The organism is Fodinibius sp. AD559 (assembly GCF_052712805.1).
Window position 1 is genome coordinate 288,358 of sequence record NZ_JBQPVW010000003.1, and the last position, 57,671, is coordinate 346,028.

The window sequence follows — 57,671 nt, forward strand, 5'->3', positions numbered from 1 at the left end:
AAGTATATCAGCAGGGATTGGAGAACGACTACTTCTGCAAACGTCCCGACGGCGAACTAATGATCGGGCCCGTCTGGCCACCCAAAACCGTATTCCCCGACTATACGGATCCTCGAGTCCGCGAGTGGTGGGGCGACCTCTACGAAGATCTGCTTACAGAGAAAGGAATCAGTGGTATCTGGAACGACATGAACGAGCCCGCAGTCTTTGAAGTCAAAACCAAAACCTTTCCCAACGACATTCGTCACCACTTTGACGGACATCCCGCCAGCCACAAAAAAGCTCACAACATCTACGGCATGCAGATGGCCCGCGCCTCGTACCAAGGCATCAAAAAACACAACCAAGACAAGCGTCCCTTTCTGCTCACCCGCGCCAATTTCTCCGGTGGACAGCGTTATGCCGCCCTGTGGACCGGCGACAACATCGCCAACTGGGAGCACCTGCGCCACGCCCTCGAGCAGTGCGTACGGCTCAGCATCTCCGGCTACTCCTTCGTAGGCACCGACATCGGCGGCTTTGTCGAACAACCCAGCGCCGAGCTGTTTACCCGCTGGCTGCAACTTGGGGTCTTCCATCCGCTGTTCCGCAATCACACCATGGGCTACGAGGTAGAGGGAGCCGAAGTCATCAAAGAAGAGCAGGGAAAACAAAAGAAGCTGCAATCCGATGCCGACCAAGAACCCTGGACCTTTGGCTCAACATATACCGACATCAACCGCTCGGTCATAGAACTCCGCTACCGCCTGCTGCACTACCTATACACCGCATTTCACAAATACGTGCAGCACGGCACCCCGATATTACGACCCACGGCCTTTCACAATCAGTCCGATGCCAAGTCTGTTAATTCTCGCGATACCTTTTTGTTTGGGGATAAAATTTTAGTGGCGCCCGTTATCAAAAAAGGTGCACGCGGCAGAAAAACCTACCTCCCTTCGGGCAAATGGTACGACTATCGCACCAACAAGCTCCTCGAAGGAGGAAAAACCCACTCCGTTGATGCCCCCATTTCTGAGATCCCATTCTTTGTAAAAGCCGGTACGGTACTGCCCCTCCGCGAAGTGATGCAGTACACCCACGAACGCGATCCCGAGCAGCTCGAATTGAATGTGTACTACGGAGAGGAATTCACCGAAAGCCAGCTTTACGAAGATGAAGGAGAAGGATATTCTCACCACGAGGGTAATTATCGTCTCACAACATTCCAATGGGAATCAGCTCCCCAAGAAAAAGCAACCCTAACTGCCAATCGAGAGGGTACCTTAATCCCGAAGTATGACAGGATAAAAATCAATCTCATTGGACTCCCGTTTGAACCTGAATCCATCGAAGCAGACGGAGAACCCATTCAATTGCAAAAAACATCCGAAGACCAGTCGGTATACACTTTTGAAGTTGACACTGATTTTAAAACTCTCACAATCTCCTGATAGCTCTCACAGGGATTCCCTCCATTTTAAAAACTGTTTTAAATCCCCTCCTCTGGGAGGGTGCCGGGGCACGAGGCGGGGTGGGTACTAAAATAGTCCATTCCAAAGAACACCTCCCGACCGCTTGCAGATTCACAAGCGCTCACTCCTCTTGATAGAGGGGAATTTATTCGTGCTATTTTTCTGATCACTCACCTCCCAAAAAGCAATTTCCAAATCCCCTCCTGTGGAGGGGGTACGGGTATCGATTCGGTGATCTTTGACGAATCGATGGGGTGGGTATTCAATTTTTCTTTTTAATAAACCCCTCCTCTCAAGAGGAGATGTTCCATCTGCTGACTTCACGGTTTTACCACTCAGGAGCTGGGGGGTGAATCGCGGAAAAATAAACTATAAAAGCATAAAACAATTTAAACCCGGCATAAGAATTCTGTGCGGAGGCCAAAGGGTGAACCAGATAATTCTATACCGGTAAGATCCCATAAATATCCTCCTTAAGAGAAGGACCATTAGAATTATTCCACCCGACGGCCAAAGCGAATTCAGAATTCTAAGCCTTGATCTTTTCGTTCCTTTTGTATCAAGACAAAAGGAACACTACATAAAACCTTAATGACAAAAATAAATAGCACTACTTGACAACTGTGTATCAAATTAATCACAATTAATAAATAATTGTTATCAAACATCCCTCCCGCTTCGCGGCACTCCCTTCAAAGGGAGAATATTCAGTGCCCATTTTTCGATTTTCAATACTCAAATTATTTTACAGATGTAAAAAATAGGCAGCTGATAAATTTAACTTCAATTTCCGATATCCCTATCTTATCCACCAATCGAAATTGAATGTTAGCTGAATGCTTCGGGTCACCCTCCGATTTTACGGCGATTTGAACAACCTCCTTTTCGGGGGTTTTACCGGTCCGACCGTGGAGCGCCTGCTGACCGCCCCCACCTCCGTCAAAGATCTGATCGAAGGATGCGGCGTACCCCACACCGAAGTGGATCTGATTTTGGCAGACAATCATCCGGTCGACTTCTCCTACCTCATTCAAGAGGATCAAAAAATCAGCGTCTATCCCTTTTTCAGCCATATTGATATTCCCAGAAGTGAGCGTCTCCAAAAACGAACCCTGCCCCACAATCGTTTTCTGGCAGATGCCAACTTAGGCAAGCTGGCTCGCTATCTTCGGATGGCCGGATTTGATACCGCTTATATTCAAGGGCAATCCGACAAGGAAATCATAAGCCAAATGCTGGGTGAAAAACGTGTACTGCTATCCCGCGACCGTAAGCTGCTGATGCATAAAGTGATAGAATACGGCTACCTGCCGCGATCGGATGATCCCGCTGAACAGCTCCGGGAAGTATGCCACCGCTTTAATCTCTTTGATGACGTCCATCCCTTCTCACGATGTCCCAACTGCAACGGCGTGCTGCAATCCGTACCCAAAGAAGAAGTGATCGATCAGCTTGAACCCCTTACAAAAAAGCATTTTGATGACTTCTCTCAATGTCCCGACTGCGGACAGATTTACTGGGCGGGCTCCCATCGCCGGCGACTGGTCCCAAGGGTAAAGGAAATTTTGGGAATTGGGGATTAGTTATTTGTTAAACGGTCTTCTGGGAAAGTGTGTCTTCTTTGGAAGAGAGAATTGCGGGTATCGATTCAGCAGAACTCAGTCGAGTCAATAGGCTGGGTAAATAGTCCATATTTTATACATCCCGACCCCGATGAATCGGGGCCACCCCTCTCGATAGAGGGGATTGATTTCTTGCTAATGTTGAATTTATTCTCCTTTCGGAGGGTCGCCGACGCTTCAAAGCACAGCCTTCGCAGCTTGTGCTTCGGCATAGCAGGCCTTCAGCAACGTAACGGTGCCGGCACGAGGCGGGGTGGGTACTAAAAAAGTCCATTCCAAAGAACACACCCCGACCGCTTGCATATTCACAAGCGCCCCCCTCTTGATAGAGGGGAATTTATTCGTGCTATTTTCCTAATCACTCAACTCCTAAAAAAGCAATCTCAAATCCCCTCCTGGGAGGGGTACGGGTATCACATCCGAGACTTCGGATGTGATGGGATGGGTTAACCCAATCTATTTTTCCAGTTCACTAATCTGCCACTGCAGCTCTCGCAATACACCATTTAAATCATTCTTTACACGAATATCCTCAAAACGAATAACCGTAATCCCAAATCGTTCTATCCGCTGCTGGCGCGATAAATCCTCCTCATATTTAAAATCATGGCTACTTCCATCAACTTCTATGACCAGCATTAGCTCACGGCAAAAGAAATCAACAATATGATTATCAATAGGCTTTTGACGGTCAAAATCATACCCCAGAAATTGCTTATTTCTTAATTTCATCCACAACAATACCTCCGAAAACGTACTGTTATTGCGAAGCTTACGCGCCAGCGGAACTAACTTAGGATTATATGGAATGATCTTCTTGCTCATCAGACAGTAAGATCCATCAGCATACCAATCCTTACAGTTCAATCTTGAACTAACACACCCCGCTCTTCTCAAGAGGGGACTTAACCCATTGCCAACTTCACAGTTTTTTTTATCCCCTCCACGGGAGGGGTACGGGTATCGATTCGATGGTTTTTGCGAATCGATGGGGTGGGTAAGAAAATATTACTAAAAGAACACACCCCGGCCGCGCCGAAGTATCGGCACGCCCACCCCTCTTGATAGAGGGAAATTTATTCGTGCTGTTTTTCTGATCACTCAACCTCTAAAAAAGCAACTTTCAAATCCCCTCCTGGGTGGGGTGCTGAGCCTGCGAAGCGGGGTGGGTAAAGATATTGAGTAACACACCCCGCTCCGGCATAAATTCATGCCGGACCACCCCTCTTTATAGAGGGGATTTATTATTGCCAAATTCCACTTCCTCATCTTTTTCAGAAAACACCTTTAAATTCCCTCCAACGAAGAATACAGGTATCGAATCTAAATTCAGGCATCTCGTTAGACACCTCCGCGGATCAAGACAGGTCCCCACATCAAATACCAAACAGATCACTTTAGCTTATCAATAATCACCCGGATGTCCTTTTCCTCGAACGTCCGAATTAAACTAAGGACATTGGGAAGCAGAAATCCCGGGGGATCAAGCACTCTCTTAGCAACTTTCAATACCTGTTGGTCCATATTGCGAATGATATGTTCTTTCTCCTCCTCATCTGCATGCGCCAGGGTCACAGCGACATTCCATGCAAAGTCGCGGGCCCTCCTCAGGCTGAAATTAACAACGGCCTCGTCGTTTTGCTCCCCTATCCAGTCGATCAGAAACAGCAGCGGTGATGCCCGGGAAATCCGTTCCTGCATCTCATCAATCAGCTCCTCAAGCAGGGTATTCACCATCATAAAATCCTTTTTAAGGGACTGTATCTGTCCGTCGGGAACCGTCTCGGCCGCCGCAATACCCAGATCCAGGTTGATATGTGCATTCATGCCCAGCAGCAGATGCTGCAAAATGATTGGATTTCTGCCGTCCGGGTCCTCCGCAGCATCGAAAGCAATTTTCCATACAAAAGGAACCGGCTTGTCGTGACGATAGCGCCAGAAGGCCCGAATATATTTCTTAGCAAAATCGACATCGAAGCGCTCCATCCTCCGGGGATCTTCGAACTGTCCCTTTTCGATTCCTTCGCCAATCTTGGCGGTCGTTCTACGGTATACAAAAGCAAAAATCGCCAGCGGACTGCCCTCGGCCACCGAAGTTTCGATGATTTCGTCGAGCTCTTCAAGTACCCCGTCAATCGTAGTAATTTCCGTCATAGCCACAGCCTTGCGTTGTATCACTTTTTCATCCGGTTATATAAAAGGGAGGAAGGAAAGAGGCAAGTGGTAGCGAAAGATCTTAAATCACGGATAATCAACCCACGCGACCGGGACTTTTAAATACCTGATCGTGATTCCAGGTAATGTAATCGATACCGGGCTCATACACCGCACGGACCGGCGGACGTATTTCATCGCCGTGAAAGCGACCCAGCCATAAATCAAATCCATCAGTGCCAATGACTTTTTCCGATACTATAAACCGCTGATCGTCATTAAGGGTAAAAGCCCCTAAATCAAACAGCTTGTGGTGCATGGTACAGAGGGCAATGCCGTTAGACACTTCATCAGGTCCGCCCGCACTATGCCATTTAATATGCGCAGCTTCTATACATATGGTTTTGGCGCCGATGCGAACGTCAAAATCGCAGACTGCACACCGGTGCTCGTACGCCTGCAACACATTCAGCCTAAAATTCGGATCGCGTGGTTTCTTGCTTACCGTCTGATCTTCCAGGTTTACTCCCGCTTCGTGAATAATATCTTCATGAATGGTATTGGGGAAATGGGCATCCAGTAGTTCCGAACAAATACTACTAATAACAGATGGGCTTTCTTTTAAAAAGTTATAAACTTCAAGTGTAAAGCCAGCCCGGATATCTTTATTTCTCAGTTCGGTTTTCCGTACACCTCCGCTACTGTTCAGCGTTAACTCAGTACCGCCTTCCACTTCCCATATACCATCATTGCGCAACCTCCAAAATGGATAATGGGTGTTACTTGCATTGCGTGGAGTGCCAAACTCTTCCAGCAAACGTTCCAGTTCTCCTTCAATCATTTTATAAGGAAGCAGCCGCTGACCATGATTCTGCAAATAACCGAGGGCCAGTATCACCAACAATGGCTTATGGGGTGCCCTGCGGTCACCACTTTTCCAAACAGTAAGCGATTTAAATTTATTTAGGATTTCTTGCTCGGTCATCATCCTGTGTCAAAATAATTTTTGGAGAACATTGATCTCCGTATCATTCATAGAGAAAGGAATAGCCGTGAGATTAAGTTGAATATGCCGATTCCCTCGACTTATTTCTGCAGTATGCACATGACGTTCACGCTCTATTAACGATTCCCACGTTTTCTCTTTGCAGGGGTACATAAGCGTGCAACGAATTTCCTTGTCTTCTGGCAGAGAGGCATAAGCTAATATTTGGAGCAAATCGTTACGGTGCCGTTCCCTGATGGTATCGCCGATATTATACCAGTTTGCGGTATTCAGATCCTCCCAGTGATCTTTATATTTCGCATCTATAATATGAACAACATCCTCTTTTTCTACCACGAGGTCTGGCACTAGTGAACCTTGCGAACCCAGAAAAGGTGGATCCCACGAAATAGGTACTACTGTTTCCCGATTATGTCCACTTTTTAATGTTCCCCCAGTCTGCGCTACAATTTTTTCAATTATCGATTCAACATAGGATTCAAATAACTCTTCCATATTCATCTTCCATGGTAGGCCGCTCAAATCTCCTAATCCAGCCAAGCCCTTGTTTTCGGTAGTCCAGACTATGGCTTGCAGTCCGCGCTGAATAGCTCCCCCCTGCAGGAGGGATGACTGCAAATAGTCGATTTTGAGGTTATTAGGTTGGCGGGGCGGGCAGTCCGCCACTTTTTGGATGAGCTGATTACACAAATCAATAAGTTGAAGCACATGAACGCCGGCATCACGTTGGGTTACCAAACTCTGTCGCTGCTTCTTTAATGCAAAATGGACAACAGATTTAAGATCGCGATTCTCCTGCAATTCCGGATATCTACATTTGAAGTTTAAGAATTTTCCCTTTGCCACCTGTTTCTGTGCATAGTCCGCCCAATCAACTTTGCCTTTGGGTTTAGTTCGATATAATTCATCCATTTCGAAACGACGATCAAGCTGTTTTATTAATTCTTCCAGGCGTCCCAGAATTACGCTCGATAATACCCACGGTGGGACACGCCGCTCAGAGATCTTGAGCTGAGGCAGATTCAAGATATTGGGTAGGATCTTCCATCCTGTTGTAGATAAAATAGGTCCAATGCCTTGCCAGCCAAAGCGAGGCCTTATAATCAAACTATATTCATATTTATGTGTGATCGGGGAAAGGAGGGGAATGGCACCGACACAAGTATGTGATTTTAATTTCAGCTTCAGATTATCCCCAGAATAGTAAATCTCGGGAACCAGATCGAGCTTATTAAGCGTATCCCTGTTGAGATTCAAAAATTGCTGACCCAGCTTTGCCGTTATTTTGTCTTCATTCCGAGCATCCACATGCTTCGACAAAAATTCGGTACCCAGATAGGCCGTCTGATTATCGTGAAGTTCTAAGACATCCGAATGATTAGCCTGTAATTCCTTGGCCCACTCATCGGCTGTTTGCTTTTTAGCCATGGCAGTTAATCCTTAAAGTTGCTCAATCTCCTGGATATAGGCATGAATAGCATCTGCAAAATTGGCCACATAGCCTTGCGCCAAATATTCTTTCAAGAGAGGAATCAAGTTCGTCTGCATTTGAGTAGCGGCATCCACATCGTCGTGAGCAATGAAATAGGAGTGTCCAGGCATGAGATCGAAAGAATCCTCGGAAGCATAATTGATAAAAATCGATAATAATTTCTGATAGGCTTCCTTCGTCATCTCATTTCCTTTTTCTTCCACGACCTCTACCTGTGGCCACATGTTAAGGAAAGCGAACCGACGACGAATGGCTACATCTAAAATAGCAATGCTGCGATCCGCCGTATTCATAGTGCCAAGAATATGCAGATTAGGAGGAAAGGTTAACTCCTGACCAATTTCTCCACCAAAATCATAGGGCAACTGAATAGTACGATCCTCATAAGGTTCTAAACCATAAATAGCTTCGCCCAATACTTTCGCCAAATCTGCACGGTTAATCTCATCAATAACTAAAAGAACATCCTCTTCCGTTTGGTACGCTTTTTCAACGGCATCCAGCAGGTGTCCACGGCTGATACTGAAATTCTATCCCAACTCCGTTCCTGTAGATGTAGGAAACAGTCCCCCAATAAAATTTTCATAGGTAATATTGGGATGAAACTGGATAGTCATTCCCTGACTCTCATAATCTTCTTCCAATAGCTTATTCGCCAATCGAGTTTTGCCTGTACCCGGCGGGCCTTGGAGTACTACGTATTTCCGTTGTTTTAGAAGATTTCCAACCTTTTGCTGGGTCACCGTTGGCATTAGATAGGAAAAGTAGTTGCTTTTAATCTCTTTGAATTCATCTTCGGCAGCACTAAGAGGAGTATAACCCCGCTCCTCAAAATTAAAATCTAAAAAAGCTTTTAGTGCTTTTTCTGCTATTTCATTCTTCGCAATACAGAAACCATAAATCTCTTTTCCATACCGATCAAATATATTTTTATACTCGGGATGAGCATTAATAACGTTTTGAGGCACACCAATATCAGTACGGACCGCATCTTTTTTAGCCCAAGAAATGGGCTCATTTCCGGAATACTGCTCATTTAACCAGCGGACAATGGCATTCATTTTTCGCGAATGGCCAGGCTTACCAATAATATTTTCGTCGGGACTTAATCCCTGCGTACCCACAACCATGGCAATCATAGCGGGACCGTCTTCCACAGGAAAAATTACAAAGCTCATTCCACTGTACCCTCCACTTGTAGGATTAGACTTATGGATAACAGCAGAAAAAGGTATTTTGGCGGCGGGTGTACGAAATTGAATATCGTTTTGAGATCTTAATGAGTAGCGACCACCACTCGACCCGAACAGTTCCTCAAATGCTTTTTCTGATTCCTCCGACCAATTTTCTGAATCATAGGGTCTTGCACATAACTCAAGTAATGAATCCATTCTTCTAAATTTATTTTAAGAATTTTACTCTCAAAGGTGGACTATTTACGAAAAGATTACAAATCTCATCAATTATTAACCAACCTTATAGTTTAAAAACTGAACAAACTTTTTCCCTTTTGATCAAAGCTATAATCCAGTCCATTGCATATTCATAAAATGTGATCAATGCACATTTTCTCTATATTAGATAGGCAGCATTCAGACATCTCAGAAAATACATACATTGGAACCTCAGCCGACAGCCCCCTATGAATAAATCCCGTTTTCTAACCCTTGCCGCCAAGCCCATTTTATTCCTGCTGGAATACCTGTTTAAACTTGCTGCCGGTGTTATTTCCATGATTGTACTGGGAGCCGGCGGATCTTTTTTCAGCAAAATCGGCACAGGCTTTGGCTCAATTGGGAATGTCCTGCATCGAATCGCGGAATGGCCTGATAGCCTTGCGTATATCAGTACAGTAATTCAGGATTATAACACCCTTACTGCCTCGGCATTTAACGAGCGTTACGGGGGAGATGCAATAAGCCGGGTGATGGAGTTGCTTAACGAAGGCGTGGCTTATGGACAAGCAGTATATCAAAATATAACCCAGCAGCCGGTGGCAACGGTTGTGGCTACCCTGCTTGTTTTTCTTCTCTTTTATATCATTGGGCGGGCCTGCCGCTTTTTCCGTCAAAAAGGACAGGGATCTTTCCTGGTCAAAAAAGAACGCGAACTCGGGGAACGTGTCTTTGACCAACCGGAGTAAAAAGATTATCACTAAGGCACAAAGATTAATGAGTGAACCAGCTGATTAGCAAGAGACACACCCCGACCTCCGCCAAACCCGGCGGAGCCCACCCCTCTCCAAAGGGGACTTTGCCCATTCTTTTAAAGTGGACCTCAAGGGGAGAATTCCTACGTACCTATTTCAAGGTTTTCAACTCCGGCATAACGAATAGTGTGCGTAACCCAGAGGGCGTAAAGAATAATTTTGTACCGGTGATCAACTGCTAAATTATTTCTATAGTTAAAGGACCATCAAAATTATTCCACCCGATGGGTATAGCGTTTACAGTATTCTCAGCCGGACACTTTTTTTAGTTCGTTTTTTGATGTCAAAAAATGAACATATCTATTTGTATCAAGCCCCGTGGAATGTCACGTAGTGACCCTCCGAATTTTGGAGGATTCCACAAGGGCAAGACAAAAGGAACACCACAAAAACTGAATCAATAATAATCGGTTATAAACAATTATTACCACACGTCCCTCCTCCCGAATGCCCGGGACGGCACTCCCCTCGAGAGTATTAGTCTCATTCTTTTAGGTGAGACGCTGGTATCAACCCGCCCTACATAATAAATAAAATACTGAAGCAGTCATCCCCCATAGCCCCCTTCGAATCAAATATATCGTCCTCAAATAACCACTGTCAGAAGGGGGGGCAATTCCTGATCTATTTCACAGTTTTCAACTCCGGCCTAAGAATTTTGTAGCTAAGGCCAAAGCTGGCAATCGTGTTTTTTGCTACCGGCTCATTCCTTCATAAATGCTTCAACAGTCAACGAACCATCAAAACAAGTAACACAAGAAAAAAGCATAGACACTATTATAGTTTGAGGATCTTATCTGCTCGTTTGGGGCCAATGCCTTTTACTGATCGGAGCTCCTCTTCGGAGAGCTTCATCAGGGCTTCTTTGCTTTTAATTCCCTTTTCCACAAGATTCTCTGCCACGCGGCTGGTAACGCCGTTGATTTCGGTCAGCCGTTCGATAATCTGTTCGGTCGAACCCACCCCGCCTCGTTCCTCGGCACCGCTCCTCCCGAATTTACGGGACAGGCTGGGAGGGGATTTGGAAGTTGCCTTATTCTCTGTTGTCGGTTTAGGCTGTTCTTCAATATCGACCGGACAGCTACTTTTCTTGTAGAGCCAGTAACCACCGATCGGAATAGCAGCAAGAAGTACTATTTTCCAGAAGAAACGCATGACTTTCGTATCAATTTTTAAGTGCTCTGAAAAAGTATAATGAACAATTATATGCTTTCCCGCAACCCATCCCGTAAAACCTTTCGAGGGGACGTGCTAAAACTTCAGATCGGTTGGAGTGGGTTCTGAAATGGAAGCAGTGACCCACTGGTGATTCCTGATGGTTCGTTTTCAACCGCCGGTCCTTTGGAATGCCATCTTGTGGTCCTCTCGGTGGAGGTGATTTGGTAATGCTTTGTTGTAAAAAGTACATTCAGGACATTAACAAGTCCCCTCTTGAGAGGGGTGGTTCAGCACATGGTTTTTATGTGCTGGAGCGGGGTGTGTTAGAATAAAGTTATTAATAACCCACCCCATCGCTTCGGCAAGTTCACCGAATCGATAACCGCACCCCTCCGATGGAGGGGATTTTTTGCGGCAGACTTCATGGTTTTAAGTCCCTCCATATTCATAGGTAGGAATTTAGGATGGGTCACACTCTGACCTAATAATTGTAAACAGAAGCAAAAAGCGAATGGGTCAAGCCAAAATAAAAATATCAAGATATCCCATGTAACTACTGTACATCAATTTCCAACCTGCATCTTCTACCCTGTAATTTTTAACTTGTAACTTCCATCATTCAACCTTCACTCTGCCCTTACCCCACAAACTCAAAGTTATCAGCGTCGAAGAGACCCTTGTCGCTTATCTTGAGGCTGGGAATGACCAGCAGTGCCATAAAGGAGATCAACATAAAGGGTGAGTTCAGCTCACTGCCCATCTCCCGCGCCATGCGGCTCAACTTCTCGTAATGGGCGGCTACCTCTTCGCCGGGCCGGTTGCTCATCAGTCCCGCTACCGGCAGGGGCAGCACTTCTTCTTTGTCAGCCGATACGGCCGATAGCCCGCCTTCGTGCTCCATCACCAGGTTCACGGCTTTACTCAGATATTCGTCGGAACTGCCCACGGCAATCACGTTGTGGGAATCGTGGGCCACCGAGGAAGCAATGGCACCTTCACGAATGCCAAAATTCTTAATAAATGCGGTGGCCGGCAGTGCTTTTTCGTAACGGTTAACAACCGCCACTTTCAGGATATCCCGCGAAAGGTCGGGTTGCAACTTGCCATTTTGTATCGGCAGACGCTCGGTTGATTTCCCGGTAACAAGCTGACCGTCCTGTGCCACAATTACCGGATATTGATCATCTTGCTTCGCCTCAATTACAAAATCATCCGGCGTGCAGGTATTAGAAACAAAATTATTGATAGGCTTCACGTCCATATCCGGAATATGCACGGTATCCCCGTTCAACACACAGCGGCCATTGATCCAGGTTTGTCGTACATGCATTGTATCCAAGTCATCAACAACGATAAAATCGGCGGGATCGCCTTCGCGCAACAGCCCCACATCAAGCCCGTAATGTTGTACCGGTGTCACACAGCACGCCTCCAGGGTGTCAAAGAGATCATAGCCCTGATCGAGCGTTCGGGCAGCCAGCTCGTTAATATGTCCCACGACCAGGTCGTCAGGATGCTTGTCGTCCGAGCAGAACATAACTTCACCGGCATAATCATCCAGCAACGAAATGAGCGCATCATAATTCTTGGCGGCGCTGCCCTCGCGGATTGCAATCTTCATGCCGTGTTTCAGCTTATCGAGGGCTTCCTTTTTGGTATAGCATTCGTGGTCGGTGGTGATACCGGCTTCGGCATATTGTGCCGCTTTTGCTCCCTTTAGACCGGGAGCGTGACCGTCCACCGGTTTCCCGCGATCCAGTGCCGCACTGATCTTAGCCTGCACTTCTTGATCACCGTTCAGTACACCCGGCCAGTTCATCATCTCCGCGAGGTACAGAATGTCATCGCGGTCCAGCAGCTCACTTACGGCCTCCGTATCAAGCTCAGCACCGGCAGTCTCAAAAGGAGTAGCCGGCACACACGAGGGAGCACCGAAATAAAATTTCAGGGGCACCTTTTGCCCGTTCTCGATCATAAAGTCGACGCCGTCTTTACCGCAGACATTGGCAATTTCGTGAGGGTCGGAGACGGTAGCTACCGTACCGTGACGCACTGCCAGCCGGGCAAAGGCGGAAGGCACCAGCATCGAGCTTTCGATATGGATATGGGAGTCCACAAAGCCGGGCATAATATGCTGTTCGGGCACTCCACCGTCGACTTCACGCACAGCAGTGATTACTCCTTCTTTCAGTTCTACTTCGCCATTAAAACGCCGCCTGTTGACAACGTCAAGAACAATTCCTTGTATTTTCTCCATTTTCTTAGTTTAGCTAATCTTTTTCCTAAAAAAGCCCAACAATCCGCCGATCGTAGCCGCGGCGCCGCCGACAAGCATCCAGATGGCTTTATCGGAGCCTGCACCGCCAAATATTTGATCCATTTCAGAGCCCAAGGAATGGTATTCTTGATATCCGAAATAAAGTAACAGAATACCGCCCACTAATAATATTGCCGAAATTATTTTTCTCATTGTGATCTCCGTTAGGTGAATGTTCTGGTCGCTACCCGATTAATAAGTAAGATGGAGCAAAATTTCGATATCCCAAAATCAGGCTAAAATATTTTCGTTGCCCGAATCAGCCACAAACACACAGGCCGACTGTGTAGTTTCCACATACGATCTAAGTTTTTGCAGGTTCGGATCTTCAGGTAATCCCATGAGATCAAGATCGGCTTGCGGTGCATTCCGCAATGCCTCATCAAAAGTACCAACCTCCACATGTTTTAGAACTTCCGGCAGACGGGCTGCATCCAACAGATTATCAAGATAACGATAGGCTTCTTCAACCTGTGAATCTTCCACGACTGTAATAACTCTCATCTGTGCATTCCAGTTCATCTTTAATTTGTAGGCCGTCAACAGGGACAGATCCACATTACCAAGCTCCATACTCAGGTCCCAATCAGGACTCTGTTCCCGTATCCACACATTTATGGAAGAACTTCGCCCCAGCTGTGCTATAGGATCTTCAACATACAGTTGTATCCCCATGTTATTGAGTCGCGCTTCGTTAATGATAGAGTGGATCTCATCGTCGTACCGTTTGTGGCTCGGCAAACGAAGAAATAATATGTTTGGCCTGAAAAATGTGCCTTGCAGCGTCTGTAACGAATTCAGGACCGCCTGTTTGAAATTATCCGAATCAATAATACTCCAGCGGGTATATACATTTTCCCGGCTGAACGACATTGCAAAATCCATCAGCGATTCCCCGAATTTACTGTGGTCTTTACTACCTCCCATGCCCACCAGCTTTACCGATCCCTTAGGATACACAAGGTTGCGAATAAGACTAAAGCTGCCTCGTAATTCCCGGGCACTGCGCACCGGCACCAACAGGTTAGCTTTCCAGGCCCGTTCGTTATTTTCGGGAAGCAGCGAAACACGTTTAGCGGCCCACTCTGCCAGCGACACAAAAAGGCCACTTCGCATATCCCCGTAGGGTACCTTGAGCTTTCTGTTGGTGAGATATAGGTAAATTACAATCACCAGGCTTAGGGCAATAAGTCCAAAGGTGGAGTTGATGATAAACATCGTAAACAGACACCCAACTGTTCCCAAAAAGGGCACAAATTTGGGGATATGAAAGGTCGGACGAAAACTAATCATATCCATCTGCTGCTCAATAAATACCACTAAATTGATCATCATGTAGGTGATCAAAAAGAACATGGTGATAAGCGGGGCAATGGTATTTAAATCCCGAAGCAGTAAGGTCACCAGCACCAGTCCACCGGTAAGCAAGATAGCATTGCGGGGTTCTCCATTTTCTGCAAGCTCCGAAAATATATCTCCTCCGGGAAATATTTTGTGTTCGCCCAGTGCCTGCAAGATACGCGGTGCACCCACGATAGAAGCCAGTGCCGAGGAAAAGGTAGCTCCCAGTAATCCCCCGAGTACCGCCGGTGCCCAGAGCGCGTAATCTATCATTACGTTATAATTACTTACCAACTCATCAACCGGAGCCACCTTGGCCATCCAGTAACCGGACGCCATATAAATCACATAACTGATCGCAATAGCCGATAACGTGCCCAGCGGTATGCTTTTCTTGGGATTTTTGAGCTCTCCCGACATATTTGCTCCCGCCATAATACCTGTCGCCGCCGGGAACAGAACCGCAAAAACGACCCAAAAGCTGACACCTTCAAAATTGTTTTCGGGCGCACCCGGGAAATTGCCCCACCACTGGATGCTTTGGTCCATAGCACCCGTAAATACAGTCGCTCCCACCGATACCAGCGCGCCGATAATTACTGCCAGAATAATATATTGAATGCGAAAAGCCAGCTTGGCGCTCAAAAATGCGACGATAAAAAGAATGGCGAATACTGCAATATCTACTAAAATGGCATAGTGGTCGGGAAAGATATACAACCAACCCTCTCTGAAACCAAAAATGTACATCGTTATGGCAAAGGTCTGCGCAAGATATAGCGGAACTCCTACACTCCCGCCTACTTCTAAGCCCAGCGACTGCGAAATTATGGAATACGCACCGCCCGCTTTGATGCGAATATTAGTGGTGATACACGACATGGAAAGTGCTGTAAAAGTTACAATCACAAAAGCGAGCGTAATGATAAGCCATCCGCCCAGCAGGCCTGCGTTCCCGATTACCCACCCCTGACGAAGGAATAAGATAACACCCAAAATGGTAAGTAACGTTGGAACAAATACTCCGCCGAATGTACCGTATTTTTGTTGAACTGTGGATTCCCGCTCTTCAACCTGTTCTTGCAACGTTTCTTCTCCCGAAGTTTGCTCATCCATACAGTATCACCCATTAATTATTTTGATCATTCAACCAACAATAAACAAAACAACAGAAATATGTTAAGGCTTTGACAAGTATTTCTAAAAAAATTAATAATTCACTCGTTCCAACAAGTAGCCTTTTTCCTCCTTGTAGATAAATTCCTACCCAGCATAATTCGAAAGTCCTGCCCAAAATTGTACCTTGGGACGCAGTATTTATTTTTAACTCCTATCTTATTCCAGAATCCATGAGAAACGACGACGTCATCCAAAGTATCCGCTATATGCTGGATCTTAACGATAACGAGATTGCAAATATCCTGAAGCTGGGAGGATACAAACCCGAGCGGGGTGAAGTAGCCTATATTTTCAAGAGTCAGAATTTGGCTGATGATGAAAAGGGCGAAGATTGCAGTCACGTTCTTATGGCCCATTTTTTAGATGGTCTTATCTATTACAAACGAGGCAGGAGCAAAGATCATCCGCCGCGCCCCATCCAAACACCGGTCACCAATAATATCGTGCTTAAGAAACTTCGGGTCGCCTTTAAACTGCGCGAAAATGATATGCACAACATCCTGGAACGGGGTGGATTTTCGATTTCCAAACACGAGATGAGTGCGCTTTTCCGCCGCGAGGGACATGATAATTATCGGGAATGCGGTGATCAAATTTTGCGGTATTTTCTGAAGGGATTAACGGAACGAGTGAGAAATTGATTCATAAACTCAATATCAAAGAGATTTAAAGTATAGCTTTAGCAATTCTAATTGCGACTTTTTCTGCTGGGGTCTGGGGCGAATCACGGGTCCCATTCATACGGGATCGGTGACAAAAAATGGACATGACATCATCTACGATAAGTTTCTATTAGACTTCAACCTAAGAAGAGCCCAAAAAGCAAAATTTTTAAAATTAACACCTAATTAATCAAAGTGACCTCAATCTCCCTAAATCCCTCTTCTCCAAGAGGGACTTTTAGAAGCCTCTCAAATAGATAGTTAAGCTTTTTAGAGATAAACGAGTTCCTCCTTAGAGAAGGAGGTCAGGAGGATTGAAATTGTTTTTGGGTACCTAAATTTTCGGTTAGCCTCATAATTTCGTGAGCCTCCAAGTTGATAGGTTCGCAAACAGTATTTTTTAAATCAATTTCCCTATTAACTCCCCCTTCAAAATCCTTATATTATTCGTTTATTAAATTTTCTATGATTCCTAATTGAAAATTCTAAATTCCTAATTCAAGTCTCGTGAGCGATCAAAAAATTATTTTTTCGATGGAGGGCGTAAGCAAAGTGTACAAGCCCAACAACTTTGTTCTTAAAGATATTTACCTCTCCTTTTTTCACGGTGCTAAAATTGGCGTACTTGGCAACAACGGCTCCGGAAAGAGTACCCTTCTGAATATTATTGCTGGTAATGATGAAGAATACCAGGGCAAAATATCGCGTAATAAGGGCATTACTTTTGGGATGCTGCCGCAGGAGCCCAAACTCGATCCCGATAAAACAGTCAAAGAGATCGTACAAGAAGGTGTGCAGGAGCAGATCGATCTGCTGGCTGAATACGAAGAAGTAAACGCCGCTTTCGGTGATCCCGATGCCGACTTTGAAAAGCTGATCGAAAAGCAGGAAAAACTGCAGGAGAAGATCGAACATCTTGGAGCCTGGGATCTCGACAGCAAGCTGGATCAGGCCATGGATGCCCTGCGCACACCGCCCGGTGATACGTCCGTTGAAGTGCTTTCGGGTGGTGAAGCACGACGCGTGGCCCTCTGCCGGCTGCTCCTCAAAAAACCGGATGTACTTCTGCTCGACGAGCCGACCAACCACCTCGATGCCGAATCCGTGGCCTGGCTCGAACAGCACCTGGATCGCTATGAAGGAACGGTTATTGCCGTAACGCACGATCGGTATTTCCTTGATAATGTTGCAGGATGGATTCTGGAGCTCGATCGCGGCGAAGGCATTCCGTTCGAGGGGAACTACAGCTCGTGGCTGGACCAGAAGAAAAAGCGATTGGAACAGGAGGAAAAACAGGAATCGAAGCGGCAAAAAACGCTGCAAAAAGAGCTGGAATGGATACAGGAAAATTCCAAAGGCCGACGATCCAAAAGCAAAGCGCGTATCAATCAGTATGAGGAGCTGCTATCCGAGGAGCGCAAGAAGCAGCGGGAAGAGATGGAAATTTTTATCCCTGCCGGTCCACGACTGGGTGATAAAGTAATCGAAGCAAACGATGTTACGAAAGGTTATGATGATCGACTGCTTATTGAGGAAATGAATTTCAGCCTGCCACCGGGCGGCATTGTGGGCGTCATTGGCCCGAATGGCGCTGGAAAATCAACCCTTTTTAAGATGATTACCGGCGAAGAAGAGCCGGACAGCGGTACGATTGAAATCGGTGAAAGTGTTGAGCTTGGCTATGTAAATCAAAAGCGTCCACTTGATCCCGAGAAAACTATTTGGGAGGAAATTTCGGGTGGCAAAGATACGGTTAAGCTTGGCAATCGTGAGATGAATTCCCGGGCTTATACAGCTCGATTTAACTTTAGCGGCAGCGATCAGCAAAAACGGTGCAGCGAAATTTCGGGCGGAGAGCGAAACCGGGTTCATTTGGCAAAGATGCTAAAAGAGGAAGCGAACGTGCTGCTTCTTGATGAACCAACAAACGATCTGGACGTGCATACCCTTCGTGCCTTGGAAGAAGCTTTGCTGGATTTTGCGGGTTGTGCTGTGGTCATTTCCCACGACCGTTGGTTCCTGGATCGTATTGCCACGCATATGCTGGCATTTGAAGGCAACAGTCAGGTGTACTGGTTTGAGGGTAACTATTCGGAGTATGAAGAAAACCGCGAACAACGGCTGGGTTCGAAATATCATCCCGAGCGCGTACAGTACAAGAAGTTAATGCGGGATTAACGGAGTCTAGAATTAGAAATGGAGACATGGGAGTTAAAATTACCGGCCAAGAAATATGTAGAACTGAAATGACTTCAGGTTGCTGAAAAAATACAAATAAATCGACAGGAACCTACAATACGTCGATTTATAAGCAATAATTCGACATATTTTTAATATGTGTCTATGATTTCGACAGAAATGATAAATATGTCGAAATATAATAAATTTATCGACATAGATTCAGAAACTGTTGAGTTTACTCTGTTTTCTCTTCCAATAATGGTAACTCAGAATCCTCTCCTTCAGTCAGCTCATAGCCCCACTTTTTCAGCAGCGGCTTTTCCATGGATTCATCACGATACTCATCGGGTATAAGAATAGGAATGCCATAGATCACCGGGAAGTAACGGTTGCATTCAGGGCAACTCAAGAGCCCCTCCAAAATTTCACCGCCCTCCCCTTCGTTAATGATATTAGCATCCAAATCGTGCTTGTCGATCGGACAACATAGTTTTTCTAAAAGTTCTTTCGTCATAATTGCTTTATTTAATAAAATCCATTACGGTTTGCCCCAAAGTTTTGGATGTCCATTTTTTTGTCACCAAAAAATGGACAAAAAAAAGTGCCGGGGGAATCGTAGATTTTGTTCTGACTAAAACTATAATCCATTTACTGCTCTATCACGTTGATTGCTTCTTCCTATTCTTTACCGCGATTCACCCCGGACCCCGAATAAACCCACCATAAGAATTGTGAGCCGTCTCGGAGCAAGAGAAGCAGAACCCTCCGCAAATATGCTTGCCTGAATGAGCAACGCGAATGAGTTTGCGTTTTTGCAGGTTCAATGAGCGCAGCTCAGGTGAAGAATCCTCAGGTGGTGAGTTTTTTGGTTCGTTTTTTCCTCACTGAAAAGATGAACATAACATATCACCTATTATTCAATGCTTGATTATAATTTGATGCTTTTTTTCGTGGCTCATCATCCTTCAAAACCCCTGATATCACCGCCACGCCATTAAAATCCAGTTCACTTAGCTCCTTTATTTTTTCGGGCGTAATTCCACCAGACAAAAAAAGCGGCATATCCGTTATCTCCCGCGCCTTGCGCACCGTTTCGGGACGTACAATTTCACAACTGCCTACCGAGGACGATGGAAACATGGCACAAAAAGAAACGTAATCAAAACCCTTTTCCTCGGCCCATTTAATAACTTCCAAGTCGTTACTACAAGTAATACCGGCAATAAAATCACGGCCAACTTTTTCTCTTATTCGGTCGAAACCATTGGGCTTCGAATCAAAATGTATACCGTCCAAATCAGTACTCTGCAACAACTCCCAGTCATCATTGACCAATACCGGCACACCATATTTCTCGGCCATCCCAATGATATATGTAACCAACTGCTCTTTGTCGTACTGACTCATCCCCTCAGGCCAGCGGTTCCAGATCTGTAATATTTCGACGCCGCCCTTCAAAGACTCTTCCACCTTTTCGAGCAGCACTTCGTGATCCATGGACGGATCAACAACCAAATATAGACCGTTTAATTTATTATTACTCATACTTTCAACATTTTATTATTGGGATCGCCTTCAAAAGGGGACAGACAAACTTATTTCCAGCCCTTTTCCATTGCTTTAAAAAATGCGTTCCAATACGGGTCGTTCCCGTCGAAATCAAAAGCTTCTTCCTTACCATCTTCAATCAGGATAGTTCCTTCACCTTTCTCTGTCAGTTCTCCTACCACCGTCGCCGGAATGGACTGATCATTCAAGTGGTTCACAAGTGCTTCTTCCTTTCCTGCTGCTACGGCCATTATCATAGAGCCGGCCCCTACACAAAGACGGTGATCAATCTCAAAAAGCTCACAAATTTTTTGTGGAGCCTCTCCCGCGGGAAGCTTGTCGCTGTCCACCCGAAAACCACAATCCGAAGCCTCAGCCAGCTCGGATATGCCGCCAAGCAACCCACCCTCCGTAACATCGTGCATTGCCTTTAGTTCCGTTTTCGCTGCAAGGATCTTCGTTGCTTCCAGCGCATCCTGCAGCGATGAGGTGCGATAGAAATTATCACAAGCCTGCTCATAAATTTTCGGTCCGCATTCTTCTTTGACCGTTTTGGGAAAACTCTTTGCCAGGATCGAGGAAGAAACCAGTGCACTTTCTTTGGTGACTACTATTTTATCACCCGGTTCAGCACCGTCACTCGTTATAATTTCATCAAGGGGAGCCTGCAAAAACATCGTGCCACCACCCGGCGTCGTGGATTCCTGTCCCGGCACCTGCGCAGTATGTCCGCCGGTAATAGCAATATCCAATTCTTCGCACATCCGGTGGATATGCGTCCAGTAGGCCTTAAACTTCTCCAGCGGAAAATCCGCTGGCAGGTTCAGCGTAAACTGGGCATACTGCGGTGCAAATCCGGTAGTAGCCATATCGTTGACCAGTAAGTGCACCGACAGCCAGGCTGATTCCTTGAGTCCCAATGACGGAATCAGCGAGAGCGGGTCGCTCGAAGTCGCCAGCCCGTTACCATTTCCAAGATCTATGACGGCCGTATCTACACCGAATTTGGGACCGGTAACAACTTCTTCGCGATGTCGACCACTTTGCGGCCCAATTATTTTGCGGAAGAGTTTGCTGTTAATTTTTCCGCTTTGATCTTCAAATGCACTCATACTTATCTGTTTTTATTCGACATCAGTTAACTTTACATGCAGTCCAAAAAAGTCGCCGATCGGCAATCCCCAACGCTGCACGGGGAACCATTTTGGCAGGCCCGTGGCCGTCCATTCGATCTCGTACAATCGTCCCTCGAGCGCCTCGTGAATAGTGTTAATCAGCTTATTCGGCGTATAGAAATTAGCCGTCTCATAATAGGGGTTCGCCCCGAAAACCTCCTGTACACGCCGACGCATCACCTTGGTAGAATTGCGATTCATAATACCGAATATCATCCCGTATTTCCCTACCCGCACCGCCTCACGAATCACCTTGATCGGGTCGTCGTAATAGGCGAACGTAGCGATAAAAGCCAGCGCGTCAAAAGTATTATTTTTGAATGGCATATGATGAGAGTCGGCCCAAACCAGATCACCGTCAAAGTGTTTATTCCCTTCGCCTAACATAAACGGCGAAATATCCGCACCCGTGGCTTCAATACCGATTTCCTGCCACCATCGGGTAAAACGGGTCGTTCCACAGCCGTATTCCAGCAGGGTTTCTATACGCTCATCTTTTTGGATGAGCTTTGCCAGCACTTTCTTCTGCCAGACCTCAGCCCGTTTATATCGACCTTCATAATAATCCTCATATACTTCGGTGTGCTCGCGATTGAAAAACCATTCTTCACGATCCTGCCACTGTTCAAGTTTCTTGGTGGCCAGCTCGAATTTTTTCTTTTGGAGTTTATTGCTCATTGCACAATCGTAATTCATTGAAAATAGCTTTCATCCGGATAATAACAGGCAGGCAATCAGCCGGAAGATAGCTCGCAACGAGCGGACAGGCTTCCCTACGCTGGTATTATCCAGATCAGGTCTGTGGGTGTGATCTCAGCCCCATTTTGCAGGACACCCCTGTAAAACTTTAAAGTAATGATTTTAGAGGGATTGGTAAACAAGCGTCACATTTACTTGTAACATACATTTCCTTTCTAAGGGGATTACATCCAATTATAATTGAAACAAAATACCAACTCGGCTTGCACCTGCTCCAATCCCGATATTATTTACCTGGAAGTTTATTGGTTCTAAAACAAAAAGAACTGCTTTTTGTGGTGATGGACGAAAACCAATCTTAATATTTAGCCCGAATTCTATACTTGGTCATTTATCCACTACGGAACAGGACACAAGCCCATGGCTACCTGTACAAAAAAAGATCCAACAATCAATCCGATGGCAATGACCATCACTGCAAATCCCCAAGTTAAATTCGAATCCTCTTCTATATTATTTCTAAAAAATCGAATCATCTCCGGCCCGATTATTTCTTTTTTAGGTATTGCAATGAAAAATAATCCTTTTCATCTGTCCACACTTTCTCTACCGAATACCAATCGGCAACCACCTCCTCAAATTCTTCAAGGCTATACTTATATGAATTTTCGGTATGGATCGATTCGCCCTTCTCAAACGCAATCCTCTGATCCCCAACAGTAACCGTCTGTTTTTGGGATAATATCAGATGCATCTCAATGCGCCCGGCATGTTCATTATAAAAGGCCTTGTGGCTAAACTTTTCGATGTCAAAATCGGCATCCAACACTCGATTAATATGCACCAATATATTTTTGTTGAACTGAGCTGTAATACCCTGCTTATCATTATAGGCCGCTTCCAGCACCTTCGGATCTTTCTTTAAATCCACACCGACAAGCATTTCTGAATTATCAGCAGTAATACCGGCTATGTTATTCAAAAATGTCTGTACCTCATCGGGATCAAAATTGCCAATCGTCGATCCCGGAAAAAATATGACCTGTTTCTGACTTGAACCTTCTGCAACCGGTAATTCAAAATGGGATGTGTAATCTGCAAAAACAGGAATAATCGATATTTTGGGATATTCCATGCGCAGTTGATTGACCGTCTTCAATAGAAACTCTTCTGATATATCCACCGGAATATAGGTAGAAAGGGCTGATAACTCTTCGAGTAGAAACCGGGTTTTATAGCTGCTTCCGCTGCCCAATTCTATCAGCATCACATCTGAACCAATGCGCTCAGCAATTTCGTTGATATTAGCTTGCAGGATCTCCTTTTCACAATCGGTCAGATAATATTCATCAAGGCGGGTAATCTGTTCAAACAGATCTGACCCCTTCTCGTCGTAGAAATACTTGCTGGGCAGCTGTCTTTGAGGCTTTGACAATCCCTCCAACACCTCTTTTTGCATGAGACTGGCATCAACCGACGTAAGATCTTCCATAGAAGAAAATGAGGATTTATAAAACTATTGTGTAGCTTAAACGATGAACGAAACTATTATCGTTCTCTGTAGAAATAGATTTTTTTATTCTCTGAATCTTTACCGCTCTTAATTTTTACTCCCTTCTCCTGATTATACTGATAAACAGCCGTTCGCATAGAATTAACGCTTTTATCATCTTCGTAATCTATTTCGATGGCATCCCCACCAACTTCAAGTTTGTCAAGAGCTTCCAGCAAAGGCTTAAACTTCGAAGACCTTTTCTTTGAACTATAAATTTTTTCTCGATCTACAAACTTCATATCCATATCGAATATATTTTTTAAATAGTTTCAATCAGCATACATATTAATTTATAAGATAATATACATACCAAATACAATAGTTGGAATAACTTAATAAAAATACCATATAAAAAAAGCTTGCAGGATTTTCTGCAAGCTTTTAGAAAAGTATGATAAAATTAATTTATCTATTATTGTATTTCATAAAATTGATTATAGACGTAATCCCAAAAATCTGCCAAATTTGAACCCTTGTTATGCGGATTTTTTGATTTTGTAGATTTCATAGCATCAACACAAGCTTTTTCTTTGGCGTCATAATAAGCTTTTAGCTGATGTGCTGTAGGATCCTCAATCATCTCTTCAAACTTCTCTATCTTCTCAGGCATAAATAAAAGGCTTTAGTTCTTTTTGTTACATAACGATAAAAGGGGGCAAATAATTTCCTTCCGATTTCTAATAAAGCAGTTTGGTGTTGATATTGCAATACTTTCTGCGAAAAAGCTGATACAGAAACTATATACAACAGTGCTGCTTAGCATTGCAAAAACTATTTTTAGTTGGGCAAAACTAAATGAACAGTTATTTATCTTAGTTACTAATATTTGAGCTAGCCAGCTTAGGCAGAGTCTAATTATACTCTTTATAGTATTAGACAATAAGAGATAGGTGCTTAGAACTAAAATTTAAAAAAGCACCCATTATATATTCATTTTTTCACATTATTTTCCTGAAATAAACATTTTTCATAAATAAACGATTTTTATGAATTGTAACCGTTTTTCATAATATTAAACGATCAGTTATAATCGATTTTCATAAAAATGCCTAAAAATAATCGATTTTCAGAAAATGCAACCGTTTTTCGTAAATATACCCTTCCTGAAACCGATATGAAGCTGGCGGGGTATAGCGCATTAATCAATCGTTATGATTTAGAAGTGCCACTTCCAGAATTCATTTCAGCAATCAGCCAAAGCCATCGTCGGTATAAGGAAGGTCGTTGGGCCGTATTTTCTACACGCCATGAACCGGAGCATACTTTGCTGGGTCATCTTACGTTTGCTCTACGGTACGAAGGAGTTGACCTCCTAATCTTAAAGAAGCTCTTTGAGGAAATAGATAAAACTGAAATTGAAACTATTGTTAGGGATCAACCTACCGGGCGTAATAGCAGAAGAATATGGTTTTTCTATGAATGGCTGACAGATCAAAAACTTAATGTAGATGACGTCAAAACAGGTAATTATGTCGAGGCCCTTGATCCTGATTTGCAATATCCAGGATCTAAAGAAAGATCCAAGCGCCATAGAGTATGGAATAACCTACCAGGGAATAAGAATTTCTGTCCACTCATTCGTCGGTCAGATAAATTAGAGAGCTTTAGCACAGAAGAGTTAGAAAAAAAAGTAAAAGATACTATAGGTGAAGTCCATCCTGATTTGTTATCCAGAGCTGCTGCTTTCCTTTTGCTCAAAGATTCCAAAGCCTCCTATGCCATAGAGGGCGAAACACCTCCAGAAAATCGTGCAGAACGTTGGGGAAAAGCAATCGGTCAGGCTGGCCAGAAAGACCTTACCAAGGATGAATTATTACGACTCCAAGAGATTGTTATAGAAGACCGGCGATTTGTGGATATGGGTTGGCGTAAAGAAGGTGGTTTTGTCGGAGTACATAACCGTGCAAATAGTAAGCCGGTCCCAGATCATATTTCAGCCAGATGGGAAGATGTTCCTAAATTAATAGATGGTTTATTAGATACTAATGAATCATTAATAGAAAGTGATTATGATTCGGTATTAGCAGCTACGCTTATTGCTTTTGGCTTCGTATTTATTCATCCCTTTGCTGACGGAAACGGCCGTGTACATCGATACTTAATACACCATGTATTGGCTAAAAAGGAATTTGCGCCCAAAGGACTTATTTTTCCTGTCTCAGCAGTGATCCTTGACCGGATTGACGAGTATCGGGAAGTATTGGAATCATATTCGAAGCCACGTCTTGATTTCATTGAATGGGAAGCAACACCGGATGGCAATGTAGAAGTCTTAAATGATACAATTGATCTATACCAATACTTTGATGCTACCAAACATGCTGAATTTCTCTATGAATGCGTAGAAGAAACAGTTACCGATACCTTACCAGAAGAAGTTCAGTACCTGGAACAACATGACAAGATGAGAACCTTTATTTCCGAGCACTTCGATATGCCGGATAAGGATATGGAAAATCTTATCGGCTTTTTGCGTCAAAATGATGGCCAGTTATCAAAACGAGCACGTACTAAACAGTTTGAGGCATTGACTGAAGATGAAGTGACTATGTTAGAGGATAAATACCAAGATATTTTTAGTGAAGGATCCTAAAATCTTTTTAAGTACGAAAACCGATGGAAAACCACCAAAAGTTTTACCAACAAAGAAGGAATCTTATTTTATCAAGTATAGCTATATCTATTTATGATATTATTGGGTTAGAAATAGATGTAATAAACATCTTGGGAAACCAGGTAGGAATAAGTAATCAGCAAAATATTGAAATCCTATTAATTGTTTTTTGGGTATATTCGCTGATAAGATTTTTCCAATACTCATCTATTGAGGATTCTTTTGGTCACAAGAAACTATTTAGTCAGTACCAAAAATATCTCAGTGATTTTAGACATAAATATATATTCAAGAAAGTTGCCAGAAATGTTGACCCACAGAGTGTTAATAGTGACGGCATGGGAGCAAGAAGATCTTTTAAGTACGAAGACATAAAAAAGAAAAGCCCATTTAAATGGGCTTACACGTATAAACCATACGATCCTGTTAAAGACGAGGAGAAAAATAAGGATGCGGTAGATATCTACTTTAATATTGCAGAAATGTCAAAACCTTATGCAGCTACCTTTCTAAAGGTGTTGGTATTAAGACCTGGAATTGCTACAAAAAAATGGACAGTACGTTAAGCCAGATCATGCAGCCAATTCTTGGTTTTCTGTTAAGTGGTTCTCCATTTCTACCGGTGTGTGGTAGTCCAGCGTAGAATGCAGGCGCTGGCGGTTATACCAGATCTCAATAAATTGGAAGATTACTCCACGAAGTTTATCATACCTGTAGTGTTTAGGTTCTATCGGTAGTTCTGCTTTAAAGGTTTTAAAGAAGCTCTCGGCCGGAGCATTGTCCCAGCAGTTGCCTTTCCGACTCATGCTTTGGCGGACCCGTGGACGGGCTTCCAGCAGCTGGCGAAACTCCTGGCATGCGTATTGGATGCCACGGTCAGAATGGAAGATTAACGTCTGCTCGATCGCTCGCTTTTGGCAGGCCTGCTTCCAGGCCGGAATAACCGTTTGATCAGCTCGCATGCCTTCCGAGAACGACCACCCCAGAATCTGGCGATCAGCCAGATCCATAATCGTTGTCAGGTACAGCCATCCTTGGCTGCTGGGGATATAGGTAATGTCGCTTACCCAAACTTGACCCAATCGATCGGTGGTAAAGTCTTGATCCAACAGGTTCGGTGCCACCGGTAGCTGATGTTTCGAATCGGTCGTAGCCACCCACTTCGGGCGAATCTGACTCTGGATGCCTTCTTTTCTCATGAGTCGCGCGACTCTGCGACGACTCAGCTGCTCACCTTGGCGAAGCAATTGCTGGTGAATGCGAGGACTACCATACGTCTTCCCGGAATCCAGCCAGATCTGCTTAATTCGTCTCGTAAAACGGTGGTTCTCTTTGGCGCGATCGGAGGGCCCGCGGCCCATCCAGCTGTAATAGCCGCTTCTGCTTACCCCGAATACCTCGGACATCTTCACTATGGGATATAGATGTTTATGTTCAGCCATAAATTGGAAAATTACCTGTTTTTCTTGGTGAAGATGCCCATCGCCTTTTTTAAGATATCCCGCTCCATCCGCACGTCAGCCAGTTCTTTCTTTAACTTGGCCAGCTCTTTCTCTTCGGGTGTTCGGCTGGGAATCCCTTTGCCCGGAAAGGCCTGCTGGGGTTGGGTTTTATATTTCGATCGCCAAGCGTAGATAAGGCCCGGGTCAATCCCTAACTCATTGGCCAACTCGCGGATATTGTCTCGTTGGTAACTTTGCTGGATCACGTCCAGTTTAAACTGTTTGCTGTAGGTTTGTCTTTTACTCATAATTATTATTGGTCATAAATTGCGACGACAATCTATGGCTTAACTGGATGTCCACCAAAATGTAGCAAGTTCAACCAGCATTCACGGAATATATTTTACCTTATTTATTAGCACTAATAACTTTAGGTATCCTAATCTATTTCTAAGCCCTCTGTTCTACTGGAATTGCTACAAAAAAATGGATATTCATAAATGTCAGTGAGAGAGTCTAATAATCCCAATATCTAGATACAGTTTGGAACTTTTGAAGATAAATAGAACGGTTTCGGTTTAGAGGTACAATCCTTCCATTTCCGGTATTACAAAAAATGAAATAAGATGAATATTAATTACCTAACATACCTAATTAGGCTTAAAATTCAGTTTTTTTTAAGAGAGGGTATAAACACACAAACAATAGATCTGACACAAATATTTGTACCAATATCTATACCACAAATACTAAATCCCTGCAAGGCAATGACTTACAGGGATTGAAGTGGGCGATGCAGGATTCGAACCTGCGACTTCTTCCTTGTAAGGGAAGCACTCTAAACCGCTGAGTTAATCGCCCAAAAAAATCAATACATCAAATCGAGCAGTTTGCTCTCCAAAGCTTTATGTGCAAGAGAGTTAAGCACCCGTTTTTAGAGAGCACAAATATACGGATATTCTATTATCTCGCAAAACAATTTATTGAACCTTTGGCAGCAGAAAACTATAATTAGGTTAACAGTGTTAAGTTAATGCTTGACTTACGATTTTGATTCAACCATCTTAGTCGTAATCACATATTCGTTGGTTCTCATTTCAACATTTTTATTATGGCAGATCAACCACAAAATCACACACCTTTCGAAGCAGCAATCGTAGACGGCGGACGCATTCCGTTTCAGCGATCGGGTACCGGGTACAAAAAATTAATGTCTTACGATCTGGGTCGCATGGCTATTGAAGGACTTATCGGCCGCGCCCCAATCAATGGTGACGACCTTGATCGTGTCATCATGGGTACGGTTATTCAGGATGTGAATACCAGCAACGTGGCGCGGGAATCGGCACTGGGAGCCGGCATTCCCAACACCGTTCCGGCGCACACTGTAACACAAGCCTGTATTTCCTCAAACCAGGCCATCACCAGCGCCGTTGACCTTATTCGATCGGGGCAATCAAAAATTATCCTGGCCGGAGGGACGGAAACCATGAGCGATATTCCCATCCGATTCCGCAAAAAATTCCGGCAAAAACTGCTGGATGCCCGCAAGTATAAATCACTGAGCGATTTCCTGAAGTTTTTCAAGGGACTTCGTCCTTCACACCTGCTGCCCGAAATTCCGTCTATTTCAGAATTTTCTACCGGAGAAACGATGGGCGAAAGCTGTGACAAGATGGCAGCTCGATTTGGTATCAGTCGCCAAGCTCAAGACGAATATGCACTTCGCTCCCACGAGCTGGCGGCCAAAGCAACAAACGAAGGTTGGCTTGATGATGAACTGCTACCGGCAGCAGTACCTCCCGATTTCGATTCCATACAACATGATAACACCTTCCGCGAGGATACTTCAATGGAGAAACTAAAGAAATTATCTCCCGCATTTATCAAACCGCATGGTACCATTACGGCCGGGAATTCATCGGCCTTTACCGACGGAGCTTCGGCTTCTATCATCATGGAAAAACAGGAGGCTTTGAATCGCGGACTAAAACCCAAAGCTATTCTTAAAGCTTATACCTATGTGGCCCAAGATCCGGAAGACGAACTTCTGCTTGGTCCCGCTTATGCCACACCCCAAGTCTTAGATATGATCGGACTGGAGCTTTCGGATATCGACGTTTTTGAATTCCACGAGGCTTTTGCAGGACAGATTTTAACCGTACTCAAAGCCCTCAATTCAGATACATTTGCCAAAGAGAATCTGGATCGCGATAAAAAGGTTGGTGACATCCCGATGGAAAAGTTTAACTGCTGGGGCGGCTCACTTTCACTGGGTCATCCATTTGGTGCTACGGGCACGCGACTGGTAACAACGGCAGCCAATCGACTGCATCACGAGGACGGCGAACTTGCACTTGTTGCCGCTTGTGCGGCCGGTGGACAGGGGCACGCGATCATCCTCGAACGTTTCGACGGTTAACATCAAGACTTTTTAATTACTCAGATATAATATTATGAGCTATCTAAGCACAGAAATTCGAGACAATATTTTAGTTGTAACGCTGGATCAACCCGATTCTAAAGTAAACAAGCTTACTGAAGAGTTGATTTCAGAAGTTAAAGATCTGCTCGAAAATACGAATCCCGATGATATCGATGGCATCGTGATGATCAGCGGTAAGAAGAATAATTTTATTGCCGGCGCTGATGTGGAAATGCTAAAAAACAAAAAAGCACCCGGGGAAATTGAGGATTTAAGTCAGCGTGGAAATCGGCTGCTTCTTCAGCTCGAAAACTATCCCAAACCGGTAGTTGCTGCTATTCACGGATCGTGTCTCGGCGGTGGCTTGGAAGTGGCCATGGCTTGTAATTATCGAGTGGCCTCAAAGCACTCTGATACAGTAATGGGTCAGCCCGAAGTGCAATTGGGACTTCTGCCGGGCGGTGGAGGAACCCAGCGGCTCCCCCGCCTGATTGGCATACAAAATGCGCTTACCTATATGCTTACGGGCAAAAATATTTATCCGCGCAAGGCCTATAAATTGGGACTGGTAGATGAACTTACCCATCGCGATGCGGTACTTACAGCAGCTAAAAAAGCGGTTGTGAAAATCAATAGTGGAAAGTTTGAGCGTGAGGATAAGCGCAGCCTTGTCCACCAACTGATGGAGGGTATGAGTCCGCTTCGCAAGATCATTTATTCGCAAGCACGCAAACGGGCAAAATCAGAAAGTAAGGGTAACTATCCCGCTCCCGAAAAAATTATTGACTGCATACAGGAGGGATACGAAAATGGCATGCAGGCAGGATTAAAACTGGAGTCCGAAAACTTTGGGAAACTGGCGGCCACTCCCGAATCAGAAGCAATGGTCAGCCTATTCTTCGCGATGCAGAGTGCCAAGAAAAATCCCAATGAAGAAAAGGCAAAAGAGATCCAAAAAATTGGTGTGCTCGGAGCCGGACTGATGGGATCCGGAATTGCGGATGTGAGTGCCAACAACGAATATCGTGTGTTATTAAAAGACCAAGAGGTAGAACAGGCGGCAAAAGGCAAAAAATCGATCTGGGATAATCTCGACAAGAAGCGAAAGAAACGAATTATCTCTGAATTTGAACGCGATCGTATTGCAAGTCATGTTACCCCTACGGACAGCTACGACGGATTTGAAAATGTGGGACTCGTAATTGAGGCCGTATTTGAAGATCTGGACCTCAAGCAATCCATCATCAAAGAAGTAGAAGAGGTCGCTCCCGACGATTATATCTTTGCTTCGAACACTTCTTCCCTGCCAATCACTAAAATTGCCGAAGCATCGCGCCGTCCGGAGCAGGTGGTTGGAATGCACTACTTTTCGCCAGTGCCTAAAATGCCACTGCTCGAAATTATTACTACCGATCAAACAGCCGACTGGGTTACGGCTACTGCCCGAGAAGTGGGCATACAACAGGGCAAACATGTAATAGTCGTTAACGATGGCCCAGGTTTTTATACGACCCGTATTTTGGCTCCTTTTATGAATGAGGCCCTCATGCTGCTTGAGGAGGGAATATCCATTAAAGAGCTGGACAAACATATGAAACAGTTTGGGTTTCCCGTTGGACCTGCGGCCTTGTTTGATGAGGTGGGCATCGACGTAGCCGCTCATATCACCGAAGTGCTGAGCAATCTTTTTGCCGAGCGCGGTGTTCATCCCAGCAAAAAACCGACGGAGCTATTTGAAGACGGTTATAAGGGCAAAAAGAATAAAAAAGGCTTTTATAAGTACGAGCGGAAAAATGGTAAAACAAAGAAAACCGATCCCAACAAAGATATTTACCAATACTTTGACGGAAGTGGTAGCAAATCCATGGATAGGGAAACAGTACAGCAGCGCATGACGCTAACAATGGTGAACGAAGCGGCTTGGTGCCTGCAAGAAGATATCTTGCGTAATCCTACAGATGGAGACCTGGGGGCTGTTCTCGGTCTCGGATTTCCTCCCTTTCTGGGCGGGCCATTCCGATATATCGACCGAGAAGGACCTAATACGATCCTTGAACGATTGGAAGAATTTGAACAAGAACATGGTCCGCGATTTACTCCGGCCGATATCCTGAAAGAGTATGCTAAAGATGGCAAGAAATTCCATCAGGAATAGCATCTATATAGCAACCAGATGGAAATAAAATGATGGTTTTAATTTATCACACTCTATTAAGTGTATAAGATTTAAGCTATTCCCCAAAATTGGAGCAAGCCGCCAAAAATACTATCTTTGTACACTCTTTTAAATACGTTGATAGTAATTAAATAAGTTATTTCATGTTAAATATCGCACTATTATTAATGGGATCTCCCGACGGCGGAGGAGGCTGGTCAAGTCTCATCTTTTTGGGAGCTATTTTTGCCATCTTTTACTTCTTTATCATCCGACCACAAACGAAGCGGCAGAAAGAGCTTCAAGAAATGGTAGACAATATTGAAAAAGGAGATAAAATTGTGACTTCCGGTGGAATGATTGCCAAGGTAACTACTGTTGATGAAGATACCGTACTGGCTGAAATTGATAAAGGTGTTAAAGCACGGTTTAAGAAAAGCTCCATTTCGGATGTAAACCCCAATCAAGACTAATTAAGTCTCCAGAATTACATTATGGGCGCAGATATCAACTTCGATAGTATAGAAGACGCTATCGAAGATATTAAAGAAGGTCGCATGGTCATTGTAGCCGACGACGAAGATCGCGAAAACGAAGGCGATTTTGTCATGGCTGCAGAAAAGGTAACGCCCGAAGCTATTAATCTTATGGCCAAATATGGCCGTGGCCTTATCTGTGTGCCTATTACACGCGAAAAAGCGTATTCCCTCAATCTCGATTATATGGTCACTGAGGGCGCAGATCCTGACGAGGCCGCTTTTACGGTTTCTGTCGATCACAAAGAGCTTACCACTACCGGGATTTCTGCCAGTGATCGCGCCAACACTATTAAAGAGATGATCAAAAAAGATGCGGCCCCCGGTGATTTTCGACGTCCGGGTCATATATTTCCGCTCATTGGCACCGAAGGGGGCGTTTTGCGTCGCGCCGGGCACACCGAGGCAGCTATCGATTTGGCTCGACTTGCAGACCTGCAACCTGCAGGTATCATCTGCGAAATCATGAAAGATAACGGGGCCATGGCGCGACTGCCTGACCTGGTCGAAATTGCTGATAAGTTCGATATGAAATTAATCAGCATCAAAGATCTGATCTCCTATCGCATGCAAAATGAGTCGCTGGTGCGCAAAGTGGTAGATGTGAATCTCCCCACTATTTACGGAGATTTTCAGCTTCATGCCTTTCAAGAACGTCTTACCGGTAATCATCACTTGGCACTGGTCAAGGGAGAATGGAATGAAGATGATCCGGTATTAGTACGCGTTCATTCTTCTTGTATGACTGGCGATATTTTTGGATCCAAGCGCTGTGATTGCGGGGAGCAACTCCATCAGGCACTGCTTCAGGTCGAAGAAGAGGGTAGCGGCGTTGTGTTATATATGAATCAGGAAGGCCGTGGTATTGGGTTAGTAAACAAGCTTAAAGCATATAAACTGCAAGAAGAGGGATTGGATACGGTTGAAGCCAATGAAGCCCTTGGCTTTGAACCTGATGCCCGCGACTACGGTGTGGGGGCACAGATCCTGCGCAATCTTGACATTTCAAAAATGCGCCTTATGACGAATAATCCCGTTAAGCGCGTAGGTCTAAAAAGTTTTGGGCTCGAAATGGTCGAACGCGTACCTATCGAAGTAGGCGCTTATCCCGAAAACGTAAAATACCTAAAAACTAAGCGCGACAAGATGGGGCACGATCTAAAACTCGATGAGTTGGATCCCCACAGCCCCAACTTTATAGACAGCATTGTCACGGAGGAATAGTATTTAGCTGACTTATCCGAACCCCCTTAACATCTCTCCTTTTTTCTCCAAAACTATCTTTCCACAGAACGCTGAATGTCGGCTGTTCTTTCTTCGTTTACCTGATCTTGTTGTTCGGTTCCCGACAAATTTTGAGGGACAATGCGTTTATGGAACACCAGCATAGCGATAATAGCGGTACTGATGGCAACATCTGCTACATTAAAGATGTACGGGAATACGGGATATCCGCTAATCCTTAAATTGAAATGAATAAAGTCGATAACATGCCCCTCAAGCAAGCCGCCATAGGATTCGACATACCCCATAATAAGACGATCGATGATATTACCTATGGCACCGCCAATTATCAATCCCATACAAACAAGATATCCTGCGGTAGCGTCCTCCCGATTATACAGCACGTACGAAAGAATAGCGATAGTGGCTAAAATAGCAATGCCGCTGATCACTTCCGTCGAAGCCCAACGCATTCCCAAAGCCATACCCGGATTCTGGGTATAATTAAACGTAAGCCATCCCGGAATAAGATCAGCATAATGCCACTGGGGATTAAGACGAATCCAATGCTTGCTAAGCTGATCCAACAAAATGACGATCAGTGCCGGAGCTGACAGGGCTGTTATTTTGTTTCTATCCAACTGAAAGAAAATTATTTACGCTTGAGTTTTGCATCAATGCTAAGCTGGGTATGGGGCACCGCTTCAAGTCTGCCCTTGGAAATTTTCTTACCCGTTACTTTGCAAACACCGTAGGTCTTATTTTCGATCCGTTGTAAAGCGTCATCCAGATAACGAATAAATTTCTTCGTTCTGTTAAAAAGCATATACGTTTTTTCACGCTCCTGGGCATCCGTACCGGCATCAGCCATATGGAACGAATATGCCGACTCATCGCTGGCATTTTCCATGCTATCACGCAAGGTATTTTGGAGTGATTCAAGCTCTCGCTTAGCCTCTTCACGTTTTTTTAAGATAATCTCTTTGAAATATTCTAACTCCTCATCAGAATAAGGAGAAACGCGCTCCGTATCTTTATTTTCATTTTTTGATGATGCCATAATTAGCTCACTTTCTTAATTAGGGTTTCTTCTAATAGAAATGGTTGATTCACTATCGCCAATCTCCCAACTTTTCACGAAATCCGACACTTCTAATTTTTCGGATGAAATCTTTTCTGCCAGAGTTTCGCTTTTAATATAATCTTTCATCGCTGTTACCGCTTCTTCAAGTTCTTCAGAACCGTCAAAACCTATAATAATACGATCTTCTACATCAAAATCTGCCTCTTTACGCATATTCTGGATGCGATTGACAAATTCTCGAGCCAATCCTTCTTGAATAAGATCTTCAGTCAACTCGGTATCAAGAGCTACACTTAATCCTTTTTCGGTTTCAACCGACCAGCCTTCCAGGCCGGTACGAATAATCTCGAGGCTATCTTCACCAAGCTGTACAATACCCTGTTCCCCCAGATCCAACTCTATAGATCCGGTTTCCTCATATTCAGTAATCTCTTCGGTAGTCAAATCGGCCACTTTTGATGCTACAGGCTTCATTTTACTACCTAACTTACTGCCAAGCTTGGGGTAATTAGGTTTCGCCGACTTATGTACAATTCCGGAATCATCATCCACAAACTGTACTTCCTTAACATTTACCTCGTCCAATATAATTTCCTTGACCGATTCAATGGCCTGTCGGTCTTCCTCTTTATCGATTGGTAGAATAATGCGTGAAAGTGGCTGACGAACATTAAGCTCCAGCTTGTTGCGCAAGCTCAAGACCATGGATGAAATATGTCGTGCCAGCTCCATACGGTGCTCAAGCTGCTTGTCAATTGCTGTTTCTTCTACCGTCGGATAAAATGAAATATGTACCGACTCTTCATCCGCCTCGGTTACTTCATTCAACCGTTGATACAACCATTCTCCCAAAAACGGAGCAATTGGACTAATCAATTTAGCCAAATCTACCAGACATTCATATAATGTTTGGTAGGCGGCTTGCTTATCAAGACTCTTGCCTTCTTTCCAGAATCGGCGTCGATTACGGCGCACATACCAGTTACTAAGCTCATCTACAAAGTGCTCGATAGTACGCGCTGTTTTGGTAGGCTCGTAATCATCCAAGTGCTCATCTACCAGCTTTACAGTTGTATTCATGCGGGAAATGATCCATCGATCCATCTCCACGCGATCGCTAACCGGTATTTGTGAGCCAGAATATGTAAACCCATCGATATTGGCATACATTGCAAAGAACGAGTACGTATTTACGATGGTGTTGAAGAATTTACGCTGTGTCTCCTGCAATCCTTCTTCACTGAATCGCAGATTTTCCCACGGCGATGAATTGCTCATCATATACCAACGCACCGTATCGGCACCGTACTCCTGAATAACTTCAAAGGGCTCTACGGTATTACCTTTGGATTTACTCATCTTATTGCCATTCTCATCCAACACGAGCCCGTTGGATACTACATTCTTGTAGGCCGGCTGATCAAAAAGCATTGTTCCCAGCGCGTGGAGCGTATAGAACCATCCGCGCGTCTGATCAACACCTTCAGCAATAAAGTCAGCAGGAAAGTTTTCCTTAAACTTATCTTTGTTTTCAAACGGATAGTGCCATTGTGCAAACGGCATCGATCCGGAATCAAACCAGACATCCATCAGATCGGGGATACGTCGCATCGTTCCACCATCGGGTCCTTCCCACGTAATATCATCAATATGAGGACGGTGAAGGTCGAGCTCTTCATCGTCGGGCAAACCGGCTTTTTTCTTAAGCTCTTCGACGCTTCCCACCACTTCCACATGCTCAGGATTTTTATCGCTTACCCAAAGCGGAATCGGCGTTCCCCAGTAGCGCTGACGCGAAACCGCCCAATCCACATTATTTTCAAGCCAGGTTCCAAAACGTCCGCTTCCTGTACTTGGCGGCTTCCAGTTAATTTTCTTGTTGAAGTCCACCATCTTGTCTTTCACATCCGTAGTGCGGATAAACCAAGACTCCACAGGATATGACATCAGCGGCGTGCCTTTGCGCCAGTCGTGCGGATAATTGTGTAGATACGTTTCATGCTTATACATCAAGTACTTATCCTTGATTGCACGAGAAATTTCCTTATCGGCATCCTTAAACCATTCGCCTTCAAAGTCGGGCACCTGCTCCGTAAACCGCCCCTCTTTGTCGATGGGATTAAACATCGGGATATCATTCTCCTGGCCGGTCTCATAGTCATCAGCACCAAAAGCAGGCGCAATGTGTACAACACCCGTTCCCTCTTCAGTCGTCACATAATCAGCAGGAACAACGCGCCATGCCTCCTCTTTATCAAACTCTTCTAACGCATAATCAAATACCGGCTCATAGGTCCAGTCAACAAGCTCTTCACCTTTATACTCTTCTACAATTTCGTAATCGTGATCGATAACCTCATCAATGCACTCCTTGGCCATAATGTAATATTCGGTGCGATCACCTTCAGAAAGCTCGATCTTAGCATAATCCAGTCCGGGATTTACAGCCAATCCCATATTTGAAACGATGGTCCATGGTGTAGTTGTCCAGGCTAAAAAGTAGACATCCTCGGCCATCTCAACTTTAAACTTTACAAAAATGGAAGGGTCCTGAACTTCCTCGTAGCCCTGAGCAACTTCGTGTGATGATAATACCGTTCCACTGCCCGGTGAATACCACTGAATTTTATATCCCTTGTAAACCAGACCTTTTTCGTGCAGCGTCTTAAACGCCCACCAAACAGATTCAATATAATCGTTATCAAAGGTGATATAGGGATCATCCAGATCAACCCAGTATGCCATACGGGTTGTAAGCTTATCCCAAAGATCTTTGTATTTGAGGACACTGTTTCGGCACTTCTCGTTGTATTCAGCAATGCCGTACGCCTCTACCTGTTCTCGTCCCTCAAGGTCAAGCTCTTTCTCTACCTCGATTTCAACGGGTAAGCCATGGGTATCCCATCCGGCTTTCCGATCAACTCGGAACCCTTTCAAGGTTTTATATCGGCAGAACATATCCTTAACCGTACGTGCCAACACGTGGTGAATGCCCGGCTTACCGTTTGCCGTGGGCGGTCCCTCATAAAAGGTGAAGGGAATCCCATCTTCGCGGGTAGAAACACTTTTCTCAAAAATATCATGCTCCTTCCACCACTTAAGGGTCTCAACTTCAAGTTTTGAAAAATTTAGTCTTTTGACTTCATCAAATTGTTTACTCATATAGGCCGTTATACCTTCTCTATTGGCTTTTGCAAAGCTGTTAATATAAGGGTTTTCTATACCTTACAGTAGCTTATTATTTTTAATAAATTTTTATCAAAATAAATGAACCCCAAAGATACAAGTCTTAACTCATCAATTCACATTATGAGGCGTATTTTACATTATCAGCGACCTATAAAAAGCATTGCGACAACAATTTGCAAATTAGAATTGTGGCAAATCTTTAGGCTATACTTTATTGTCTTTAGCCGTTATTTTAAGTGCTAAAATATTTAGAACTGATCTTAAATAAACTGCCTTTATTCTATGGATATACCCGTAAATGGTCCTGTAACCCAAAAAAATCACTATAAAATCTGTTTTGTATGCCTTGGTAATATTTGCCGAAGCCCAACCGCTGAAGGTATATTCCAACACCTAATTAACAAGCACGACCTTGAAAATTATTTTGAAATCGATTCAGCGGGTACCTCTGCCTATCATGTAGGAGAATCTGCGAATAGTAAAAGTCAGCGCACAGCCCAAAAACATGGCATTACACTCCATTCAAAAGCACGCCAATTTGATGCTTCTGATCTGGACTATTATGATCTGATTTTGGCTATGGACAATGAAAACCTGAAAAATGTGCGTCAGATGGCTAATGGAAACCATGAGCACAAAATAGGTCTTATGCGTGATTTTGATCCCAATCCCGGCGACGGTGAGATCCCTGATCCTTATTATGGCGGACCAGAAGGCTTTGAAAATGTATTTCAGATTGTAAAACGAAGTTGCGAAAACTTGCTTGACGAACTTGAAAAGCATGTCCAAAAATGATTCCAAATTCTGTCAAACAACAAATTCAACAAACGGTAGATCAGCTTATAACATCCACTCAGCAAGTTTCGGGTGGAAGTATCAATCAAGCAGCAAAAATTACGCTGGCTGATGGAACCACCTGCTTTTTAAAATGGAACACGTCGGCTGACCCACATATGTTTGTGGTCGAGGAGAAAGGACTTGATCTACTCAAGTCAGCAGATACCACACTTCGTATTCCATTTGTTTTTACAACCGGACAAACAGAAGATAACACGGGTTTCTTGCTACAGAAATTTATACCCGAAGGCCGTTCAAAACCAAATTCGGCCAGTGAGTTTGGACAGGCCCTGGCTCAGCTTCACAAGCATCATAATGAAACCTATGGGCTGGATCACGATAATTTTATTGGCCGACTTCCACAATCTAACACTCCTCACAAAAACTGGGTTGACTTCTTTATCCAAGAACGCATGAAACCTCAGCTCCAAATGGCTACCGACAGTGGCAAGTTAGGATCTGATACGGTTTCCCACTTTGAAAATATGTATAAAAAACTACCTGATATTTTTCCGAATGAGCCTCCCAGCCTATTGCATGGTGATCTCTGGGGCGGCAATTACTTTTTTGATCAGAATGGGAATGCCACTATTTACGATCCGGCAGTATATTACGGTCACCGCGAAATCGAGTTGGCATTTACGCATTTGTTCGGAGGATTTCCAAGTAATTTTTACAGTGCCTATGAGGAGAACTATCCACTGTCATCCGGCTTTTCGCAGCGCAAGGATATCTACAACCTATACCCTCTACTGGTACATACTAATTTATTTGGAGGAAGCTATGCCCGACAAGTAGAGGGCATTGTTCGTCAATTTTAACTACCATGTAGATCGGACAGCTTGTCCGATCACCAATAATTAAAACCACCTCGGGGTGGCTCTCTGAACTACATCATTTTAACATCAAGAGAGAACAAGCTACTATGTATTACCACAGAAACCTACCGCACTGGCAACCGGACTATGCTGAATTTTTTATTACTTTTAGATTATATAATTCTTTACCAGTTTCCGCTATTCGGCGTATCAAAAAACAGAAGAACCTTATAGAAAAGAAATTAAAAAACAGATCTATTGCCAATGATAGCTCGGACAAGCTGTCCGAGCTACGTAAATACCATCAAACAATTTTTAAAAAATATGAGGATCAATTAGATCAAGCTAAAACTGGCCCAACTTGGTTAGTTAATAAAAAAATTGCTGAAATAGTTTGTGAAGCAATTCACTTTCGAGATAATTCAATTTATGATCTTTATGCCTATTGCATCATGCCGAACCATGTACATCTTGTTTTAAAAATGCTTCAAACAAATAACAATAGCGAGATTCCCGCACTGACAAAAGTTCTTCAAAAATTAAAATCTTATACAGCACTAAGGTGTAATAGGATATTAAACAGAAAAGGTCAATTTTGGCAACACGAAAGCTTCGACCGAGTAATACGTAATCAAAAAGAATTAGAATCTACAATACGTTATGTTTTAAACAATCCTGTAAAAGCCAACTTTGTTGATACATGGACGGATTGGCCTTACAATTTTCTTAAAACTGAATTCAAGAACGATTTTTAAATTTTCGTAGATCGGACAGCTTGTCCGATCATAAGTAAATAGTATTTTGTTCTCGAAACGTAATTTCTGGAAATAATAATTATCTAAACATGGCTACAACTCCACAACGCATTATCAGCCTTGTTCCAAGCCTTACGGAACTGGTAATTGACCTTGGAATGCAGGAGTACTTAGTGGGAAGAACCCGGTTCTGCGTACATCCCAAAGAACAAGTAGAAGAGATTCCCATTATAGGGGGAACAAAAAATCCACGTTTGGATAAAATTCGAGACCTTGAGCCCGACTATATCATCGCCAATAAAGAGGAGAATCGTCCCGAAGATATTAAGGCTCTACAGGAAGAATTTGAGGTTAACGTTACTCAGATTGCCACTATCGAAGATGCGCTGATCACTATTCATGAGCTGGGCAAAAAGTTCAACACTTCAGAGAAAGCAGAAAACCTGATCAGTAATATCCAAAAAGTACTCGAAGATCGTCCCCAGGTTCCCAAACTAAATACCGCTTACCTCATATGGAAAGACCCCTGGATGACGGTAGGGCGGGACACCTATATCCATGATATTATGAATCACTGGAAGCTGCCCAATGTGTTTGCAGATAAAAAACGATATCCTAAAATAGGTCTGGATGATCTCAAAAGTCAAAACCCTGATCTTATTTTACTGAGTAGCGAACCCTATCCCTTTAAGGAAAAACATATGGCACAAATCGAGGAAGCGTGTCCCGCAACCCGGGTGCTCCTGGTAGAGGGAGAATGGTTTAGCTGGTATGGATCGCGCATGGAACATGCTTTTAAACGTTTAAATGGCTGGCGAAAAACCATTGCGTAAAAAGAGTTGCCAACTGCCGGTTGCAAATTGTTATACTATCGGGTAGTTAATCGTTGGTTTTTATGAATACTATTTTATCACATAACCGGGTTGCATCCGTATACATTTTCATCGTTTTGCTATGTATTATTGCTGCATCTTCGGTTTCCGCACAAAACCAAACTATCGAAGAACAAGAATATATTGCAGCACAAACTGCTTATATTGGTGGGTTAGCTGCTTTTGAGAATAATAATTATGAAGAAGCAATCAGCCTTTTAAACAAGGCCTACGTGAAACTGCCTGATCATCCCGGAATTAACTTTGCATTAGCCGATGCCTACCTGCAGATAAATGATTTTGAAAATGCTGAATACTACAGCAAACAGGCTCAAACTCTCAATCCTGAAAACAAATGGTACCATCTTCAACTTGTTGAAATTTACAAAGCCATCGGCAATAATGAGGCTGCAGCCAAGGAACTGCGAAATGCCTTAACCTATCATCCTAAAGATATCGACATTCTTTATGATCTTGCCCAAATCTATACCAAATTAGGCAAATTGAAACAGTCGAACACAATTTATAATAAACTACTTCAGCTAAAGGGAGAAATGAGTTCCCTTCGGGTTGAAAAACTTAAAAATTTCAATAAGCTAAATAGGAAAGATTCAGCTATTGTTGAACTGGAGAAAATCCGTTCGATGGATCCAGGAAATCTCTCTACGCTCCACCTGTTGAGCAATTACTATTTGCAACTGAACAAACCAGACGAAGCTCATAGCGTCATTGAAAATGCCCTTCAGATTAACAGCAAGAATCCCAAATCTCGAATAATCCTTGCCGATATTTACCTGGCACAAGCCAAATGGGATAGCGCAGAAAAAACGCTGGGGGTTCTTATAGATGACTCAACAATTGGCCACAAAACAAAGGAAGAGGTTGCGAATTTTATCTATAGCAAATACAAAAATAATCCTTCAAATTCTGCGATTCAGCAAACGGCGAATAACATTTTCAAAAAGCTTATCCACATTGCTCCAAAATCTGGCAAGGCTTATGCATTAGCAGCAGATTTCTTTTTAAACACCGACCAGACTCAATACGCTCTCCGTGCCCTTGCCCGAGCAACAGAACTTAATCCCACAAACGATTCCGCCTGGCAAAAACGACTGCAACTCCTGCTTAAGCAACGTCGATTTGACGAAGTTATCGAAGCCGGCAAACAGGCGATCCAAAAAATTCCCCAAGATCCCATCCTGCTATATATTCTCGGTAACGCCTATCTATCTTCCCAACAGTACCATAGCGCCGAACAGCATCTCAAAGAAGCATCTGCGCTTCCCGCACGGCGACCGCTAAAAGCCAATATTTTTGGCTCTCTGGCCGATACTTATGCCGGACAGAATAACTGGAGTCTTGCTTTTAAAAATTATCAGGAAGCTATAGATCTGGATACCCAAAACCCTGTTATTTACAATAATTATGCCTATTACCTTTCCCAGCAAGGCAAACAACTTTCCAAAGCAGAAGAACTGGCGCTTCGAGCTTTAGAATTTTCTCCAAACAATACTTCGTTTCTGGATACCGTTGGATGGATATACTACAAACAGGGGCAGTTGCAAAAAGCCCAAAAATATATTCAACAAGCTATTGATTCCGGTGACCCCAGTGCCGAGACACTGGAACATATGGGCGATATTTTACTTAAACTTGATAAGCCAGACGAGGCTAAAAAGTGGTGGCAAAAAGCACTCAACAAGGATTCTACAAGAACTCATCTCAAAGAAAAAATATCGGACGAAACGTGAATCCACGCCAACATATATTACATTACTTTTTATTGGGATGTTTATGCCTGGTGATGATTTCCTGTTCGAGTTCCCAAAAACTTGTTGACGATAATTTTAATCCATCCCAAGAAAATCTATCTCAAACCGTTAACCAACTGCCCGATTACAGTGATACCTTGCAATCCGTTGAAGGCAAAGGTCGAGCCATTGTAAGCGAGCCTGGTAATACCGAGCGCGTCACTATCCGTTTTGCCAGTAACCAGCAAAAAAGCCTGGTAACCATTCGCAATGGTTTGGGCATTGAGGGGGGGCAATTGCTCACCGATGGCGATACGCTTCTCATCTATAATAAAGTAGAAAAATATGCTCGAAAAGTAGCGATAAAGGGTGCAAGTCTGAATCGCATAAACAGACTGGCCTCACTCAATATTCTGGACATGCTAAATTATTCAGTCAAAGAAGAAGATGTTGACCAATTCTTGGAAAATGAAACCCTTTACCAGCTACAGTTAAAAACAGATACCAAAGTTTTTATTGATAAAAGTTCGCATACTATACGGCAGATCGTACAACCTGCATCAACCAATCTGCCCTATTCAAAAATTAAATATGATGCTTATACTTCAATGGAGGGATTCACCCTTCCGCGCAGAATTAGTATATTCGGACCTGAAGGTAAATCAAAAATTGCCTTACAGTTAATAGCATTAGAACTAAATCCTACGCTCGACGCGCTAATAATTGAGTTACCAGACGATATTCCTATTTATCACGAATGAAAAAAATATATAGTCTCATAGCGATTATCACCTGCTTGTTGGTGGCTCCTGACCTCCTTTACGGTCAGACTGCTATCATGAAGGAGTTCAACGAGTTGCGTAACAATATCGTTGAGAAGCAGAAAAATACGCGCGCCGAAATTGAACGTCTGAATAAAAAGATTAATGAGTTCGAACAGCGGCTGCAGCAAGCTGAAGAAAAGTACGAAGCCCTATATGAAAAGTATCAAAACTTAAAACAGCTTATTGCCCTTCAGGATGAGAAAATATCTCAGCTGCAGCAGGAGCAATCCCAGATCCAAGAAGAGATTGCTATTACAACAGAGTCGCTGAATGCCAAACGGGCTGAATTAGAACGCCTGATTGAGAACTATAAACAAACATTGAGTTACCTATATAAGCAGGGCCGTACCTCACAACTGGCACTTGTTTTTTCGGCCTCCTCTATCAATCAAATGCTGATACGCTCCTTCTATCTTGAAAAATTCAATGACTATCGTGAACAGCAGGCTCAGGAAATTCGCCAAGCCGAAAAGGAACTTGAGCAAACTAAAAAGCAGCTGGTTAAAGCCCAAGAAAAAAATGAGGCAGTATTAAAAGAAATTAGAAACGAGAAACAAAAGCTGGCTGAAAAGAAAGAACAACAGGAAAAAAATGTAGCACTGCTACGAGAAAACCGAGAAGAAATCAATAAAAAACTGAAAGAAGTTCAGCAGCAAAAAGATAATCTTGATAACACCCTGACTGATCTCATTCGTCGTGAAGAAGAAATACGAAAAGCCCGGGAACAAAAGCTTCGTCAGTTAGAAGCAGAACGACAGAAAAAACTGGCCGCTGCCAAAAAAATTGAGGATGACACCAAACGTGCGGCCGAAGTTGAAAAATATTCGGAGCCTATTAAACTCGATAATTTTCTGGACTCCAATAAAATGGAAGAAATCGAAAACCGATTTTCATCAAATAAAGGGAAGCTCCCCTGGCCGGTCGACAGCAGAACTATCGCCGAACATTTTGGCAACAAGGTGCATCCCGTCTATGGAACAAAAACTCCAAACCTTGGGATTGAAATTGTGGCAGATGCACAAGCTTCAGTCAAAGCAGTACATGATGGATACGTGATGAATATTCGCCCTGTTCCCGGCTATGGGGATGTCGTCATTATTAAACACGGGCGCTTTATCACCGCTTATGGCAACCTAAGTGAGATTTTAGTGCGTAAAAACGAAGTATTGAATCAGGGTGATATTCTGGGACTTTCGGGCGATGAGGATTCTCCGAAAGGTGAGAGTCTATTTTTTCTTATACGCGAGAACGACAAAAACCTGGATCCGGAAAATTGGTTACAAAGGGAACCCATATCCGGCAACTACTGATTAGCTTCCCCCTCTTTTTGTTGGTATTTTAGAATCACTTAATTTCTATTTCAGTTTATCTTTCCCTCAAATAACCTATAATCAAGTTTATTTCATGACCAATTGGCAACGAACTTTTGCATTTGTTAGCGGCGCTTTTGTGTTCGGATTACTGTTCATTATCATATCAAACAGTTTTATCCAATATGTCGCCCACGAAGGCACTACCGGCTATCTATTTCTATTCGGCTTTGGATTGGTATTTCTAAACCTAAACTTTGGAATCAGTCGCAGATTTGCTATTAAAGCTCTGAATGCGAGCGGAGTCGCCTATACAATGGCATTTCTTACTATCCTGCCGACCATTTTCTGGGTCTATACCAAAGATGTGGGGCTGGCAGAACTGCACTTGGTATTTGTCCTCACCGTTATTTTTTCAGCCTTTTTAGGTACCTACTACGGCTTGCGACGTGGGGCTATCAAACGTCAGCGGTATATTCAGCGCCTTCAGGATGAAAAAGAAGATATTCCCGACTCGCTAAAGCGTCCGCACGACGATCTGAGCAACAATTAGTACAGAACCTATTAGTTAAACAGGTAGTAATCGACTCCGATATTGGCCTGTAAATTTCGACTGTCGGCCTTAAAAAGGCGATTACTCTCCCAGTCATATCCTATCTCAGTAAATATCCCTAATGAGTTGGTAAGTCGAATACCCATACCGGCACGTACCCCAAAGCGAACACGAAAACCGTAATCCTTATCGGTATTAGCAAGAGTGCCCATTGCCAGATTATTCCCAAATAATGAATTTAATTGTACATATGGCTGCAGTCGGTCCGTTTTAAAAGGATAACCGCGAACAACAGGTCCAACCCCCCAGCTTCCTATCCCGAAGCCGGCGTCTTTACTATCCGTAAAAAAACTGGTTACCACTTGGAAACCTACCCCCAGCCGCGGAAACATAGTGCGAACATTCCGATAGACAAACTCAAGCTCCGAACTGCCGTCAAAGCTTAAGGAATCGGTATGGCCCTTGTAATGCAGATCACTAAGCCAATGGGTATTGGCTGTCAATCCGTGGATGCCCACATCATAATTTAAGGGACGAATCCCGTTATTGTCTGTGGGTGAACTTTGTGATTGAGCATAAATAACATTGGATATAACACCTGTCAACAAAACCAGGACCAATGCAGATGTTAGAACTTTGCAAGATCTTACAAATACCTTCTTATTCATTGTGCGTTAATTTATTACGATATACGATTAAAACGGACATTCAATGGCGTCTAAAATTGCCCAATTAATTATACAGTTACAATAACTGAATTAAATCTTTAATGTTGCCTGTTATAGGTTGTATGTTCCCACCATTTTATTTTTAGATTTCCAGCAAATTGAATATACGTCATTAAACTGATATACTATTTTTATATTGATTTTTAATGACCTGTGCCTGTTTATAAACTGCCCTGCACATTTATATCTCTATGCTTAAAAAGCTACCAGCTGTTCTTCTTATCTTCGTTTTTCTGCTACCCTTAGTGGGTGTTTCACAAATGCAGAAACCCGATTACTTTTCCAATCGGCTTATTATAAAGTATGAATCGGACCAAAAACTACAGCAGATTCAACGAAAAATTGGCAACAATCCCAAGACAGCAGTACAGCAACTGCTCAATCAGTACGGTGTGCAGGTCAGTCGTCCCCTTCTTTCATCAAATACACAGCAGCTGGTTAAAGTCCAGAGGGTACCTGCAGCAAACGATGTTCTCCGCATTAACGAAGTGATTTACAGCCATAATATTGATCCGGCACAACTCGCTTCCAAAATAAACAGGATGCCCGGTGTAGCCTATGCCGAACCCAGATATATCCGCCATCTAAATGCTGTGCCTAATGATCCCGATATCCAAAAGTTCGTAGACACCCACAACTTTACCGATGCCTGGGATTTTAGCAAAGGTTCACGAGATATCATCGTTGCCGTAGTCGATGGAGGCGTTGACTATACGCATCCCGAGCTAAATGAGAATCTCTGGGTAAACCAAAATGAAGTTCCCCCCACAGTTTTTGCACAAGCCGACAAAAACGGTGATGGGGAGGTCACTGCTTCAAATGTACAAACCTATCTTGAACAAAATGGCGCAGACTATAATGGGGATGGAAGTATTACCCTGGAAGATGCCCTGCATACTGATTCCGATTTTACAGATAATATTGATAATGACAATAATGAATTCATTGATGACCTTTTTGGCTGGGATTTCTGGGAGTCGGGCAGTACCGATCAAAACATCACGCAAGACAATAATCCCATACATGATGCCACCGATCACGGCACACACGTAACCGGCATCGCCGCAGCAGAAACAGATAATGGAGAAGGAGTTGCCGGCGCCGCTTACAACGCTACCTATATGCCTGTAAAAGCGGGCGGTGCTCCCAACTTTGACGACGTTATCGGCTTTGGATACGAGGGCATCTTGTATGCCGCAAACAACGGGGCTGACATCATAAATTGCAGCTGGAGTGGCGGATCGGCCTCCCAGGCCGAGGAAGATATTATCAATCTTGCCACGCAAATGGGTTCCCTTATCATTGCCGCCGCCGGTAACGAAGCCAACAGAACAGCGTACCCGGCCCGTTATGATAAATCTTTGGCTGTGGGTTCAGTAGAACCAAATGATAATCGATCCTCCTATTCAAACTTTGGATATAATCTGGATGTGTTAGCTACAGGCACCGATATTCTCAGCACCTCCTTCAACAACGACTACATTTCTAAAAAGGGCACCTCCATGTCTGCACCCGTAGTTAGCGGGCTTGCCGTTCTTGTTAAGGATCTAAACCCCAATTGGGGGCCCGAGCGTATCGGTATGCAAATTCGAGGATCAGCCAATTATATTGATGATTCAAATCCCGACCTTGAGCATCAACTTGGCCATGGCTCAATTAATGCCTACCGGGCCCTGAATACCAAGCTGCCGGGCTTAAAAGTAGTATCACAAGAATTTATTAACAGTGAGGGCAACAAGCTTTCGCTGGGCGAAGAGGGAACGATTGAAGTAACTATCACCAATGTAGGAACCAGCACATCTAACCTCGAACTGGAACTTTTATCAATAAATGAGAGTGAGGTACAACTGGATAACTCGCAGCAGCAGTTGGGAAGTTTCGCTACCGGTGATACCATGGATTTAAGTTTCCCAATAAGAATTTCAAGCAATTTTGATCTTACCGAAATACCGACCTTTCGTTTAGAATTTCGTGACAATAGCTTGAGTTACGACGATTTTAATGCCCTCGTTTACGAAGATATGTTTTTTGATATCATCGCTGCCAACAACGTAAAAACCTCTTTCGGCGCCGAGGGTACATTGGGCTTTTCTGATCCCCTGGCCGGGCGCGGCGGCGTTGGCTTTATCCCCCGCTATCCCGACGGTTCCGGCGGATATCAAGAGGGAGACAACCTACTCTTTGAAGGGGGACTTATAATGAAATTCAATGAGGAACTTTTTGATGCTGTTCGCACTACCGGTGGAGACGTTTCTCGCGATTTTCTGCCTCAAGATGCCGTTACCATTCTACCAACCGACGATGAAAATGGTCTAACAGGATCTACCCGATTTGTTACCTTAAATGACAGTGCAAAACGAGCTTCTATCCAATTGGAAACTTTCGCCTATGATAAGCCAGGCATCAGCAATGTATTCTTTGTCAAGTATACCATCACCAACCCTTCGAAATTTATAACAATGAAAAATATGTACGTCGGATTATTCAACGACTGGGATATTGGCAGCAACTCGGGCAATAATAACATTGCATTCAGTGAAAGCGACAGCCTGCTCTATATCTCAGATGCTTCCTCTTCAAGTACCCAGCCGATGGTTTCCGTTGCACATTTGGGTCCACTTTCGGGGGCCCTTGCCATTGATAATACTATAAAGGGGAGACAAGACTCGGTCACTTTTGGTATCTATGATGGTTTTTCTGATGCGGAAAAGGAAGCATCACTAACAGCCGAAACGGTACGAACAGATCTGCAAAATACCGACGTTTCTGCCGTTACCAGCTCAGGACCTTATACATTAAATCCGGGGGCCGATATAACGGTGGGTTTCGTCTATGCTTTTGGGGATGATTTGAATGAACTGCGCGATCAAATCGCTGAAGCACGATCCCGGAACCTATTTAAAGTTTCACCCACAGGCCGAGCTACAGCCGATGAGACTCCACAGCAGACCAGGCTTTTCCAAAATTATCCCAATCCCTTTCATGAGGAAACCGAAATTCATTTCAATCTTGACCACGATTCTCACGTAACACTTACTGTTTTTGATGTGTTGGGGCGCAAAGTTCGCCAGTTAACTAATACCAACTTTGAAGCGGGCGCTCATTTTCTAACTTTCAATGCTCACAATTTGAGCAGCGGCGTCTACTTCATTCGTCTTACAACGGATCGTGATTCTCAAACAATTCCAATAACAAAAATAAAGGCTCTATAACGTATCATCCGTCTTCTACATATTTATAAGAAAATCCCTCCCGTTGATATCACGAAGTTTCCCCAATCACTTAAACATTGAGATTGAAATCCAATAGTTTTTAGTATTCCAATATGAAAACAAACCTGCGACATGTTCCCCATCTTCGATCCCCGTCTTGGTGTTTCAATGGTCATGTTCATACCATTGCTCGCTCATTATTGGGGGATACCCAACAACCTCCCTTAAACAGGATTGAAATAGCAACTCCCGATAATGACTTTCTGGAACTCGATTGTCATATCCAATCTGACTCTGATGCCATCATTACCCTATTTCACGGGCTCGAAGGCTCAACCGAGCGCTATTATATAGTAGAGCTCATGAAAGTACTCATTAACAAGGGCTATTCAGTGGTGGGCATAAACTTCAGGGGCTGCGGGTCAAAGCTCAATAACCAGCCACGGTTTTATCACTCCGGAGAAACAAACGATTATCAAACAGTTTTTAACTGGATTTCGGAAAAATATCCCAATAAAAAGATTGGAGCCGTAGGATTTTCACTTGGTGGCAATGCCCTCGTCAAATATCTTGGCGAAACCGGTAAAGAAAGCTTAGTCAATACAGCTGTTGCCGTATCCGTACCTTATGACCTGAGGCTCGGTTCTATTATCCTTTCAAAAGGGTTTCACCGTATTTACGAATACCGTTTTCTGCGGACGTTGCGCCAAAAACTCGATCAAAAGCGAAAACGCTTTCCTAAGCTACCTCAATTTTCAGGAGCTACAATTTACGAGTTCGATGATAAGGTTACCGCATCCCTCCACGGTTTCGAGGGGGCCGAAGACTACTATGAACAATGCTCGGCCCGACGATTCATAGATGAAATAAACATCGATACACTGCTCATTCACAGCAAAGAAGATCCGCTCTGCCCAATTGAAGCAATGCCTTTGGCAAAGATTAACCAAAATCCATATACCGATTATATTATTTCCGAAAAAGGAGGACACGTTGGTTTTTGGAGCAAGCCCCGGGGATGGCTCAATTTTGTGATTGAAAACTATTTAAGCAGTAATTTATAGGAATTGCCTATCTCCCTTATTGATAATTTCATAGAACTGATCTTGGGTCTCTTTTGTTAAAAGCTGTATTTTAACAGCCAAAATTCTCGAACATCTTATTAAAACTCATATGGTTATCATTGTTGGTGCCGGCCCCATTGGATTGGCCACCGCTATTGAACTGAAACTAAAAAACATCCCCACAAAAATTATTGAACGAGGCTGTTTGGTCAACAGCATCTTCCATTATCCCAAAGACATGACCTTTTTCTCTACTTCTGAGCGGTTAGAGATTGGTGATGTCCCTTTTATTTCTCACAATCCAAAACCCACGCGTCGCGAAGCACTGGAATATTACCGCCGCGCCGCCGAAAGTTATGATCTGGATATTCATCTATATGAAGAAGTACAGGATATTGCAGGGCAGGATCAGTCCTTTACCGTTAAAACTGATAAAGACAGCTACGAAGCTTCAAAAGTAGTGGTTGCTACCGGGTTTTATGACGTGCCCAAAATGATGAATATCCCCGGTGAAGACCTCGACAAGGTTCGTCACTATTATGATGAAGCCCATGCCTATGCTTGGCAGGATGTGCTTGTTATTGGCGGCGGAAATTCGGCTGTTGATGCTGCGTTAGAAACCTATCGCGCTAATGCCAATGTCACATTAGCTGTTCGTAATTCACAAATTAAGGAATCAGTGAAATATTGGGTAAAGCCTGATATCCAAAACCGTATTAAAAACGAGGAAATTACCGGCTACTTTAATACCGAGGTCAAAGAAATACGAAAACATGAAGTTGTTTTGGATACGCCCAACGGCAGAAAAACCATTGCCAACGATTTTGTGCTTGCCATGACCGGTTATAAACCAAACTTCGATTTGATGACGAGCTTTGGTATTGATCTCACTGACGATGAAGACAAAATGCCGGTTTACAACGAGAAAACACTCGAGACGAATCGCAAAGGCATGTATGTAGCCGGTGTAGTGTGCGGTGGGATGGATACCAGCAAGTTATTCATTGAAAATACGCGCGTCCATGCTGAGCATATTGCCAATGATATTGAACGTAGGGTAAGCTGATTTTAGAAATAACACTGATTAACCAGCTGCAATAAGGTGGTGAGTATTTTTCAGACAAATTTCCAGTCTAAATCAGGGAAAGTCACTACATCATTGTAAATATAAGACAAAAAAAGAGAGGGTAAGCGACCTACATCACGCCGCTACAACCTCCTACCGCTGCTACCTTCCGGTCCTGACGGAGTTCAGAGGGAGCTGGCTGCGTAGGGCCTACCCTCGAAGTGTAAATATACGATTTTACCGGGGTGTTTGGCAAACAAAATTAGCCCTAAATACCATTTTTATTTCATTACATAAACGCCGTTCCAATCCTCAGGAGGAGGATTTTCCTTCATCACTTCGCAACGGTCAAGATATACCAGAGAGGGGTTTGTATAAATAAAGGAATCATCGTTCGGGATAAAACTTTCCAATTCCGAAGATGCTTGAAATAATTCGATGGCTTGATCCCACTGCTTTCTTTTATAAGCTTCTATTCCCATCTCAAATTTTTCTTTACAGACAAACTCTTGTTTATCTAATTTATCACGAAGTCCCATTACCTCATATACATCCACTGGTTCTGTACGCCCTTTCACAACTATGCGATCTAAATACCTGAATACACAGCGATCACCATATTTTTCCGCCTCCTCTTTAGTATTTTTGGTAACCATCGTATACGCTCCAAACTGTTTGGCTCCACTTTCACACCGGGCAGCAAGGTTTACATTATCCCCCATCATGGTATAATTAAATCGGCTTTCCGATCCCATATTGCCCGTTACCATGACCCCTGTATTAATACCTATACGATTACGCATATGCTGTACAATCTCGGGCCATTGCTCCCCTTCCGCCCTCCATTGTTCACGAAGATCTGCCAATTTATATTGCATAAGCTGGGATACCACGCACGCTTGATAAGCATGATCTTCGCGTGAGACCGGAGCACCAAAAAAGGCTACAATAGCATCCCCAATATATTTATCAAGTGTGCCCCCATGCTCTCGTATTATATTCGTCATAGCTGATAAATACTCATTGATCAGCTTTACCAGCGTCTTGGCCGGCATCTGCTCAGAAAAAGTAGAAAACGATTGAATATCACTGAAAAAGGCCGTCATATACACTTCATCACCCCCCAGCTCAGGTTCCTTCCCCTCCTCTACCATCTCCTCAACAATAGCCGGCGAAACATAGGATGAAAATAATTCTTGAATACGCCGTTTTTCGCGCTGTTGCACGATATACTGATAACTCTGCGTGGTAATATATCCAACAGATACCGCCGTAAGCATTGCAATCATATCAATTACAATATTAAACTCGAAAAACGTCCATATTGCTACACCTATAACAGATAAACTTATCAACAGATACAGTACAAAACCCCAAAATCCCGAGAGGCGGCGGATGGCAAAAACCATTACAGCAATGGCAATTATCAAAAGAGCTATATTCTTCCAGGGACTAACATGATAAATATAATTTCCTGACAATATGGTTTGGATAGCATTAGCATGCATTTCTACCCCGGGCATGGTGCCCTGTTCGGCAAACGGAGTTGCATGCAGATCGTGTAGCTCAGGCATTGTTGCCCCAACAAGCACAATCTTATCCTTAAAAACATCGGTATGCTTGAGACCAAAATTGGGATCAGAAAACGAGTTTATCTGAAATGTAGAATCTTCGGAAGCAAGATCAATGCTCGAATCGTCAATTACGGTCTCAAACGAATAGCGGGGAAACGTTCCCGGAGGTCCAAAATAGTTTATCGACATGAGATGATCTCTGAATTTTGGAATTTTATACGATCCAAAATCTAAATACTCCTCTGCTTCATCTATCTGGGTTGAATCAATATCAGAATGCAATTTTAGCAACTCCAAACCCAGCGAATACATCCGCTGTCGGTTATACTCAAGATTTAATATATATTCCCGAATAGCTCCGTCAGTATCGTAATGAGCCCTTACGATACCACTTCTGTTTTTATTTGCACTTTGTAGTACCCGATTAGGCCTCACTATCGTAAGTGAAGTTGAACTGCTACCCTGTCCTCTGCTCTGTGCTGTACTTTGAATGTTCGAACCCAAAACAACATTGCCATGCTTGCTGATCATCTCTGCAAATGCCGAATCATTGGCAAGATCGTAGTTGTCCCTTTTGTCAAAAATTACATCAAATCCTATAGCTTTGGCTCCGGCTTCATTGAGGTGCTCAACAAGCTTTGCATGTAGACTTGTTGGCCAGGGATATTTATATGGTATCTCTTGGTCGGCCTGCTGACTAATTGAAACAATAACAATGGATGAGTCTTCAATAGAGATTGGCCCGCGCAGATCAAATAGCTTATCCGTCACATTTAATTTAAGCTCCGTTACAGGAATAGAAAAAGCCAATAATATTGTCACAAGCAAGCTGCCAAGCAGAAGTCCCGGCAAAACAAGTCTGCTTTTCCATGTCTTTTGGGCTTCAGCCATAATCAGAAATTAAAGATATAACGTAATTGAAGCAGATGATCATTCGGATACGTAATAGAAGATGAGAGAACATTACGAACATTCGAGTATTTAAAATCTAAAAGAAAGGAATGCCTTTCACTTAAATTATATCTCGTGCGGGTATTTATCATAAAAGAGTTACTCTCAGTTACCAACCCATTCGCTGACGGACCGGGTATATAATAATCATCAAATAACAGTTGTGGGGTATCGTTGTTACTGATTACTAACGGAATAGACTCTGACCGATTTTGGGTAAAGGCTAACGACATTTCGATATTTAACTTGTCATCAAACAAAAACAAACTTCCGCCAACATTCGCACCCAGTATTTTTACATCACTCAGCCCGCCCGATGTTTCTGAGTTGTTGTAATTAAAGCCAATATTTGTTTGCAGTGGGTAATTCTGAAACCGATTTACTACCCGGAAAGAAATACTGTGACTTTGTGAATCCCCATATTCAAATACCTGGTCAGCAGTATTTAATAGCGAGTAGTTAATACTGGCATCGTGCGAGGTTCCCATCAGAGAGAACTCCTTGCTAACCGACGCCGTAAATTGATAGGTATCAGAAAGTCGGGGTGTTGGCGTGCTTAATGTATCTTCGTTTTGGATCACAAGATTCTGCACTGCTGCTCGCTCCGATGTACCAACCATAGATGCTACTAACGGATTATTCAAACCTACTTCGTTATCTCTGGTGCGTTTCATCATACCCAGACTTACTCTTGGCAAATCTTGGTTGGATGGATACCAGCTAATATTACCACGGTAGTTTATAGTGCTCGTAGTGGCATCCCTGTTATTAATAACGTTATCATGCAGATTTTCGTAACCAAGCGTTAGATATATCTGGTTTTCAAATAAACGGACGCGATCTCTTAATGAAAAACCTGCAATATCTTTTCGAATAGTTCTATTCGCCAGGGAGTTATATCCCGGCCCCACCCATCGATAACGCAGCCATAAATCATTATTAAAATAGCTAAACCCCAATTGGGATTGTCCGGCTAAAATACTTGTTGGAAAAAATACTTCTGCTGAAGTATTGGTCGCCCCCTCATCAAAGCGGATGGGCAATGTTTCCATATTTTCGTTAATAATGATAAGCCAGGAAAGACGATCGAGCATATTTTCAGTATCTTCAGCAATATTAAACCCAATACGGTCGGCCGCCTGCTGTGTTAAAGTGCCCTCCGAAATATCCTGATTAAGCAAACTCACCGCACCATCAGCCTCAAATTGTATTCGGTTATTATCAAATCGTGTTTTGATATCTGCGGCGGCTACAAAGTTTCCTCTGGGTGTTGGATTTCCACGGACACCAAGTTTATCAGGATTATTTTCCAGCTCCTGTCGATATTGATTATTAAGATTATTAGCAAGGCCGGGATCTACCGCCATCACATCATTAAAATCATCAATCAAACGAATGGAACTCGTATCATCCTCGACCTTTACAACATTAATACCAATATTAAATCGATCGCCTTTCTTAAATCCAATCCGTCCACCGGCAATTTTACGCCGAAAAGTCCCGCCTTCATCGGTATTTAGCGTATACGACCGAACCGGGTCTTGTGCCCCTCCGATTGCTTGTTCTTCGACAGAAATTTCGTCATAAATATTATCAATTCCACGGCGCAACTTCCCATAAATCAGCTGTAGATTTAACGTTTCATCCCAAAAACGAAAACCGGCATTAACTCCCTGTATTCGCTGACCGGCAATAGTATAAGTGCTTAGGATTGGATAGACATGTCCCGCTTCAAGTTCAAGCCAATTATCCACATATAAATTAAGGCCATAACGATTTTGAGGCTGCAAGCGCGGATCTTCCTGCGTGGTCAGCAACCCAAACGCCGAATAAGAGATATCCCCTTTTTGTCCCGATATTCTGATATTGCCACTTAATGCATCATTGGGATATCCACCCACTTGTTGATTTCGTGCCCGGAGCTCCACATTTCCCTGCGGCATCCAGCTCTGTCGCTCCTGTGCTCTCGTAGATGCATTTCCAGTTTGACCGGGAACCACTACCGAGAAATTCCAATCGGCAAGAACAATAGCACTATCTTTCTTTTCAATCTTAAACTCAGCCGTATGTTCTCCCATCGATAAATCATCAGGAGAATAGGTATAAAAATAATCGCTGGCATTGGCCTGTTCCGTTATATCCTTCCCATCAATGTACATACGAAAGGAGCCCGAGGTATCAATTTCTATAGGATCATAAAACAACGTCAATGCTACTACTACATCCTGCTGAGAAACGGCGGTACCGGGATCGGGGGATAGAATAGTATAATCAACACCTGTTTCTTCTATTCTACGCTTCCGCTCACTTTTCTGGGGATCTACGATCTCAACACGAATAGGACTTCCAGAAGCATCGTTACTTGGATAAGTAATAGTCTCACCGTTATTCAGATGAATCTGCAGATAGTATTCCAGCTCATTTGCCTGGGCATCTTCTATCGTTAACTCTGTCAAGAAACTGGAAGAGACAAGTGCCACCTGTTTTTGGCGGAAACCCATTTCACCATCTGTCTTATGAAAAAGGTACGCATCAGCTACCTCATTTGCATTGATTGAGGGAGCCGAAAAGCGAAGCTCAAACGGGTTATTCCGTTCAATGAGCGTGGGTTTTTGATGTTGCACCGGAATAGTATTAAAAGTGGAAACCGCCTCCGCTTCGAGACATAATATCCCTCCAAAAATTGCAAGAAATACTATCTTACTTGCTAATACTATCCCTTTCACCAGTTCTAACGTCTAAGAGTTTTTAGTTTTCGTTTTCAAACACTTTCATTTCAATTACCCTCTCCCCCCCACTTTCATTTGTAAAACGCACTTTATAAATCGTTGGCTCGAGCTTCTCATTCATTTTCGAATATCCTTCTTTTCTTTCCTTGAGCTCTTCATCCGTCAGTTCACCGGATTCTATAGTCCCATCCTCCTGTACCTGGCCA

The 57,671-nt window shown here is 43.6% G+C and carries 49 protein-coding genes, 1 tRNA gene and 1 other RNA gene (2 of these 51 only partly in view); 22 read left to right on the top strand and 29 right to left on the bottom strand.

Annotated elements, in window-relative coordinates:
- Window positions 1–1,433, top strand: the 3' portion of a protein-coding gene (locus tag ACQ4LT_RS06960) for a glycoside hydrolase family 31 protein (RefSeq protein WP_445665308.1). It extends 1,165 nt beyond the left edge of the window; 1,433 of the gene's 2,598 nt are visible here — the last part of the coding sequence; its start codon lies off the left edge, out of view; it ends in the stop codon at window positions 1,431–1,433.
- 857 nt (window positions 1,434–2,290) lie between these two features.
- Window positions 2,291–3,037 carry a Mut7-C RNAse domain-containing protein gene (locus ACQ4LT_RS06965; RefSeq protein WP_445665309.1) on the top strand — a complete coding sequence of 249 codons (747 nt, stop codon included), beginning with the start codon at window positions 2,291–2,293 and terminating at the stop codon, window positions 3,035–3,037.
- 495 nt (window positions 3,038–3,532) lie between these two features.
- Here the strand turns inward: ACQ4LT_RS06965 and ACQ4LT_RS06970 are convergent, their stop codons facing one another.
- From ACQ4LT_RS06970 to ACQ4LT_RS06995, 6 genes are all read right to left on the bottom strand, one after another.
- Window positions 3,533–3,901 carry an endonuclease domain-containing protein gene (locus tag ACQ4LT_RS06970; RefSeq protein WP_445665310.1) on the bottom strand — a complete coding sequence of 123 codons (369 nt, stop codon included), beginning with the start codon at window positions 3,899–3,901 and terminating at the stop codon, window positions 3,533–3,535.
- 567 nt (window positions 3,902–4,468) lie between these two features.
- A complete protein-coding gene (locus ACQ4LT_RS06975; RefSeq protein ID WP_445665311.1) occupies window positions 4,469–5,254 on the bottom strand; it encodes a DUF5995 family protein in 786 nt (261 codons plus the stop codon).
- A 73-nt stretch (window positions 5,255–5,327) separates the two neighbouring features.
- Window positions 5,328–6,215, bottom strand: coding sequence for a phosphorothioated DNA-binding restriction endonuclease (locus ACQ4LT_RS06980; protein ID WP_445665532.1), 888 nt, complete (start codon window positions 6,213–6,215; stop codon window positions 5,328–5,330).
- A 9-nt stretch (window positions 6,216–6,224) separates the two neighbouring features.
- Window positions 6,225–7,664, bottom strand: coding sequence for a 5-methylcytosine restriction system specificity protein McrC (locus ACQ4LT_RS06985; RefSeq protein ID WP_445665312.1), 1,440 nt, complete (start codon window positions 7,662–7,664; stop codon window positions 6,225–6,227).
- 12 nt (window positions 7,665–7,676) lie between these two features.
- Complete coding sequence (locus tag ACQ4LT_RS06990; protein WP_445665313.1) at window positions 7,677–8,156, bottom strand: hypothetical protein; 480 nt, start codon at window positions 8,154–8,156, stop codon at window positions 7,677–7,679.
- A 102-nt stretch (window positions 8,157–8,258) separates the two neighbouring features.
- On the bottom strand, window positions 8,259–9,119 hold the full coding sequence (locus ACQ4LT_RS06995; protein WP_445665314.1) for an AAA family ATPase: 861 nt from the start codon (window positions 9,117–9,119) through the stop codon (window positions 8,259–8,261).
- A 251-nt stretch (window positions 9,120–9,370) separates the two neighbouring features.
- Between ACQ4LT_RS06995 and ACQ4LT_RS07000 the strand changes: the two genes are divergently transcribed.
- On the top strand, window positions 9,371–9,871 hold the full coding sequence (locus tag ACQ4LT_RS07000; RefSeq protein ID WP_445665315.1) for a hypothetical protein: 501 nt from the start codon (window positions 9,371–9,373) through the stop codon (window positions 9,869–9,871).
- 843 nt (window positions 9,872–10,714) lie between these two features.
- Here ACQ4LT_RS07000 and ACQ4LT_RS07005 read toward each other — a convergent pair.
- From ACQ4LT_RS07005 to ACQ4LT_RS07020, 4 genes are all read right to left on the bottom strand, one after another.
- Window positions 10,715–11,092: a helix-hairpin-helix domain-containing protein gene (locus ACQ4LT_RS07005; protein WP_445665316.1), complete on the bottom strand. Its 378-nt coding sequence runs from the start codon at window positions 11,090–11,092 to the stop codon at window positions 10,715–10,717.
- A 640-nt stretch (window positions 11,093–11,732) separates the two neighbouring features.
- Window positions 11,733–13,352 carry an adenine deaminase gene (ade, locus tag ACQ4LT_RS07010; protein WP_445665317.1) on the bottom strand — a complete coding sequence of 540 codons (1,620 nt, stop codon included), beginning with the start codon at window positions 13,350–13,352 and terminating at the stop codon, window positions 11,733–11,735.
- A gap of 9 nt (window positions 13,353–13,361) precedes the next feature.
- Window positions 13,362–13,565: a DUF3185 family protein gene (locus ACQ4LT_RS07015; RefSeq protein ID WP_445665318.1), complete on the bottom strand. Its 204-nt coding sequence runs from the start codon at window positions 13,563–13,565 to the stop codon at window positions 13,362–13,364.
- 78 nt (window positions 13,566–13,643) lie between these two features.
- Entirely contained in the window at window positions 13,644–15,869 is a 2,226-nt protein-coding gene (locus tag ACQ4LT_RS07020) for an amino acid permease (protein WP_445665319.1), read from the bottom strand.
- Between the two features lie 233 nt (window positions 15,870–16,102).
- On the opposite strand from ACQ4LT_RS07020, the gene ACQ4LT_RS07025 reads away from it, so the two are divergent.
- Together ACQ4LT_RS07025 and ettA are read left to right on the top strand one after the other, a co-directional pair.
- The gene (locus ACQ4LT_RS07025) at window positions 16,103–16,573 is read left to right on the top strand and encodes a YehS family protein (protein ID WP_445665320.1); all 471 of its coding nucleotides are present in this window, start codon (window positions 16,103–16,105) and stop codon (window positions 16,571–16,573) included.
- A 528-nt stretch (window positions 16,574–17,101) separates the two neighbouring features.
- Window positions 17,102–18,772 carry an energy-dependent translational throttle protein EttA gene (gene ettA, locus ACQ4LT_RS07030; protein ID WP_445665321.1) on the top strand — a complete coding sequence of 557 codons (1,671 nt, stop codon included), beginning with the start codon at window positions 17,102–17,104 and terminating at the stop codon, window positions 18,770–18,772.
- A gap of 238 nt (window positions 18,773–19,010) precedes the next feature.
- Here ettA and ACQ4LT_RS07035 read toward each other — a convergent pair whose 3' ends face one another.
- From ACQ4LT_RS07035 to ACQ4LT_RS07070, 8 genes are all read right to left on the bottom strand, one after another.
- Window positions 19,011–19,289, bottom strand: a complete 279-nt coding sequence (locus ACQ4LT_RS07035) for a Trm112 family protein (protein WP_445665322.1) — start codon at window positions 19,287–19,289, stop codon at window positions 19,011–19,013.
- Window positions 19,290–19,681: 392 nt separating this feature from the next.
- Entirely contained in the window at window positions 19,682–20,320 is a 639-nt protein-coding gene (locus ACQ4LT_RS07040) for a thiamine phosphate synthase (RefSeq protein WP_445665323.1), read from the bottom strand.
- Between the two features lie 50 nt (window positions 20,321–20,370).
- Window positions 20,371–21,435, bottom strand: a complete 1,065-nt coding sequence (locus ACQ4LT_RS07045; RefSeq protein WP_445665324.1) for an AIR synthase-related protein — start codon at window positions 21,433–21,435, stop codon at window positions 20,371–20,373.
- Between the two features lie 12 nt (window positions 21,436–21,447).
- Window positions 21,448–22,176: a class I SAM-dependent methyltransferase gene (locus ACQ4LT_RS07050; protein WP_445665325.1), complete on the bottom strand. Its 729-nt coding sequence runs from the start codon at window positions 22,174–22,176 to the stop codon at window positions 21,448–21,450.
- Between the two features lie 419 nt (window positions 22,177–22,595).
- The gene (locus ACQ4LT_RS07055; RefSeq protein WP_445665326.1) at window positions 22,596–22,733 is read right to left on the bottom strand and encodes a hypothetical protein; all 138 of its coding nucleotides are present in this window, start codon (window positions 22,731–22,733) and stop codon (window positions 22,596–22,598) included.
- An 11-nt stretch (window positions 22,734–22,744) separates the two neighbouring features.
- The gene (egtD, locus tag ACQ4LT_RS07060; RefSeq protein WP_445665327.1) at window positions 22,745–23,689 is read right to left on the bottom strand and encodes an L-histidine N(alpha)-methyltransferase; all 945 of its coding nucleotides are present in this window, start codon (window positions 23,687–23,689) and stop codon (window positions 22,745–22,747) included.
- Between the two features lie 56 nt (window positions 23,690–23,745).
- Window positions 23,746–23,997: a hypothetical protein gene (locus ACQ4LT_RS07065; protein WP_445665328.1), complete on the bottom strand. Its 252-nt coding sequence runs from the start codon at window positions 23,995–23,997 to the stop codon at window positions 23,746–23,748.
- Window positions 23,998–24,164: 167 nt separating this feature from the next.
- Window positions 24,165–24,362 carry a hypothetical protein gene (locus tag ACQ4LT_RS07070; RefSeq protein ID WP_445665329.1) on the bottom strand — a complete coding sequence of 66 codons (198 nt, stop codon included), beginning with the start codon at window positions 24,360–24,362 and terminating at the stop codon, window positions 24,165–24,167.
- A 435-nt stretch (window positions 24,363–24,797) separates the two neighbouring features.
- On the opposite strand from ACQ4LT_RS07070, the gene ACQ4LT_RS07075 reads away from it, so the two are divergent.
- Window positions 24,798–26,345, top strand: a complete 1,548-nt coding sequence (locus ACQ4LT_RS07075) for a Fic family protein (RefSeq protein WP_445665330.1) — start codon at window positions 24,798–24,800, stop codon at window positions 26,343–26,345.
- A gap of 23 nt (window positions 26,346–26,368) precedes the next feature.
- Window positions 26,369–26,932: a hypothetical protein gene (locus ACQ4LT_RS07080; RefSeq protein ID WP_445665331.1), complete on the top strand. Its 564-nt coding sequence runs from the start codon at window positions 26,369–26,371 to the stop codon at window positions 26,930–26,932.
- A gap of 6 nt (window positions 26,933–26,938) precedes the next feature.
- Here the strand turns inward: ACQ4LT_RS07080 and ACQ4LT_RS07085 are convergent, their stop codons facing one another.
- The 3 genes from ACQ4LT_RS07085 to ACQ4LT_RS07095 all read right to left on the bottom strand — a co-directional run bounded on the left by ACQ4LT_RS07085 (window position 26,939) and on the right by ACQ4LT_RS07095 (window position 28,669).
- Entirely contained in the window at window positions 26,939–27,808 is an 870-nt protein-coding gene (locus tag ACQ4LT_RS07085; RefSeq protein ID WP_445665332.1) for an IS3 family transposase, read from the bottom strand.
- Window positions 27,809–27,819: 11 nt separating this feature from the next.
- Window positions 27,820–28,116 carry a transposase gene (locus ACQ4LT_RS07090; RefSeq protein WP_445665333.1) on the bottom strand — a complete coding sequence of 99 codons (297 nt, stop codon included), beginning with the start codon at window positions 28,114–28,116 and terminating at the stop codon, window positions 27,820–27,822.
- A gap of 479 nt (window positions 28,117–28,595) precedes the next feature.
- A tRNA-Val gene (locus ACQ4LT_RS07095) sits at window positions 28,596–28,669 on the bottom strand.
- Window positions 28,670–28,919: 250 nt separating this feature from the next.
- Here ACQ4LT_RS07095 and ACQ4LT_RS07100 point away from each other — a divergent pair.
- The 4 genes from ACQ4LT_RS07100 to ACQ4LT_RS07115 all read left to right on the top strand — a co-directional run bounded on the left by ACQ4LT_RS07100 (window position 28,920) and on the right by ACQ4LT_RS07115 (window position 34,148).
- On the top strand, window positions 28,920–30,230 hold the full coding sequence (locus ACQ4LT_RS07100; protein ID WP_445665334.1) for an acetyl-CoA C-acyltransferase: 1,311 nt from the start codon (window positions 28,920–28,922) through the stop codon (window positions 30,228–30,230).
- A 34-nt stretch (window positions 30,231–30,264) separates the two neighbouring features.
- On the top strand, window positions 30,265–32,388 hold the full coding sequence (locus ACQ4LT_RS07105; protein ID WP_445665335.1) for a 3-hydroxyacyl-CoA dehydrogenase NAD-binding domain-containing protein: 2,124 nt from the start codon (window positions 30,265–30,267) through the stop codon (window positions 32,386–32,388).
- A gap of 164 nt (window positions 32,389–32,552) precedes the next feature.
- Window positions 32,553–32,861 (top strand): preprotein translocase subunit YajC, encoded by a 309-nt coding sequence (gene yajC / locus ACQ4LT_RS07110; protein WP_095605846.1) that lies wholly within the window; start codon window positions 32,553–32,555, stop codon window positions 32,859–32,861.
- Window positions 32,862–32,882: 21 nt separating this feature from the next.
- Window positions 32,883–34,148, top strand: a complete 1,266-nt coding sequence (locus ACQ4LT_RS07115) for a bifunctional 3,4-dihydroxy-2-butanone-4-phosphate synthase/GTP cyclohydrolase II (RefSeq protein WP_445665336.1) — start codon at window positions 32,883–32,885, stop codon at window positions 34,146–34,148.
- A gap of 53 nt (window positions 34,149–34,201) precedes the next feature.
- On the opposite strand, the gene ACQ4LT_RS07120 is transcribed toward ACQ4LT_RS07115, so the two are convergent.
- The 3 genes from ACQ4LT_RS07120 to ileS are packed head-to-tail and all read right to left on the bottom strand — an operon-like array spanning window position 34,202 to window position 38,394.
- Window positions 34,202–34,789 (bottom strand): signal peptidase II, encoded by a 588-nt coding sequence (locus ACQ4LT_RS07120; RefSeq protein ID WP_445665337.1) that lies wholly within the window; start codon window positions 34,787–34,789, stop codon window positions 34,202–34,204.
- A gap of 11 nt (window positions 34,790–34,800) precedes the next feature.
- Window positions 34,801–35,208 (bottom strand): TraR/DksA family transcriptional regulator, encoded by a 408-nt coding sequence (locus ACQ4LT_RS07125; protein WP_445665338.1) that lies wholly within the window; start codon window positions 35,206–35,208, stop codon window positions 34,801–34,803.
- Between the two features lie 15 nt (window positions 35,209–35,223).
- Window positions 35,224–38,394, bottom strand: a complete 3,171-nt coding sequence (gene ileS, locus ACQ4LT_RS07130; RefSeq protein WP_445665339.1) for an isoleucine--tRNA ligase — start codon at window positions 38,392–38,394, stop codon at window positions 35,224–35,226.
- Between the two features lie 309 nt (window positions 38,395–38,703).
- Here ileS and ACQ4LT_RS07135 point away from each other — a divergent pair, with 309 nt between their 5' ends.
- From ACQ4LT_RS07135 to ACQ4LT_RS07170, 8 genes are all read left to right on the top strand, one after another.
- Window positions 38,704–39,216 carry a low molecular weight protein-tyrosine-phosphatase gene (locus ACQ4LT_RS07135; protein WP_445665340.1) on the top strand — a complete coding sequence of 171 codons (513 nt, stop codon included), beginning with the start codon at window positions 38,704–38,706 and terminating at the stop codon, window positions 39,214–39,216.
- A complete protein-coding gene (locus ACQ4LT_RS07140) occupies window positions 39,213–40,079 on the top strand; it encodes a fructosamine kinase family protein (RefSeq protein ID WP_445665341.1) in 867 nt (288 codons plus the stop codon). The genes ACQ4LT_RS07135 and ACQ4LT_RS07140 overlap by 4 nt, the downstream gene beginning before the upstream one ends.
- A 104-nt stretch (window positions 40,080–40,183) precedes the next feature.
- Window positions 40,184–40,831 (top strand): REP-associated tyrosine transposase, encoded by a 648-nt coding sequence (locus ACQ4LT_RS07145; RefSeq protein ID WP_445665342.1) that lies wholly within the window; start codon window positions 40,184–40,186, stop codon window positions 40,829–40,831.
- Window positions 40,832–40,920: 89 nt separating this feature from the next.
- Window positions 40,921–41,664, top strand: coding sequence for a helical backbone metal receptor (locus tag ACQ4LT_RS07150; protein ID WP_445665343.1), 744 nt, complete (start codon window positions 40,921–40,923; stop codon window positions 41,662–41,664).
- A gap of 62 nt (window positions 41,665–41,726) precedes the next feature.
- Entirely contained in the window at window positions 41,727–43,454 is a 1,728-nt protein-coding gene (locus ACQ4LT_RS07155) for a tetratricopeptide repeat protein (protein ID WP_445665344.1), read from the top strand.
- Entirely contained in the window at window positions 43,451–44,215 is a 765-nt protein-coding gene (locus ACQ4LT_RS07160) for a DUF4292 domain-containing protein (protein ID WP_445665345.1), read from the top strand. Before ACQ4LT_RS07155 ends, ACQ4LT_RS07160 begins: the two co-directional genes overlap by 4 nt.
- On the top strand, window positions 44,212–45,588 hold the full coding sequence (locus ACQ4LT_RS07165) for a murein hydrolase activator EnvC family protein (protein WP_445665346.1): 1,377 nt from the start codon (window positions 44,212–44,214) through the stop codon (window positions 45,586–45,588). Before ACQ4LT_RS07160 ends, ACQ4LT_RS07165 begins: the two co-directional genes overlap by 4 nt.
- Window positions 45,589–45,682: 94 nt before the next feature.
- A complete protein-coding gene (locus ACQ4LT_RS07170) occupies window positions 45,683–46,141 on the top strand; it encodes a hypothetical protein (protein WP_445665347.1) in 459 nt (152 codons plus the stop codon).
- 11 nt (window positions 46,142–46,152) lie between these two features.
- Here the strand turns inward: ACQ4LT_RS07170 and ACQ4LT_RS07175 are convergent, their stop codons facing one another.
- Entirely contained in the window at window positions 46,153–46,809 is a 657-nt protein-coding gene (locus tag ACQ4LT_RS07175) for a hypothetical protein (protein WP_445665348.1), read from the bottom strand.
- A gap of 251 nt (window positions 46,810–47,060) precedes the next feature.
- Between ACQ4LT_RS07175 and ACQ4LT_RS07180 the strand changes: the two genes are divergently transcribed.
- The 3 genes from ACQ4LT_RS07180 to ACQ4LT_RS07190 all read left to right on the top strand — a co-directional run bounded on the left by ACQ4LT_RS07180 (window position 47,061) and on the right by ACQ4LT_RS07190 (window position 52,211).
- The gene (locus ACQ4LT_RS07180; RefSeq protein ID WP_445665349.1) at window positions 47,061–50,081 is read left to right on the top strand and encodes a S8 family serine peptidase; all 3,021 of its coding nucleotides are present in this window, start codon (window positions 47,061–47,063) and stop codon (window positions 50,079–50,081) included.
- A gap of 113 nt (window positions 50,082–50,194) precedes the next feature.
- Window positions 50,195–51,145, top strand: a complete 951-nt coding sequence (locus tag ACQ4LT_RS07185) for a YheT family hydrolase (protein ID WP_445665350.1) — start codon at window positions 50,195–50,197, stop codon at window positions 51,143–51,145.
- Between the two features lie 109 nt (window positions 51,146–51,254).
- The gene (locus ACQ4LT_RS07190) at window positions 51,255–52,211 is read left to right on the top strand and encodes a YpdA family putative bacillithiol disulfide reductase (protein ID WP_445665351.1); all 957 of its coding nucleotides are present in this window, start codon (window positions 51,255–51,257) and stop codon (window positions 52,209–52,211) included.
- A 116-nt stretch (window positions 52,212–52,327) separates the two neighbouring features.
- Here the strand turns inward: ACQ4LT_RS07190 and ffs are convergent.
- The 4 genes from ffs to ACQ4LT_RS07210 all read right to left on the bottom strand — a co-directional run.
- Window positions 52,328–52,427: signal recognition particle sRNA small type (gene ffs, locus ACQ4LT_RS07195), an RNA gene on the bottom strand.
- Between the two features lie 65 nt (window positions 52,428–52,492).
- Window positions 52,493–54,676 carry a CHASE2 domain-containing protein gene (locus ACQ4LT_RS07200; protein WP_445665352.1) on the bottom strand — a complete coding sequence of 728 codons (2,184 nt, stop codon included), beginning with the start codon at window positions 54,674–54,676 and terminating at the stop codon, window positions 52,493–52,495.
- A 2-nt stretch (window positions 54,677–54,678) separates the two neighbouring features.
- Entirely contained in the window at window positions 54,679–57,462 is a 2,784-nt protein-coding gene (locus ACQ4LT_RS07205) for a hypothetical protein (RefSeq protein ID WP_445665353.1), read from the bottom strand.
- 22 nt (window positions 57,463–57,484) lie between these two features.
- Window positions 57,485–57,671 carry the end of a FecR family protein gene (locus ACQ4LT_RS07210; RefSeq protein WP_445665354.1) on the bottom strand. The gene runs 524 nt beyond the window's last position, so the window shows 187 of its 711 coding nt (coding positions 525–711); the start codon falls outside the window, past its right edge — the gene reads right to left on this strand; it ends in the stop codon at window positions 57,485–57,487.

Excerpts from the sequence above, each read along its gene's own strand:
- ileS (WP_445665339.1), bottom strand. The coding sequence starts at position 38,394 with ATGAGTAAACAATTTGATGAAGTCAAAAGACTAAATTTTTCAAAACTT.
- ACQ4LT_RS07185 (WP_445665350.1), top strand. The coding sequence starts at position 50,195 with ATGAAAACAAACCTGCGACATGTTCCCCATCTTCGATCCCCGTCTTGG.
- ACQ4LT_RS07115 (WP_445665336.1), top strand. The coding sequence starts at position 32,883 with ATGGGCGCAGATATCAACTTCGATAGTATAGAAGACGCTATCGAAGAT.
- ACQ4LT_RS07050 (WP_445665325.1), bottom strand. The coding sequence starts at position 22,176 with ATGAGCAATAAACTCCAAAAGAAAAAATTCGAGCTGGCCACCAAGAAA.
- ACQ4LT_RS07055 (WP_445665326.1), bottom strand. The coding sequence starts at position 22,733 with ATGATTCGATTTTTTAGAAATAATATAGAAGAGGATTCGAATTTAACT.
- yajC (WP_095605846.1), top strand. The coding sequence starts at position 32,553 with ATGTTAAATATCGCACTATTATTAATGGGATCTCCCGACGGCGGAGGA.
- ACQ4LT_RS07035 (WP_445665322.1), bottom strand. The coding sequence starts at position 19,289 with ATGACGAAAGAACTTTTAGAAAAACTATGTTGTCCGATCGACAAGCAC.
- ACQ4LT_RS07190 (WP_445665351.1), top strand. The coding sequence starts at position 51,255 with ATGGTTATCATTGTTGGTGCCGGCCCCATTGGATTGGCCACCGCTATT.
- ACQ4LT_RS07135 (WP_445665340.1), top strand. The coding sequence starts at position 38,704 with ATGGATATACCCGTAAATGGTCCTGTAACCCAAAAAAATCACTATAAA.
- ACQ4LT_RS07140 (WP_445665341.1), top strand. The coding sequence starts at position 39,213 with ATGATTCCAAATTCTGTCAAACAACAAATTCAACAAACGGTAGATCAG.
- ACQ4LT_RS07100 (WP_445665334.1), top strand. The coding sequence starts at position 28,920 with ATGGCAGATCAACCACAAAATCACACACCTTTCGAAGCAGCAATCGTA.
- ade (WP_445665317.1), bottom strand. The coding sequence starts at position 13,352 with ATGGAGAAAATACAAGGAATTGTTCTTGACGTTGTCAACAGGCGGCGT.
- ACQ4LT_RS07175 (WP_445665348.1), bottom strand. The coding sequence starts at position 46,809 with ATGAATAAGAAGGTATTTGTAAGATCTTGCAAAGTTCTAACATCTGCA.
- egtD (WP_445665327.1), bottom strand. The coding sequence starts at position 23,689 with ATGGAAGATCTTACGTCGGTTGATGCCAGTCTCATGCAAAAAGAGGTG.
- ACQ4LT_RS07145 (WP_445665342.1), top strand. The coding sequence starts at position 40,184 with ATGTATTACCACAGAAACCTACCGCACTGGCAACCGGACTATGCTGAA.
- ACQ4LT_RS07150 (WP_445665343.1), top strand. The coding sequence starts at position 40,921 with ATGGCTACAACTCCACAACGCATTATCAGCCTTGTTCCAAGCCTTACG.
- ACQ4LT_RS06995 (WP_445665314.1), bottom strand. The coding sequence starts at position 9,119 with ATGGATTCATTACTTGAGTTATGTGCAAGACCCTATGATTCAGAAAAT.
- ACQ4LT_RS07080 (WP_445665331.1), top strand. The coding sequence starts at position 26,369 with ATGGAAAACCACCAAAAGTTTTACCAACAAAGAAGGAATCTTATTTTA.
- ACQ4LT_RS07180 (WP_445665349.1), top strand. The coding sequence starts at position 47,061 with ATGCTTAAAAAGCTACCAGCTGTTCTTCTTATCTTCGTTTTTCTGCTA.
- ACQ4LT_RS07025 (WP_445665320.1), top strand. The coding sequence starts at position 16,103 with ATGAGAAACGACGACGTCATCCAAAGTATCCGCTATATGCTGGATCTT.
- ACQ4LT_RS07065 (WP_445665328.1), bottom strand. The coding sequence starts at position 23,997 with ATGGATATGAAGTTTGTAGATCGAGAAAAAATTTATAGTTCAAAGAAA.
- ACQ4LT_RS07090 (WP_445665333.1), bottom strand. The coding sequence starts at position 28,116 with ATGAGTAAAAGACAAACCTACAGCAAACAGTTTAAACTGGACGTGATC.
- ACQ4LT_RS07155 (WP_445665344.1), top strand. The coding sequence starts at position 41,727 with ATGAATACTATTTTATCACATAACCGGGTTGCATCCGTATACATTTTC.
- ACQ4LT_RS07015 (WP_445665318.1), bottom strand. The coding sequence starts at position 13,565 with ATGAGAAAAATAATTTCGGCAATATTATTAGTGGGCGGTATTCTGTTA.
- ACQ4LT_RS07070 (WP_445665329.1), bottom strand. The coding sequence starts at position 24,362 with ATGCCTGAGAAGATAGAGAAGTTTGAAGAGATGATTGAGGATCCTACA.
- ACQ4LT_RS07000 (WP_445665315.1), top strand. The coding sequence starts at position 9,371 with ATGAATAAATCCCGTTTTCTAACCCTTGCCGCCAAGCCCATTTTATTC.
- ACQ4LT_RS07005 (WP_445665316.1), bottom strand. The coding sequence starts at position 11,092 with ATGCGTTTCTTCTGGAAAATAGTACTTCTTGCTGCTATTCCGATCGGT.
- ACQ4LT_RS06985 (WP_445665312.1), bottom strand. The coding sequence starts at position 7,664 with ATGGCTAAAAAGCAAACAGCCGATGAGTGGGCCAAGGAATTACAGGCT.
- ACQ4LT_RS07075 (WP_445665330.1), top strand. The coding sequence starts at position 24,798 with ATGCCTAAAAATAATCGATTTTCAGAAAATGCAACCGTTTTTCGTAAA.
- ACQ4LT_RS07200 (WP_445665352.1), bottom strand. The coding sequence starts at position 54,676 with ATGGCTGAAGCCCAAAAGACATGGAAAAGCAGACTTGTTTTGCCGGGA.
- ACQ4LT_RS07040 (WP_445665323.1), bottom strand. The coding sequence starts at position 20,320 with ATGAGTAATAATAAATTAAACGGTCTATATTTGGTTGTTGATCCGTCC.
- ACQ4LT_RS07125 (WP_445665338.1), bottom strand. The coding sequence starts at position 35,208 with ATGGCATCATCAAAAAATGAAAATAAAGATACGGAGCGCGTTTCTCCT.
- ACQ4LT_RS07085 (WP_445665332.1), bottom strand. The coding sequence starts at position 27,808 with ATGGCTGAACATAAACATCTATATCCCATAGTGAAGATGTCCGAGGTA.
- ACQ4LT_RS07170 (WP_445665347.1), top strand. The coding sequence starts at position 45,683 with ATGACCAATTGGCAACGAACTTTTGCATTTGTTAGCGGCGCTTTTGTG.
- ACQ4LT_RS07105 (WP_445665335.1), top strand. The coding sequence starts at position 30,265 with ATGAGCTATCTAAGCACAGAAATTCGAGACAATATTTTAGTTGTAACG.
- ACQ4LT_RS06965 (WP_445665309.1), top strand. The coding sequence starts at position 2,291 with ATGCTTCGGGTCACCCTCCGATTTTACGGCGATTTGAACAACCTCCTT.
- ACQ4LT_RS07165 (WP_445665346.1), top strand. The coding sequence starts at position 44,212 with ATGAAAAAAATATATAGTCTCATAGCGATTATCACCTGCTTGTTGGTG.
- ACQ4LT_RS06980 (WP_445665532.1), bottom strand. The coding sequence starts at position 6,215 with ATGACCGAGCAAGAAATCCTAAATAAATTTAAATCGCTTACTGTTTGG.
- ACQ4LT_RS07045 (WP_445665324.1), bottom strand. The coding sequence starts at position 21,435 with ATGAGTGCATTTGAAGATCAAAGCGGAAAAATTAACAGCAAACTCTTC.
- ACQ4LT_RS07020 (WP_445665319.1), bottom strand. The coding sequence starts at position 15,869 with ATGGATGAGCAAACTTCGGGAGAAGAAACGTTGCAAGAACAGGTTGAA.
- ACQ4LT_RS06970 (WP_445665310.1), bottom strand. The coding sequence starts at position 3,901 with ATGAGCAAGAAGATCATTCCATATAATCCTAAGTTAGTTCCGCTGGCG.